Annotated in this window: 35 protein-coding genes, 2 rRNA genes and 1 pseudogene (1 of these 38 cut by a window edge); 23 read left to right on the top strand and 15 right to left on the bottom strand. The window is 62.1% G+C overall.

Features of this window, described 5'->3' with window-relative positions; genetic code table 11:
• Positions 1 to 86, top strand: a 23S ribosomal RNA gene (locus GCN75_RS05445); the annotation flags it as partial.
• Positions 87 to 224: 138 nt separating this feature from the next.
• Positions 225 to 337: ribosomal RNA gene (gene rrf / locus GCN75_RS05440) — 5S ribosomal RNA — on the top strand.
• A gap of 129 nt (positions 338 to 466) precedes the next feature.
• On the opposite strand, the gene uraH is transcribed toward rrf, so the two are convergent.
• Complete coding sequence (uraH, locus tag GCN75_RS05435) at positions 467 to 820, bottom strand: hydroxyisourate hydrolase (protein ID WP_152281697.1); 354 nt, start codon at positions 818 to 820, stop codon at positions 467 to 469.
• Positions 821 to 941: 121 nt separating this feature from the next.
• Between uraH and puuE the strand changes: the two genes are divergently transcribed.
• From puuE to GCN75_RS05385, 10 genes are all read left to right on the top strand, one after another.
• On the top strand, positions 942 to 1,895 hold the full coding sequence (gene puuE, locus GCN75_RS05430) for an allantoinase PuuE (RefSeq protein ID WP_152281696.1): 954 nt from the start codon (positions 942 to 944) through the stop codon (positions 1,893 to 1,895).
• Positions 1,896 to 1,994: 99 nt separating this feature from the next.
• Positions 1,995 to 3,461 (top strand): xanthine dehydrogenase small subunit, encoded by a 1,467-nt coding sequence (xdhA, locus tag GCN75_RS05425; RefSeq protein WP_152281695.1) that lies wholly within the window; start codon positions 1,995 to 1,997, stop codon positions 3,459 to 3,461.
• Between the two features lie 10 nt (positions 3,462 to 3,471).
• The gene (gene xdhB, locus GCN75_RS05420) at positions 3,472 to 5,817 is read left to right on the top strand and encodes a xanthine dehydrogenase molybdopterin binding subunit (RefSeq protein ID WP_152281694.1); all 2,346 of its coding nucleotides are present in this window, start codon (positions 3,472 to 3,474) and stop codon (positions 5,815 to 5,817) included.
• A gap of 9 nt (positions 5,818 to 5,826) precedes the next feature.
• On the top strand, positions 5,827 to 6,894 hold the full coding sequence (gene xdhC / locus GCN75_RS05415) for a xanthine dehydrogenase accessory protein XdhC (RefSeq protein WP_152281693.1): 1,068 nt from the start codon (positions 5,827 to 5,829) through the stop codon (positions 6,892 to 6,894).
• 9 nt (positions 6,895 to 6,903) lie between these two features.
• The gene (gene guaD / locus GCN75_RS05410) at positions 6,904 to 8,220 is read left to right on the top strand and encodes a guanine deaminase (protein ID WP_152281692.1); all 1,317 of its coding nucleotides are present in this window, start codon (positions 6,904 to 6,906) and stop codon (positions 8,218 to 8,220) included.
• 43 nt (positions 8,221 to 8,263) lie between these two features.
• On the top strand, positions 8,264 to 9,766 hold the full coding sequence (locus GCN75_RS05405; protein ID WP_152281691.1) for an adenosine deaminase family protein: 1,503 nt from the start codon (positions 8,264 to 8,266) through the stop codon (positions 9,764 to 9,766).
• Between the two features lie 793 nt (positions 9,767 to 10,559).
• On the top strand, positions 10,560 to 13,970 hold the full coding sequence (locus tag GCN75_RS05400; protein WP_152281690.1) for a TonB-dependent receptor: 3,411 nt from the start codon (positions 10,560 to 10,562) through the stop codon (positions 13,968 to 13,970).
• A 111-nt stretch (positions 13,971 to 14,081) separates the two neighbouring features.
• The gene (locus GCN75_RS05395) at positions 14,082 to 15,791 is read left to right on the top strand and encodes a bifunctional metallophosphatase/5'-nucleotidase (RefSeq protein WP_193317385.1); all 1,710 of its coding nucleotides are present in this window, start codon (positions 14,082 to 14,084) and stop codon (positions 15,789 to 15,791) included.
• Positions 15,792 to 15,808: 17 nt separating this feature from the next.
• Positions 15,809 to 17,038: a phospholipase D-like domain-containing protein gene (locus GCN75_RS05390; protein WP_152281689.1), complete on the top strand. Its 1,230-nt coding sequence runs from the start codon at positions 15,809 to 15,811 to the stop codon at positions 17,036 to 17,038.
• 8 nt (positions 17,039 to 17,046) lie between these two features.
• Positions 17,047 to 18,117 (top strand): S1/P1 nuclease, encoded by a 1,071-nt coding sequence (locus GCN75_RS05385; protein WP_152281688.1) that lies wholly within the window; start codon positions 17,047 to 17,049, stop codon positions 18,115 to 18,117.
• A gap of 46 nt (positions 18,118 to 18,163) precedes the next feature.
• Here the strand turns inward: GCN75_RS05385 and GCN75_RS05380 are convergent, their stop codons facing one another.
• Positions 18,164 to 18,928, bottom strand: coding sequence for a DeoR/GlpR family DNA-binding transcription regulator (locus tag GCN75_RS05380; RefSeq protein ID WP_152256609.1), 765 nt, complete (start codon positions 18,926 to 18,928; stop codon positions 18,164 to 18,166).
• A gap of 85 nt (positions 18,929 to 19,013) precedes the next feature.
• On the opposite strand from GCN75_RS05380, the pseudogene GCN75_RS29505 reads away from it, so the two are divergent.
• Positions 19,014 to 19,598 (top strand): annotated as a pseudogene (locus GCN75_RS29505) (NUDIX domain-containing protein); the annotation flags it as partial.
• A gap of 426 nt (positions 19,599 to 20,024) precedes the next feature.
• On the opposite strand, the gene GCN75_RS05370 reads toward GCN75_RS29505, so the two are convergent.
• The 7 genes from GCN75_RS05370 to GCN75_RS05340 all read right to left on the bottom strand — a co-directional run bounded on the left by GCN75_RS05370 (position 20,025) and on the right by GCN75_RS05340 (position 28,135).
• Entirely contained in the window at positions 20,025 to 20,996 is a 972-nt protein-coding gene (locus tag GCN75_RS05370; protein WP_034754516.1) for an ABC transporter permease, read from the bottom strand.
• Positions 20,997 to 21,000: 4 nt separating this feature from the next.
• On the bottom strand, positions 21,001 to 22,080 hold the full coding sequence (locus tag GCN75_RS05365; protein WP_152281686.1) for an ABC transporter permease: 1,080 nt from the start codon (positions 22,078 to 22,080) through the stop codon (positions 21,001 to 21,003).
• A complete protein-coding gene (locus GCN75_RS05360; RefSeq protein ID WP_152281685.1) occupies positions 22,077 to 23,606 on the bottom strand; it encodes an ABC transporter ATP-binding protein in 1,530 nt (509 codons plus the stop codon). Before GCN75_RS05360 ends, GCN75_RS05365 begins: the two co-directional genes overlap by 4 nt.
• Positions 23,607 to 23,687: 81 nt before the next feature.
• On the bottom strand, positions 23,688 to 24,683 hold the full coding sequence (locus GCN75_RS05355; RefSeq protein WP_086145103.1) for a BMP family lipoprotein: 996 nt from the start codon (positions 24,681 to 24,683) through the stop codon (positions 23,688 to 23,690).
• A 379-nt stretch (positions 24,684 to 25,062) separates the two neighbouring features.
• Positions 25,063 to 25,965: a LysR family transcriptional regulator gene (locus GCN75_RS05350; protein WP_152281684.1), complete on the bottom strand. Its 903-nt coding sequence runs from the start codon at positions 25,963 to 25,965 to the stop codon at positions 25,063 to 25,065.
• A gap of 79 nt (positions 25,966 to 26,044) precedes the next feature.
• A complete protein-coding gene (locus GCN75_RS05345; protein WP_405002783.1) occupies positions 26,045 to 26,974 on the bottom strand; it encodes a pseudouridine-5'-phosphate glycosidase in 930 nt (309 codons plus the stop codon).
• Positions 26,975 to 26,977: 3 nt separating this feature from the next.
• Complete coding sequence (locus GCN75_RS05340; RefSeq protein ID WP_152281683.1) at positions 26,978 to 28,135, bottom strand: carbohydrate kinase; 1,158 nt, start codon at positions 28,133 to 28,135, stop codon at positions 26,978 to 26,980.
• Between the two features lie 390 nt (positions 28,136 to 28,525).
• Between GCN75_RS05340 and xapA the strand changes: the two genes are divergently transcribed.
• The 7 genes from xapA to GCN75_RS05305 all read left to right on the top strand — a co-directional run bounded on the left by xapA (position 28,526) and on the right by GCN75_RS05305 (position 37,225).
• Positions 28,526 to 29,365 (top strand): xanthosine phosphorylase, encoded by an 840-nt coding sequence (gene xapA, locus GCN75_RS05335; RefSeq protein WP_152281682.1) that lies wholly within the window; start codon positions 28,526 to 28,528, stop codon positions 29,363 to 29,365.
• 120 nt (positions 29,366 to 29,485) lie between these two features.
• Entirely contained in the window at positions 29,486 to 30,679 is a 1,194-nt protein-coding gene (locus GCN75_RS05330) for a phosphopentomutase (protein ID WP_152281681.1), read from the top strand.
• Positions 30,676 to 31,635 (top strand): deoxyribose-phosphate aldolase, encoded by a 960-nt coding sequence (deoC, locus tag GCN75_RS05325; RefSeq protein ID WP_152281680.1) that lies wholly within the window; start codon positions 30,676 to 30,678, stop codon positions 31,633 to 31,635. Before GCN75_RS05330 ends, deoC begins: the two co-directional genes overlap by 4 nt.
• 12 nt (positions 31,636 to 31,647) lie before the next feature.
• Entirely contained in the window at positions 31,648 to 34,029 is a 2,382-nt protein-coding gene (locus GCN75_RS05320) for an aldehyde dehydrogenase family protein (protein ID WP_405002782.1), read from the top strand.
• Between the two features lie 137 nt (positions 34,030 to 34,166).
• Entirely contained in the window at positions 34,167 to 35,489 is a 1,323-nt protein-coding gene (gene deoA, locus GCN75_RS05315) for a thymidine phosphorylase (RefSeq protein WP_152281679.1), read from the top strand.
• 106 nt (positions 35,490 to 35,595) lie between these two features.
• A complete protein-coding gene (locus GCN75_RS05310; protein ID WP_152256598.1) occupies positions 35,596 to 36,006 on the top strand; it encodes a cytidine deaminase in 411 nt (136 codons plus the stop codon).
• A 7-nt stretch (positions 36,007 to 36,013) separates the two neighbouring features.
• Entirely contained in the window at positions 36,014 to 37,225 is a 1,212-nt protein-coding gene (locus GCN75_RS05305) for a nucleoside deaminase (protein WP_152281678.1), read from the top strand.
• Here GCN75_RS05305 and GCN75_RS05300 read toward each other — a convergent pair.
• The 6 genes from GCN75_RS05300 to GCN75_RS05275 all read right to left on the bottom strand — a co-directional run bounded on the left by GCN75_RS05300 (position 37,222) and on the right by GCN75_RS05275 (position 42,137).
• Positions 37,222 to 38,385: a dipeptidase gene (locus tag GCN75_RS05300; RefSeq protein ID WP_152281677.1), complete on the bottom strand. Its 1,164-nt coding sequence runs from the start codon at positions 38,383 to 38,385 to the stop codon at positions 37,222 to 37,224. The two genes, GCN75_RS05305 and GCN75_RS05300, sit on opposite strands and share 4 nt — an antisense overlap.
• 11 nt (positions 38,386 to 38,396) lie before the next feature.
• Entirely contained in the window at positions 38,397 to 38,819 is a 423-nt protein-coding gene (locus GCN75_RS05295) for a VOC family protein (RefSeq protein WP_152281676.1), read from the bottom strand.
• Between the two features lie 158 nt (positions 38,820 to 38,977).
• Complete coding sequence (locus GCN75_RS05290) at positions 38,978 to 39,247, bottom strand: hypothetical protein (protein ID WP_152281675.1); 270 nt, start codon at positions 39,245 to 39,247, stop codon at positions 38,978 to 38,980.
• 140 nt (positions 39,248 to 39,387) lie between these two features.
• Positions 39,388 to 39,903 carry a hypothetical protein gene (locus GCN75_RS05285; RefSeq protein ID WP_152281674.1) on the bottom strand — a complete coding sequence of 172 codons (516 nt, stop codon included), beginning with the start codon at positions 39,901 to 39,903 and terminating at the stop codon, positions 39,388 to 39,390.
• Positions 39,904 to 39,994: 91 nt separating this feature from the next.
• The gene (locus GCN75_RS05280) at positions 39,995 to 40,672 is read right to left on the bottom strand and encodes a TetR/AcrR family transcriptional regulator (protein ID WP_152281673.1); all 678 of its coding nucleotides are present in this window, start codon (positions 40,670 to 40,672) and stop codon (positions 39,995 to 39,997) included.
• 10 nt (positions 40,673 to 40,682) lie between these two features.
• On the bottom strand, positions 40,683 to 42,137 hold the full coding sequence (locus GCN75_RS05275; RefSeq protein WP_152281672.1) for an aminotransferase-like domain-containing protein: 1,455 nt from the start codon (positions 42,135 to 42,137) through the stop codon (positions 40,683 to 40,685).
• Between the two features lie 206 nt (positions 42,138 to 42,343).
• Between GCN75_RS05275 and GCN75_RS05270 the strand changes: the two genes are divergently transcribed.
• From GCN75_RS05270 to GCN75_RS05260, 3 genes are all read left to right on the top strand, one after another.
• Positions 42,344 to 43,660, top strand: a complete 1,317-nt coding sequence (locus tag GCN75_RS05270; RefSeq protein ID WP_152281671.1) for an aspartate aminotransferase family protein — start codon at positions 42,344 to 42,346, stop codon at positions 43,658 to 43,660.
• Positions 43,661 to 43,742: 82 nt separating this feature from the next.
• The gene (locus GCN75_RS05265; RefSeq protein WP_152281670.1) at positions 43,743 to 45,245 is read left to right on the top strand and encodes a CoA-acylating methylmalonate-semialdehyde dehydrogenase; all 1,503 of its coding nucleotides are present in this window, start codon (positions 43,743 to 43,745) and stop codon (positions 45,243 to 45,245) included.
• 47 nt (positions 45,246 to 45,292) lie between these two features.
• Positions 45,293 to 45,401: the start of an NAD(P)-dependent oxidoreductase gene (locus tag GCN75_RS05260; protein ID WP_152281669.1), read on the top strand. It continues 1,259 nt past the right edge of the window; the window shows 109 of its 1,368 coding nt (coding positions 1-109); its start codon is at positions 45,293 to 45,295; its stop codon lies off the right edge, out of view.

The raw sequence follows: 45,401 nt of genomic DNA, 5'->3' as shown, positions 1-45,401 counted from the left end.
CGAGACCAGGACGTTGATAGGCTGGGTGTGGAAGTGCAGTAATGCATTAAGCTAACCAGTACTAATTGCCCGTACGGCTTGTCCCTATAACCTTAGCAGGTACAGAGGATAAGACGGTACAACGTTGCGTGTGTGTTGATACATCTATTCATTACCCCAATCTTTGCTTCTTCCAGATTCAGGCTTTGTCGCTCCACTGAGGACAAATGCCAGTACAAGTTATGCCTGATGACCATAGCAAGTTGGTCCCACCCCTTCCCATCCCGAACAGGACCGTGAAACAACTTTGCGCCGATGATAGTGCTGCAACCAGTGTGAAAGTAGGTTATCGTCAGGCTTGTTATTCGCAGTAGAGAAAAACCCCGCCAGCAATGGCGGGGTTTTTTTTCGTCTGGCGGTTTTGTTTTGTCAGCAGACAGGCGTAAAAAAAGCAGCGCTGCGCGCTGCCTTTGTCATCTAACGTCGCTTAACTTCCGCGATAAGTCGAATACGACCACGGCGACACCACCAGCGGCACGTGATAATTTTCATCGGTATGCGCAATGCCGAAGGCCAGGGTGACCAGGTCGATGAAACGGGGCGCAGGCAAGTCGACGCCCTGGGCGGCGAAATAGTCGCCTGCGTTGAACACCAACTCGTACTGGCCCGCCTTCATGCTGTCGCCCTCCAGCAATGGCGTACTGCAGCGCCCGTCGCTATTGGTCATATCCATCTTCAATAACACTTTGCCTTCCGGCGCGACTGAAAACAGGGCTACCTTGACGCCGGCTCCCGGTTTACCGTGGGCGATATCGAGTACATGCGTGCTGAGTTTTCCCATTTGCTATCCTGTATATAGGGTGAGTGAATGTGCTTATTGTGCAAATCATATACTGGCGACTGCGCCGGGCTATATGATTGGGCATATAGCCAACATTGTCCTCCTATAGGCGCGTCTCCGCATGAACAATTACGAACATTATCCACGCGACTTGATCGGCTATGGCCGCACGCCACCCCATCCGCAATGGCCGGGCAAGGCCCGTATCGCCCTGCAATTCGTCCTCAACTACGAGGAAGGGGCGGAAAACAGCGTGCTGCATGGCGATCCCGCCTCGGAAACGTTTTTATCGGAAATGATCGGTGCGGCCGCTTTTCCTGCGCGCCACCTGAGCATGGAGTCGATCTATGAATACGGCTCGCGCGCCGGACTGTGGCGCTTGCTGCGCATGTTCGAGGAGCGGCACCTGCCGCTGACCGTGTTTGGTGTCTCGATGGCCCTGAAGCGCAATCCGGAGGCCGTGGCTGCCTTCCAGGAACTGGGGCATGAAATCGCCTGCCACGGCTTGCGCTGGATTTCCTATCAAAACATGGACGAAGCGACGGAACGCGAACACATGCGCGAAGCCGTGCAGATCATCCGCGAATTGACGGGTTCCGCGCCGCAAGGCTGGTACACGGGGCGCGATTCGCCCAACACGCGCAAACTGGTGGTCGAGCATGGCGGTTTCCGCTACGACGCCGATTATTACGGCGATGATTTGCCCTTCTGGGACAAGGTGGCGTACACGGATGCGGCCGGCATGCCGGCCGTGCAGCCGCAGCTGATCGTGCCCTACACCCTGGACACAAACGATATGCGCTTTGCCGCCATGCAAGGCTTTAATTCGGGCACGCAGTTTTTCGATTATCTGAAGGATGCCTTCGATGTACTGTATGCGGAAGGCGATCCGAACGGCTTGAATCAGCCGAAGATGCTGTCGGTAGGCTTGCATTGCCGGCTGGTGGGGCGCCCGGGACGGGCGGCGGCGCTGGCGCGCTTCCTCGACTATGTGCAGGGCCACGAACACGTATGGATCACGCGCCGCATCGATATCGCCGAGCACTGGCATGCGACGCATCCGTTCCAGGCCTGAGTTTTATTGATATAGGATGATAAGTAAAATCAGTCTTTGCATATAGTTGTCTCATATGCCGGTGTTAATCTCCTATACTGGGACTATACCGAGGCCAGCATGTCAGAACCGATCCGCTTTTATTACCGTGGTGCCGTACAGGAAGTACGCAACGCCGCCCCTACGCAGACTGTGTTGCAGCACCTGCGCGAGGATTTGCATTGCACGGGCACCAAGGAAGGCTGCGCCGAAGGCGATTGCGGCGCTTGCACGGTCGTCATCGGCAGCCTGGTCGATGGCCAGGTCGAGATGAAGGCCGTCAATGCCTGCATCCAGCTCACGCCCACCCTCGATGGCAAGGCCCTGTTTTCCGTCGAAGACTTGCTGCAGCCCGACGGCGCCCTGCATCCGGTGCAGCAGGCGATGGTCGAGTGCCACGGTTCCCAGTGCGGTTTTTGCACGCCCGGCTTTGTCATGTCCTTGTGGGGCATGTACCTGAAGAAAAACGGCGAGACGCCCACGCGCTGCGAAATCGACGATACGCTGTCGGGCAATCTGTGCCGCTGCACGGGCTACCGCCCCATCATCGATGCCGCCAGGCGCATGGGCGAATTGCCCCATGTGACCTTCGACCGCGCTGCCCTGGCGCAGCAACTACAGGCGCTGCAGCGCGGCAGCGCGAGCACCTATGAACACGGGGGGCAGCACTTCCACGCGCCGCGCAGCATCGACGAACTGGTGGCGCTGCGCGCGGCAAAGCCGCAAGCCTGCCTGCTGGCCGGCTCCACCGACGTGGGCCTGTGGGTCACCAAGCAACTGCGCGATCTGGGCGACATCATTTATCTCGGCAACGTAGCAGCGCTGAAATCCATCGCCGTGGACGACGGCAAGCTGCACATCGGCGCTGGCGCCAGCCTCAACGACGCTTACGGGGCGCTGTGCCAGCATTACCCCGAGGAATTGTCGGAACTGTGGCAGCGCTTTGCTTCCTTGCCGATCCGTAATGCCGGCACCCTGGGCGGCAATGTGGCCAATGGTTCGCCCATCGGCGACTCGATGCCGTGGCTGATTGCGCTGGGCAGCGAGATCGTGCTGCGCGGCGCGGGCGGCCAGCGGATCATGCCGCTGGAAGACTTTTATCTCGGCTATCAGAAGAAAGACTTGCTGCCCGGCGAGTTTGTCGAAGCCGTGCGCGTGCCCTTGCCGCGTGCCGGTGTGCATTTCCGTACGTATAAGCTGGCCAAGCGTTTTGACCAGGATATCTCGGCCGTGTGCGCCGCGTTTGCCTTTGAGCTCGACGGCGAACGCATCGTCGATGCGCGCATCGCGTTTGGTGGCATGGCGGCCACGCCCCAGCGCGCGGCGCAGACGGAAGCGTTCCTGCGCGGACAAGCCTGGAGTGAGGAAAATCTGCTCATCGCCATGCGCTTGCTGGCCGACGATTACGCGCCGCTGTCCGATATGCGGGCCTCGACTGCCTACCGGATGACGACGGCGCAAAACCTGTTGCGCCGCTACTGGCTGGAAACACGCCCCGGTGCGCCGCTGCTGCGCACTGCCGTCAACGCCTACGCTTGCCGCGCCTGAAAGGACCAGCATGAACCATCCTGCCACGCCCGAACTGCAAGCGGCCGCCTGGGCCGCCGTGGGCAAGTCCAGCCCTCATGAATCGGCGCAATTGCATGTGCTGGGGCAAGCCACGTACACGGACGATATCGCCGAACTGCAAGGCACCTTGCATGCGGCGCTGGGTCTGTCTCAAAAGCCGCACGCGCGCATCACGGCCATGGATTTATCGGCCGTGCGCGCTGCGCAGGGTGTCGTCGCCGTCTATACGGCGCAGGACATTCCCGGCACCAATGATTGCGGTCCCATCATTCATGACGATCCCATCCTGGCCTTAGATCTGGTGCAATACGTGGGCCAGCCCATCTTCATCGTGGTGGCCGATACGCATGACCATGCGCGCCGCGCCGCCCGCCTGGCGCAGGTGTCGTACGAGGAATTGCCCGCGATCATGACCCCGCAGGCGGCCAAGGCGGCGCAATCGTATGTGCTGCCACCCATGCACCTGGCGCGCGGCAACTGCCAGGCGGCGTTCGAGAAGGCGCCGCATGTGGTCAAGGGGCAGTTGTATGTGGGCGGCCAGGAGCAGTTTTACCTGGAAGGACAGATTTCCTACGCGATCCCGAAGGAAGCGCAGGGCATGCTGGTGCTGTGTTCGACTCAGCATCCGAGCGAGATGCAGCACGTGGTGGCGCATGCGCTGGGTGTGCATTCGCATAACGTCACCGTCGAATGCCGGCGCATGGGCGGCGGTTTCGGCGGCAAGGAGTCGCAGTCGGCCCTGTGGGCGGCGGCCTCGGCCATCGCGGCGGCCAAGCTGAAGCGTCCCGTCAAGCTGCGCGCCGACCGCGACGACGACATGCTGGTGACGGGCAAGCGCCACTGTTTTTACTACGAGTACGAAGTGGGCTACGACGACGAGGGCCGGATCCTTGCCGCCAAGGTCGACATGACCACGCGCGCCGGCTATTCGGCCGACCTGTCCGGCCCCGTCGCCACGCGCGCCGTCTGCCATTTCGACAACACCTATTATTTGTCTGACGTGGATATCCGCGCCGCCTGCGGCAAGACGAATACGCAGTCGAACACGGCCTTCCGGGGTTTTGGCGGGCCGCAGGGTGCCATTGCCATCGAGTATGTGATCGATGAAATCGCCCGCCATCTACAACGCGATGCGCTCGATATCCGCCTGCTCAATTTCTATGGCCGCAACGATGCGGAAGGGCGCAATGTCACGCCGTACGGGCAAAAAATCGTCGACAACGTGATCCATGAACTCGTTGCCGAACTGGAAGAGAGCAGCGATTACCGGGCGCGCCGCCGCGCCATCGATGCCTTTAATGAGGCCAGCCCGGTTCTGAAGAAAGGGCTGGCATTCACGCCGCTGAAATTCGGCATCGCCTTCAACGTCACGCATCTGAACCAGGCCGGCGCCCTCGTGCACGTGTACGTGGATGGCTCCGTGCTGGTCAACCATGGCGGAACGGAAATGGGGCAGGGCATCAATACCAAGGTCATGCAGGTGGTGGCGCACGAGCTTGGCCTGGATCTGGAGCGGGTGCGGGCCACGGCCACCGACACCAGCAAGGTGGCGAACACGTCCGCTACGGCGGCGTCCACGGGCGCCGACCTGAACGGCAAGGCGGCGCAGGATGCGGCGCGCCAGATCCGTGAACGCCTGGCCGATTACGCGGTCAAACTGTACGGCGGCGTAGCGATTGACGTGCGCTTCTTCGACAACCATATTCACGTGCATGGTCACGTCGTGCCGTTTGCCGAACTGGTGCAGAAAGCGTATCTGGCGCGGGTGCAGCTGTGGTCGGACGGCTTCTATGCCACGCCCGGCCTGTCGTGGGACGCGAAGACGATGACGGGCCATCCGTTTTCGTATTACGCGTATGGCGCGGCCGTGGCTGAAGTGGTGGTCGATACCCTGACGGGCGAATGGAAACTGCTGCGCGCGGACGCCTTGTACGATGCGGGACAATCGCTCAATCCCGCGATTGATCTGGGTCAGGTGGAAGGCGCCTTTATCCAGGGCATGGGCTGGCTGACGACGGAGCAACTGTGGTGGAATGCGGCGGGCAAGCTGATGACGCATGCGCCATCGACATATAAAATCCCTGGCATTTCCGATTGCCCCGAAGATTTTCGGGTTAAGCTGTTCCAGAACCGCAACGTGGAAGACAGTATCCACCGTTCGAAAGCCGTGGGCGAGCCGCCGCTGCTGTTGCCGTTTTCCGTGTTCTTCGCCATCCGCGACGCCATTTCCAGCGTGGGCCATCACGCCGTGCAGCCGCCGCTGAACGCGCCCGCGACCAGCGAGGAAATCCTCAAGGCGGTCATGGCCGTGCAGGCGGCCGGCGTGGCTGTCTAGGAGCAGACGATGAGCGACTGGTTGACAGCGATGGAGAACGACACGCAGGCATGCGTGCTGGTGACAGTCGCCCTGGTGGAAGGTTCCGGGCCGCGCGAGGCGGGCGCGAAGATGCGCGTCAGCCTCGATGGCCAAATTGACACCATCGGCGGCGGCCACCTGGAATTGCGCGCAGTGGAAATTGCCAAGACCATGCTGGTCACGGGCGATACTCAAGCGCGGTTGGAACGTTTTGCGCTGGGACCCAGCCTGGGCCAATGCTGCGGCGGCGTCGTCTATCTTGCCTTTGAGCCCGTCGACGCCAGGCTGGCGGCAGTGCTGCACGCCTTGCGCGAGCGGCGCCAGCAGGATAGTTGGCGGTTGACGGCGCTCGATGGCGAACCCGTCTCGGCGCTGTTCGATGCGGCGGGCAGCCTGATTGCCGGAACGGCGGCGCAGGCGCCCGACACGTTTTCACGCGAACGCGGTACGCATGTGGCGCAGGATGGCAAGGGCCGGCGCTGGCTGGTCGATCCCTGCCTGGCACCGCGCGCGCACCTGACCCTATTTGGCGCCGGCCACGTGGGTGCCGCCATCGTGCGCGCCCTGGCCCACTTGCCCTGCAACGTGACCTGGGTGGATGAACGCGAAGACATGTTTCCCGCGCAACTACCGGATAATGTGCGCATCGCCGCCACCGACACACCCGAAGAATTCGTCGCCATGGCGCCGCCGGGCGGCAGCTATCTGGTCATGACGCATAGCCATGCGCTCGATCAGCGCTTAACGCAAGCCATCATGGAGCGCATGGACGCGGGCTGGTTTGGCCTGATCGGTTCGCAAACGAAACGCAAGCAGTTCGAGCACCGCCTGCAGGCGCGTGGCGTGCCGGACGAGCGCATCGCCGCCATGGTTTGTCCGATCGGCATGCCCGGCATCCGCAACAAGGCACCGGCCGTGATTGCCGCCTCCGTTGCCTGTCAGTTATTGATGGTGTGGGAGGAAGCCGCCGCGGCGGCCCTCGCTGCACCGCTGCGGCTGGTACCTGCCAGCGCGCCACCGCGGCGCAAGAAACGCGCCGCCATTCATCCGTTATAGAAAGAAGTCATGCCGATTGTTCCTGCCACATTGCAAGCTTACCGTGCCAGCTTGCTGCACTTCCACGCCGATCCCGCTTTCACCGAGGAGGCGCACGCCTGGCATGCCGATGGCTTGCTGATCGTGGCCGATGGCAAGGTCGTGGCCGCCGGCGATTACGCGCAACTGCAGGCGACTTTGCCTCCCGGCACGCATATCGTCGATTACCGGGGCAAGCTGATCGTGCCAGGTTTCATCGATACCCACCTGCATTTTCCGCAGACGGAAATGATCGCCTCGCCCGCTCCGGGTTTGCTGCCGTGGCTGGAAACATATACGTTTCCTACCGAACGCGCGTTTGAAGACCCGGTCCACGCGCGCGACGTGGCCGAGTTTTTCCTCGATGAACTGCTGCGCTGCGGCACCACGACAGCCATGGTGTATGGCAGCGTGCATCCGCAATCGGTCGATGCCTTCTTTGGCGCCAGCGAGGCGCGCGGCTTGCGCATGGTGGCGGGCAAGGTCATGATGGACCGCAATTGCCCCGAGTTCCTGCGCGACACGGCCGAGTCCGGCGCGCGCGAAAGCGAAGAACTGATCCAGCGCTGGCACAAGCGGGGCCGCTCGCTGTATGCGATCACGCCCCGTTTCGTGCCGACGTCCACCAATGAACAGATGCACCTGGCGGGCGAGCTGGCGCGCGCCTATCCCGATACCTATCTGCAAACCCACGTGTCGGAGAACGAAGATGAGTGCCGCTGGGTGCGCGAATTGCATCCGCAGGCGCGCAGCTACCTCGACGTGTATGACCAGTACGGCATGCTGCGCCCGCGCGCCATGTTTGGCCACTGCATCTGGCTCGATGAGCGCGATCGCGCGCGCATGGCGGAAACGTCTTCGGCAGCCGCCATTTGTCCTACGTCAAACCTGTTCCTGGGCAGCGGTCTGTTCGATTTCGAGCGGGCCGATGCGGCAAGAGTGTTGCTGTCGCTGGCGACGGACGTGGGTGGCGGCACCTCGTTCTCGATGTTGCAAACCATGAACGAAGCCTATAAAGTAGCACGCTTGAAAGGCAGCTATCTGCCCGCCTTGCGCATGTTTTACCTGGCGACCCTGGGCGCTGCGCGGGCCATGCAACTGGAAGGCACCCTGGGCAATTTCACGGCTGGCACGGAAGCGGACTTCATCGTGCTGGATAAACAGTCGACGCCGCTGCTGGCGCGCCGCACGGCCGGCTGTCAAAGCCTGGAGGAATTGCTGTTTGCCTTTGCCTTGCTGGGCGACGACCGGGCCGTGGCTGCCACGTATTCGGGCGGCCAGTGCGTGCATGTGCGTGCGCAGGGCTGACCTACCCGTTTTTCCACACGAACCACCCTGAGCGAGAACGCGTATGCACAATAAACTCACTAGTCTGGCGCTTGGCGCCGCGCTGGCATTGACTGGAACGGCGCAGGCCGCCAAGATCGTTGCCTCTCCGTCTTCCAATGAAGCGGCCACGGCGCGCCATTTTGCCGCCCTGGTTGCGGGCGCGCAGCCGAAGACAGCCGAGTTGAGCCTGTTCTTTTCCATGATGCCCAAGGGCGGTGATCTGCATCACCATTACTCTGGTGCCATTTACGCCGAGCAATTCCTCGACTGGGTCGACAAGGAAAACTATTGCGTCAACAAGACGACCTACCGCATCGAAAGCAACAAGGAGGTGGTGGCGGCCGAGCGCGCCAAGCCGGCCGCGCAGCGTGGATGCCTGTCGTCCACGGAAGTGTTTGCCGATGCGGGCCTGTATGCGGAACTGCTGCAGCGCTGGTCGACCAAGGATTTCTACAACCACGGCGCCATCCAGACGCCGCCGGACCGTACCTTCTTCGATACCTTCGGCTACTTCGGTCCCGTCGCATCGAGCAACACGGCCGATGGCTTGAAAACCCTGAAGCAGCGCGCCATCGCGGAAAACCTGAGCTATATCGAAACGATTTTCGAGCTGTCGCCATTCGTGCAGAACGCGCAGTTCGACCAGCAGGTGCTGGCCCCGGGCTTGACGCCGGCAGCGTTGCAAGCCGTGCTGGCCAACTGGACAGGCAGCCTGGAGCAGGATGCCGGCTTCCAGAAAAGCATCACGGCCTACAACGACAACGTGAACGCCAGCAGCGCCGGCATCGATGACGCCAATTTCACCATGCGTTACCAGGCGTACGTGCTGCGTTTCCTGTCGCCATCGCAAGTGTTCTCGTCCATGGTGGCCGCGTTCAAGGCAGCCAGCCTGAATCCGCTGCTGGTGGGCGTGAACATCGTGGGGCAGGAAAGCGTGAATGTGTCCATGCGCGACTACAGCCTGCACATGGAAATGTTCAAGTTCCTCAAGGCAAAATATCCGAACGTCAAAATCGCCCTGCACGCGGGCGAACTGGCGCTGGGCATGGTGCCGCCGGAAGGCATGACGTTCCATATTGCCGAAGCCGTCGACGTGGCCGGCGCCAACCGGATTGGCCATGGCATGGATATCGCGTACGAAAACAATGCGCTGGCGACCATGCAAAAGATGCGCGAACGGGGCATTCCCGTGGAAGTGAACCTGACCAGCAATGATTACATCCTTGGCATCAAGGGCCAGGCCCATCCGATTACCCTGTACCGCAAGTATGGCGTGCCCTTCGTGATCTCCACCGATGATGCGGGCGTGTCGCGCAATACCCTGTCGAATGAATACGTGCTGTTTGCCAGCCAGTACAAGACCGATTATGCGGAAATCAAAAAGCTGTCGTACAACAGCCTGCGGTATTCCTTCCTGGCGGAAGCGGATAAGCAACGTTTGCTGAAAGCACTCGATGCCCGTTTCACCCGCTTTGAAGCGGACATTGCCGCCGCCGACCGGGGCCTTAAAGGCAGCAAACCGTAAGTTGCGCGACGTTCATAACTGATACTCTCAGGGCGGCCGGATCTTCCGGCCGTTTTCTATTCCCCGCAGCAAATCACCGCGATGTTGTTTTGCCAATTTTGTGGCAGCCATGCGACACAATTAACGGCAGATGCACGACTTTATCCAATTTCCTGGATGAATCAATTTCAAGTACATATTGCTCATTTATAATCTCGCGCCATAAGCCCGGACGCTGTCAGCACGATATCAATCCAGCGCGTTACCCCATGCTATTTATATTTTAAATATATAAATATGTAAAAAAAAACGTATTTGTCATCCATTTTTTGATGATGCATAGTGGGATGAGTGTGATATTAAAAAGTCACAATTCATATGAACGATATCGTATGAAGATGGGTATTAGCAGTAAATAAAGGTGAGATGCAGAGTGAAACAAACAGTCGCGCAACTAAATGACGACATTCCTCTGTATTTTACCGCCGTGTCACAGTCTTGAAATATTTAACAATTACACTCGCGGCTTGCCATGTTCGCCGGGTAAGCCTGTCGGGTGAATGACACAGGAGCTAGCGCCCTGGGTCGTACGGATCGGTTGCAGTTTTTACCGCCGTTATTGTCTGAATAGGAAGAGTTGTGATGTGTGGAGCGGCGTTTTGTGATGGTCTTGTCAGGACCGCAGCCAGTCCAGCCGGCGTAACAGTTGCAGCATCGTAAAGAGGAAATGTTGTGTTTGTGTTGCTGTGCGGCGCAGCCGGATGGTGGGGCAATCCAGGATTTTCAAAAATAATAGTCTTTTCTGGGGTTAAAGATGATCAATCACAAGCGACTTCGGCTAACGCAAATCGCGTTAAGCCTGTCTATTGCACTGGCGGCGGCACCATCGTTCGCGCAGAACACTACGTCTTCCATTGGCGGCCGTATCTCGGCCACCGACGGCAAGCCGGCAGCTGGCGCACAGGTCAATATCGTTCACGTTGAGTCCGGTTCGGCCAGCAACGTGACCACCGATGCAGAAGGCCGTTATGTTGCACGCGGCCTGCGTGCAGGCGGTCCTTACACCATCACCATTACCAAGAATGGTGTGGTTGAAAAACGCGAAGGCGTGTATATCGCCCTGGCCGAAACGGCCAACGTCGACGCCACGCTGGGCGCCGATATGCAAGTGGTGAAAGTCAGCACCAATGCCATTCGCAACCAGGTGTTCAACCGCAACAACATGGGCGCCGGCACCAATATCGGCCCGACCGAACTGGCTACCCAGGCATCGATTTCGCGCAGCCTGCAAGACTATGCACGCGCCGACCCACGCCTGTCGCAAACCGACAAAGAGCGCGGTGAAATCTCCGTTGCCGGTCAAAACTCGCGCTACAACTCGATGACGATTGACGGCGTGGCCGTGAACGACACGTTCGGCCTGGAAGCGTCCGGTACCGCGACCGGCAAGCAGCCGATTTCGATCGAAGCAATCCAGTCGGTGCAGGTTAACGTTGCCAACTATGACGTCACCCAAAAAGGCTACACCGGCGCGAACGTCAACGCGGTGACCAAATCGGGCACCAACAAGGTCAAGGGTAGTGTCTACTACGCTTTCCGTAACGACACCATGTCGGGCGACCGCTACAACAGCACCGACGACACGTACTATGCACCGCCAAAATCGAAAGACACCACCAAGGGTATTACCCTGGGCGGCCCACTGATCGAAGACAAGCTGTTCCTGTTTGCAAACTACGAAAAAACCACCAGCTCGCGCGGCGCGCCAGCCTTTGGTCCTGTCGGCAGCGCCCAGACTAACGTTGCCATTACGCAAGGCGCCATCGATAGCGCGGTTGCTATTGCCAAGGATAAGTACGGCATCAATGCCGGTACTTCGGCAGTTCCTGCGGGTTCCGAATTCACGGCGACGGAAAAGCTGCTCAAGCTGGACTGGAACCTGACCGACACCCAGCGCATGATGCTGCGTTACACCAAGACCGAACAGTCCGAGCCGATTTACACGGGTTTTTCCGGCACTGGCCTGTCGCTGAGCTCGTACTGGTATGACCAGAACAAGAGCCTGGAAACCCTGGTTGGTCAATGGACCGCCGAGTGGACCCCGACCTTCTCGACCGAAGTCAAAGTGTCGTCGCGCGATTACGACAGCGTACCGCGCAACAACGCTTATCTGCCGGCAATTGGCCTGCAGTTCAGCGGCGCGCTGCCAGCTGGCGCCCCTTCGAGCCTGGCTACCGGCAACCGCTTCCTGAACTTTGGTACCGAAATGAGCCGTCAGCGTAACATTCTTGGCACCAAAACCAAGGATTTCTACGCAGCCGGTACTTGGTCGCTGGGCGACCATGAAGTCAAGTTCGGCACCGACTACAGCAAGAACGACATCTATAATGCGTTCCTGCAAAACGTCAACGGTAACTACACCTTCGGCTGTATTAACAGCAGCGCCACGTTTGCCTATTCATTCGGCGCCATCAACTGCGGTACTGCCACGGCAGCGCAATTGCAGGCAGCCGTGCTGGAAAACTTCAGCCGTGGCCGTCCTAGCTCGTACACCTATCAGGTGCCACAAGCAGGCCGTACGCTGGACGATGCCGTGGCGACGTTCTCGCTGAAAAACATCGGCCTGTTCCTGCAAGATACCTGGGAAGTCAACAAGCAGCTGACGTTGACCGCCGGCCTGCGTATCGACGGTACCCGCATCGGCGAAAAGCCGATCTACAATGCGCGTGCAGCAGAGGCAACTATCGCCCGTACCACGCCTAACGGTCGTCAGACCGGCGGTTTCGGTATTGATAACTCGCATACGATCGACGGCGAAAACCTGTATCAGCCACGTTTTGGCTTCAACTACAAGCTGGAATCGGCGCGTCCGACGCAAATTCGCGGCGGCTTCGGCTTGTTCCAGGGTGCGGCAATGAGTGTCTGGCTGGGCAATCCTTACCAGAACACCGGCATGGCAACGCAGAACATTACCTGCGCCTCGTCGGCAGGTACCTGCCCGACCACGGATGGCTTCTTCAATGCCGATCCAACCAAGCAGCCAATGAGCGTGCCAGCGGTTATCCCGGCAATGAAGGTCGATGCCCTGAGCCCGAATCTGGCACAACCATCGGTATGGAAAGCCAACCTGGCCATCGAACATGAGTTGCCATGGATGGGCCTGATTGTCAGCGCGGAATACCTGCGTTTCCAGACCAAGAGCGCGATTTACTACGAAGAGCTGAACATGGGCGCGCCAACGGCAACCGGTAGCGATGGCCGTCCTATGTACTATGGTCCTAACGCCTACAACACGGCTTGCTGGAATGCAAATGGCGCCTTGATCGGCGGCGCCAGTTGCAGCGCCTTGACCAAGGCTGGCAGCAATGCCGCGTTTGGCCAGGTGCTGATGGCTAAAAATACCGACAAGGGCGAATCGAACGTGCTGACCCTGTCGGTGCGCAGCCCGACTCGTGATGGCCTGTCGTGGGGCTCGTCGTACACCTATACCGATGGCACTGAAGTATCGCCGCTGACGTCGTCGACCTCAAGCTCGAACTGGGGCTCGCGCGCCGTGTTCAATCCGAATGAAAACGTGGCGTCCAACTCGAACTATCTGGTCAAGGATCGCTTCACCGCCAACGTCAACTGGCAAAAACGTTTCTTCGGCGAATACAAGACCACCTTCGGTCTGTTCTATGAAGGCCGTAGCGGCAAACCATATAGCTGGACCATCAACAATGACTTGAACGGTGACGGCCTGGCCGGCAACGACCTGATGTACATCCCTAGCGCGCCAGGTTCGGGCGAAGTGGTGTTCTCCGGTGCGACGCCAGCAGCGCGCGCCGCCAACGAGGCAGCGTTCTGGAAAGTGGTCAACGCCAATGGCGACCTGCGCAAAGCCAAAGGTGGCGTGATCGGCCGTAACGAGAGCTTTTCTCCATGGACCAACAGCTTCGATGTACGCATGAGCCAGGAAGTACCGGGCTTCTTCAAGGGTAACAAAGGCATCATTACTTTCGATATCCTGAACGTCGGTAACCTGCTGAACCGCAAATGGGGCCGTATCAATGAAGTGGGCTTCCAGAGCGCCGGTGGCCAGGTGCGCAGCTTTGTTGACTATGTCGGTATGGAAAACGGCAAGTATGTGTACAACACCCGTCCTGTGGTGGAAAGCCTGGAAACGCGTCAAGTCAAGGGCGAATCGCAATGGGCACTGCAAGCGACGATCAAGTACGAGTTCTAATCTCGTCCTTGCCCCGTAGCTTGGCAAACTAAAAAACGGCTGGTGGCGACACCAGCCGTTTTTTTTATAGACCAGATGGTTTACCCTTTCTCTTTTTGACATATTGATTCCATGGCTCACTTCTTACGCACTCCGGTCGCCAGCGCGGCCCTGATTCTGACCCTGTCCGGCTGCAGCAATTTCGCTTCCGCGCCACAGGCTGCGCGCAGCGGCCCGATTGAAGTGAACCTGGTTGCCCTGAACGATTTTCACGGCAATCTCGACCGCAGCAAATTTACCTACACGAGCGCTGCCGATGCCGAGCGCAAGACGGTGCAGGCGGGTGGCATCGATACCCTGTCCGGTGCATTGAAGGCGTGGCGCCGCGAAGATGCGCAGCTGATTTTTGTCGGCAATGGCGACCTGGTCGGCGCCAGCCCTGCCATGTCGGCGCTGTGGGCCGATGAGCCCAGCATCGTGGCCATGAACATGCTGGGCATGAAGGCCAGTTCCGTCGGCAACCATGAATTTGACCAGGGCAAGGCGGAATTGCTGCGCCAGCAGCACGGCGGCTGCGAGTCTTCGCGCGCCGACAAGGCGTGCAAGTTCACGCCCGATTTCAAGGGCGCCAGCTATACCTATATGGCGGCCAATGTGATCGATACGCAGACGGGCAAGTCCCTGCTGCCCGCCTACCGCATCGAAGAGGCGCATGGTGTCAAGGTGGGCTTGATCGGTGCCGTGCTGAAAGATACGCCGTCCGTCGTGACGGCCGCCGGCATTGCCGGCTTGCAGTTCGGCGACGAAGCGGACGCCATCAACGCCACCTTGCCGCAGTTGCGCGCGCAGGGCGTGGGCGTGTTCGTCGTGTTGCTGCACCAGGGCGGCGAGACCAAAGAAGCCGTCGACCAGCCCGATTGCAGCCACCTGAAGGGCGAAGTGGTGGACGTGGTGAAACGTCTCGACCCGGCGATTCAGCTGGTCATCAGCGGCCATTCGCATCAGGGCTATCTGTGCCGCGTCGATGGCCGGCTGGTGACGCAAGCACAGATGGGTGGACACATGCTGACGCGCATCAAGCTCAAGGTCGATCCCGTCAAGAATGCCGTGATCGATGCCAGCGCGCAAAACGTCGTGATGCTGCCGGGTATGTATGAGCCGGATCCTGCCGTGGCAGCCTACCTGGAATCAGTGAAGCAGCGCAGTGCACAAGAATTGTCGCGTCCCGTGGCTGCCATCGCCGTGCCGAACGTGGGCCGCAGCACCAAGGGCAGCGGCGCTTCCGCGCTGGGCGACCTGGTGGCCGACAGCACCCTGTTTGGCGCGCGCGCAGCCGGCGCGCAGATTGGCCTGATGAACAATGGCGGCATCCGCAAGGACCTGGAAGCGGGCGCCGACCTGATGACGAATGTGGGGCAGAACCAGGCCGTGGTGCCATTTGGTAATACGCTGATCGTCGTCAGCCTGTCCGGCGCGCAAATCCGTACCTTGCTCGAGCAGCAATGGCCGGGCAGCGTAGCGGAGGACAACAATCTGCTGCAAGTGTCCGAAGGTTTTAGTTACCGCTGGGACAGCACGCAGCCGCAAGGCCAGCGCGTGCTGCCGGGCAGCATCATGCTCGATGGCAAGGTCATTGAAGATAATCAACAATACCGTGTCGCTGCCAACAGTTTCCTCGCTGGTGGCGGCGACCGCTTCACCGTGCTGGCGGCCGGCACGCGCCGGCTCGATACGGGCGTGCGCGACATCGATGCCTTCAGCAATTACCTGATTGCCCGCGCGCGCGCCGGCAAGCCGGCCGGCAGCGCCACGGCAGCGGGCCGCATCGTGCGCGTCAAATAACATTACAAGGAATAACCATGCGTCGCTTATTTGTTTCCGTATTACTTAGCAGCCTGTTCGCGGGCACGGCCCACGCCGATTTCACCATTCCCGGCTTTGAGCTCGTGCACACGTCGCCCGTTGAGACCAGCTTGACGAATCCCGACCTGCGCGAACCTGTTGCCGTGTGGACTGAGCTGTTCGATTCGGCCAAGAAAGAAATCGTCATCGCCCAGTTCTATGCCGTCAGCAAGCCGGGCACGGCTTTTGAAAAAGTGCTGGCCAGCCTGACGGCCGCAGGCCAGCGCGGTGTCAAGATCCGCTTCCTGCTGGACCAGAAGGGCGTGGGCCTGTCGGAAGCGGCCACCATCGCCCAGATCAAGGCCATACCGAACCTGGATTTGCGCCTCATCGATTTCAATAAAGTCACGGGCAATGGCATCGTGCACGCGAAATACCTGGCCGTCGATGGCCAGGTGGCGTATATCGGCAGCCAGAATTTCGACTGGCGCTCGTTCGAGCACATCCATGAAACGGGCTTGAAGATCACGGAGCCGGCCATGGTCAGCCAGGTGCAAGCCATCTTTGAGCAGGATTGGCAAGCCCAGGCATTGACGTCGCAGGGCGGGCGCGCCACGGTGCTCAACAGCAAGGTCGTGCCCGCGAACTACGCGCAAAACGCCTTCCTGCTGGCCAGCCCGAATGCGTACAACCCGGCTGGCGTGGGCGACTCGGAAACGGGCTTGCCCGCCTTGCTGGCGGAAGCGAAAAGCGAAGTGCGCATCCAGCTGCTCGATTATGCGCCGCTGTCCTACGGCCCGAACCGTACGCGTCCATACTATGCCGTGATCGACAACGCCGTGCGCGCAGCCGCCCAGCGCGGCGTCAAGATCAAGCTGATGGTGTCCGCCTGGAATACGGAAGCGCCGGCCATCGCCTACCTGAAGAGTTTGGCCCTGGTGCCGAACGTGGAAATCCGCATCGTGACGCTGCCCACTGCCTCGACGGGTTTCATTCCGTTCGCGCGCGTGATCCACAGCAAGACCATGAGCATCGATGGCAAGCTGGCTTGGGTGGGCACGAGCAACTGGGCGGGCGGCTATTTCGACTTGTCGCGCAACCTGGAAGTGGTGCTGCGCAACGATGCCATGGCGCAGCGTATCGCCGCGTTGCATGAGCAGACGTGGAGCTCGGCGTACGCGCAGCCCATCGACATCAACAAACAGTATCCGAAGCCGGCGAAAGCGACGCCGCAAGGCAAGGAATAACGGTGAACATGAAGAAATTATTGAGTGTGCTGGCGCTGGGCGCCGCTTTCGCTTCCGGCAATGTGCTGGCCTGGGGCAACGACGGCCACCGTGCTGTGGGCGCCATCGCCGATCAATTGCTCAAGGGCAGCGCGGCACAGGCGCAGATCGCGGCCTTGCTGTTACCTGGCGAAAACCTGGAAAAGATCGCCAACTGGCCCGATTGCGTGAAAGGGACGTATTGCGGCCCCCAATCGCCGGAAATGCTCGCGTACGTGGCAGCCAACCCCAAGCATGGCGAATACCATTACACGAACGTGCCGTTCCAGAACGCGCACTACCACGACCATGGCGTGGGCACGGCCGACGACGATATCGTGCAAACATTGAAACAGGCGATCCTGGTATTGCAGGGCAAGGCAGATGCGGCCAGCAATCCGCATGGCTTCAGCCAGCGCGAAGCGCTGATCCTGATCACCCACCTGGTGGGCGATATCCACCAGCCTTTGCATGTGGGCAATGCGTTTGTGGGCAAGGATGGTCAGTTTTTCGTGCCCGCCACGCAGGCGCAGATCGACGACATCGCCATTTTCAATGCGCGGGGCGGCAACGACTTGCTGCTCGACGATGCAAAGATGACGGCGCTGTCCGATGCCGTGATCCCCGCGCCCCTGCCGGTGGAAGAGGGGGCGGCCAAGCCGGCCGGCAGCTATCCGAAGTCGCCTACCAAGCCCCTGCATTCGTACTGGGATACGACCGTGGTCGATTACGCCATGCGCCGCCTGAGCACGCGCACCCCGCAGCAGTTCGCCCGCACCGTGATCGCCAGCGCGCCCGTGGTGAGCGGCAACAGCGGCGACCCCGTCACGTGGCCTTATCAGTGGGCCGATGCGTCGTTGGCGGCGTCGAAGACGGCTTTCACCGATGTGGTGGCGGGCCCGGCCACGCAGCAGACCAGCCGCAAGGGCGAGGTCTACAATGTGTGGGCCTTGACGGTGCCGGACAACTATCCCGTACCCAGCTCGGCGCTGGCCAAGCAGCAGCTGACCGAGGCGGGCTACCACCTGGCGGCCGTACTGCAGGCGATCTGGCCGCAATAAGCCGGTCGCAACGAGATGAGTGAAAACGGCCTGCGGGCCGTTTTTTTTACGCCAGGGTGACGGCAATCCCCATGTCGCGGTAGGGCGCGACCAGGGCGTCTTCCACGTCGCGGTGCACGATGATGTCGTTGACCTGGCTCAAGGGGGCAATTTGGAATGGCGAGGCCGTGTTGAACTTTTCCGGCGAAGCCAGCACGACGGTGCGGCTGGACGCCTCGCTCATGGCGCGTTTCACGCACGCTTCCTCGTAATCGCCCGTGGTGATGCCCGCTTGCGGATGCAGGCTGGCCACGCCCATGAAATACAGGTCGGCGCGGATGCGGCCGACGGCTTCCACGGTGGCCGCACCGACGCCCACGATCGAGTGCTTGTACAGGCGCCCGCCCAGCATCAGCACTTCGATCGATGGGTGGTTGACCAGCTCGACGGCAATCGACGGGCTGTGCGTGACGATGGTGGCGTGCAGTTCGCGCGGCAGCTGGCGCGCCAGTTGCACGGCCGTCGTGCCGCCATCGAGAAACACCACCTGCCCCGTTTGTATCATGGCGCCCGCCGCCCGGCCGATGGCGGGCTTGGCTTGCGGCGAAATCTGCTCGCGGGCCGCAAACGGCACCAGTGCGGGCGAACGGGACAGCAAGGGCAGGGCGCCGCCGTGCACGCGCTCCAGCAAGCCTTCCTTGGCCAGCTCGCGCAGGTCGCGCCGTATCGTGTCTTCCGACAAGCCCAGGGTGTCGCTGACGGCCTTGGCGACGAGCTGGCCTTCGCGCTGCAGCAAATCCAGCAGGTATTGTTTGCGTTGCTGTGTGAGCATGATTTATCTCGTTAATTCTTGATGTTGCACGAGTTTGCATGATAAAGTCGGCAAAGGCAAGCATATGCAGACACAAGGAGACACTATGCGTGAAGAAAGTACGAAGCAGGAACGGGTCCGCATCCAGCAGGTGCAGACCCTGTCGCACGACTGGTATCTATTGCAGAAAACCACGTTCGACTATCTGCGCCACGACGGCCAGTGGCAGACGCAGACGCGGGAAACCTATGACCGCGGCGATGGCGCCACCATCCTGCTTTACAACAAAATCAAGCGCACGGTGATCCTGATCCGCCAGTTCCGCTTTCCCACGTATCGGGCAGGCCATGATGGCTTCCTGATCGAGACGGCGGCCGGCTTGCTGGAAGAAGCCAGTCCGGAACAGCGCATCCGCGCCGAGGTGGAAGAGGAAACCGGTTACCGGGTGGGCCAGGTGCACAAGGTGTTCGACGCCTTCATGAGTCCCGGTTCCGTGACGGAGCGCGTGCATTTCTTCGTGGCCGAATACGATCCGGCCAGCCGCATCGGCGACGGCGGCGGCCTGGTGCATGAAGGCGAGGATATCGAAGTGCTGGAGCTGCCCCTGGCGCAGGCGCTGCAGATGGTGGCCGATGGTCGCATCTGCGACGGCAAGACTATCATGCTGCTGCAGCATGCGCAGCTGCATCTGATGCCGCGCAAACAGGGGCTGCAGATTTTGGTGGCTGGCCCATATCGTTCCGGCACGGGCGACGATCCCGCCTTGATGGCGGCGAATGTGGCGGCTATGCAAGCCGTCTGCCTGCCCTTGTACGCAGCCGGCCACATGCCCGTGCTCGGTGAATGGGTGGCCCTGCCCATGCTGGCGCTGGCCGGCTCCACCCGGGTGGGCGATGCCGTGTATGAAGACTTGTTCCACGCGCACGCGACGCGTCTATTGAGCCATTGCGATGCCGTGCTGCGTATCGGCGGCGCGTCCCAGGGCGCCGACCAGATGGTGGCCGTGGCGCGCAGCCTGGGGCTGGCCGTGTTTTTCTCGCTGGACGAGATTGCACAGGCGTAAAAAAAGCGAAGCCCGCGGGCTTCGCTTTTTTTTTGCGTCAAGTCAACGCCAGACTTAACGGGACTTCACAAATGGAATGCCGATGGCTTTCGGCGCGATGGATTTCGCCATCAGGCCCGCCAGCACGATCACCGTGACGACATACGGCACCATCTGGATCAGCGAACCGGGGATGCGGCCCACGACGGGCAAGTCCACGCCTTCGATCTGGATCTGGATGGCGGCAAAGAAGCCGAACATCAGACAGCCGAGGAAGGTGTAGACAGGGCGCCAGTTGCCGAACACCATGGCCGTCAGGGCCAGGTAGCCGGCGCCGGCCGACATGTCGCGCAGGAAGAAGCCGCTTTGCACGATGGCAAGATACGCACCCGAGAACGAGCACAGGATGCCGGCCACCAGCATGGCCAGATAGCGCGTCGCTTCCACGCTCACGCCGGCCGAGTCGGCCGCATGCGGGTTTTCGCCGCAGGCGCGCAGGCGCAGGCCGAAGCGCGTGTGGTACAGCAGCCAGTGCACGAGCGGGATCAGGAGGAAGGCGACATACACGAGGATGGAATGGCCGCCGATCAAATGGGCATACACCCAGCCGATGAAGGGGATATGTTCCACATATTGCGTGCCCGGCAAGACCACGTCGAACAGCCGCGCCGAACCGAGGTCGGGCGTACGGCCGCCTTGCTGGAAGAAAAATTGCGCCAGCACAAACGTCAGTCCGCTCATGGCGATGTTGATCGCCATGCCGGCCACCAACTGGTTGCCTTTTTGCGTGATGCTGACATACGCTTGCAGCAGGGCCAGGGCGACGCACACGAGCATGCCGGCAGCCATGCCGTAATACGGGTTTTGCGTCGTGTAGGCAACGGCGGCGGACGCGAAGGCGCTGGCCAGGATCTTGCCTTCCAGGCCGATGTCGATCATGCCGCTGCGTTCGGCAAACAGGCCGGCCATGGCGGCAAAGATCAGGACGGGCGCATTGCGCACGGTCGATACCAGGATGCTGGCGAATTGAAAGTCGTCGAGTGTCATGGTGTTAGCCTTTGGTGCGCTTGAGCAGGGCGGAAATGGCCGGTGCGTAGAAGTTTTCCATGGCGCCGCAGAACAGGATGATCAAGCCCTGGATGAAGATGAAGGTTTCCGTCGGGATATTCGGTTTTTCCAGCGACAGGTCGAAGCCGCCCTGGATCAGCGCGCCGAACAGCACGGCCGACAGGAAGATGCCGATCGGATGCTGGCGGCCCATCAGGGCAATGGCGATGCCGATGAAGCCGGCGCCGCCCACGAAGTTCAGCGACAGGTAGTGCGTCGAACCCATGATGGAATTGACGGAACCGAGGCCCGCCAGCGCGCCCGAGATCAGCATGACGATGATGATCATCTTGCTGATCGACACGCCCGCATAGTGGGCCGCATGCTTGTTGAGGCCCGTGGCGCGCAGCTTGAAGCCCCACGACGAGCGCCAGACCATCACGCCATAGATCACCAGCGCGGCGATTGCCAGGATAAAGCTGATGTTCAGCGGCGTGTCGCCCAGCGACGGGAACCAGGTGGAGAGGCGCGGCATTTCGCCGCTTTCCGCAAACACGCGGCTGGCCGTATTCTGTTCGCCCGGCGGAATCAGGTACTTCACGATGATGAAGTTCATCAGGCTGGCGGCGATGAAGTTGAACATGATGGTGGTGACCACGATGTGGCTGCCCCGCTTGGCTTGCAGGTAGCCGGGCAGGAAACCCCACAAGGCGCCGAACAGGGCCGCGCCGATCATGGCCGCGGGAATCAGGAGCCAGGCGGGCAGGGTCTGGTCGAAGGCCAGCATAGCGACAGTCAAGCCCAGGCCGCCGATGTACATCTGGCCTTCGGAACCGATATTGAACAGGCCGGCCTGCATCGCCACGGAAACGGACAGGCCCGTGAAAATGAAGGTGCTGGCGTAGAACAGGGTGTAGCTCAAGCCTTCCGGATTGAGGATGGCGCTGTGGACGAGGATCGACAGCGATTCGGCCGGGTCTTCGCCCAGCATATAGATCACCAGGGCTGCGACCAGCAAGGCCGACAGCAGGTTTAACATGGGCATGACAAAGGCTGTCGCCCAGCGTGGCAAGTCGTTATTCATGATTTGTGCATTCCCCCCATCAACAGACCGATGCGGGTGGTATCGAATTCTTCAATTTTCAGTTCGCCGGTGATGCGTCCGCCGCACATGACGAGAATGCGGTCGGCCAGCGCCCGCACTTCTTCCAGTTCGACGGAGACCAGCAGGATCGCCACACCCGCGTCGCGCAGGGCCAGCAATTGCGTATGGATGCTTTCGATGGTGCCGATGTCGACGCCGCGCGTGGGCTGGCCCACCAGCATCAGTTTCGGCTTGGCCAGCACTTCGCGCGCGATCACCACCTTTTGCTGGTTACCGCCCGACAGCAGGCCGATGCGCAGGTCCGGATTGGCCGGGCGCACGTCGAAGGTTTTCAGCAGTTCCGCGCAGCGGGCGCCGATGGCCTTGAAGTTGAACAGGCCCCAGCGGTTTTTCAGGCGGTCCTGGTAGCCGAGGATGGTGTTCTGCATGACGGAGAAATTCTTCACCACGCCATCGCGCAAGCGGTCTTCCGGAATGTGGGCGATGCCCAGGTCGCGGAAAGCCAGCGGCAAGCCGTCCGCATCGTGGCGCTTGGCAAACGGCAAGTCCTTGCCCTGGAAGCGCAAGGTGCCCGAGGTGGGCAGGCGCATGCCGGACAGAATTTCCAGCAGTTCGCTCTGGCCGTTGCCCGACACCCCCGCGATGGCGACGATTTCGCCGGCCCGCAAGTTGAAGCCTATGTCGGCCAGCAATTTGACCTGTTGCTCGTCGGCCAGTTGCAGCCCGTCCACTTCCAGCACCGTGGCGCCCGGATTGTACGGTGCGCGGGGCAGATGGCTCTGGATGGGGCGGCCCACCATCATGTTGGCCAGCTCTTCCTTCGAGGTGCCGGCGGTCGCCACGGCGCCCACCACCGTGCCGCCGCGCATGACGGTGACGTTGTCGGTGATTTCCAGGATCTCTTGCAGCTTGTGCGTGATCAGGATGATGGTCTTGCCCTGCTCCTTGAACAGGCGCAGGATTTCAAACAGGGACGCCGTTTCCTGGGCCGTCAGCACGGCCGTCGGCTCGTCGAGGATCAGGATATTGGCGCTGCGGTAAATCTGCTTGAGGATTTCCACGCGCTGCTGTGCGCCCACGGACAGGTCTTCGATCTTTGCCAGCGGGTCGACGTCGAGGCGGTAGCGCGCGCAAATCTCGCGCAATTTGGCTTCCGCTTCCGTCCGGTGGCTGGCCAGGCGAAAACCGCCTTCCGTGCCCAGCATGATATTGTCGAGGACGGTAAAGTTTTCGACCAGCATGAAGTGCTGGTGCACCATGCCGATGCCGAGGTTGATCGCTTCCTGGCTGTTGCGGATAGGCTGTACTTTTCCGTCGAGCAGGATTTCCCCGCCGTCGGCACGGTAGTAGCCGTACAGGATGCTCATCAAGGTCGATTTGCCGGCGCCGTTTTCCCCCACCAGGCCATGGATACTGCCCTTGGCGATGGAGAAACTGACGTCGGCGTTCGCCTTCACATGTCCAAACTGCTTGGAAATGCTGCGAAATTCTACTGCTGGCTGCATAGGTTCATAACTGGATAGTTTCATGGAAACGCGCCGCGCGGAGACAGGCCCCGGCGGCGCGCTAAAAGATACGGAGAAAAATTAAACCGGGCAGCTGCTGCCGACGCGGTAATCGATCACTTTGATCTTGCCATCGATAATGTCCTTACGCGCACCCAACACGCGTTTTTCGATTTCTGGCGTAATCAGCTTGCGGTTGTTCGCGTCGAGCGCCCAGTCCACGCCGCCTTCTTTCAAGCCTTTATAGCTGACGCCGCCTTTCCAGGTGCCGTTCTTGACTTCCATGAAGCTGTCATAAACCGTGTTGTCGACGCGCTTGACCATCGAGGTCAGGATGCTGCCTGGATACAGATGGTTCTGGTTCGAATCGACGCCGATGGCCAGCTTGCCTTTTTCCTTGGCCATTTGCAATGTGCCCATGCCGCTGCCGCCAGCGACGGCGAAGACGACATCGACGCCGCGCTCGAATTGCGAGCGGGCCAGTTCGCCACCCTTGGCCGGGTCATTCCAGGCGCCGGACGTGGTGCCGACCATGTTTTGCGTGATTTCCGCTTTCGCATTCACTGCCTTGACGCCTTGCGCGTAGCCGCAGGCGAAGTTGCGGATCAGGGGAATATCGATGCCGCCGATGAAGCCGACCTTCTTGCTCTTGCTGGCCATGGCCGCAGCCACGCCCACCAGGTAGGAGCCTTCTTCTTCCTTGAAGACGACGGAATTGACGTTGCTGCCGGCAGCCTGGCCGTCGATCAGCACGAATTTCACGTTCGGGAATTCCTTGGCGACCTTTTGCACGGCTTGCGTTTGCGCAAAGCCGATGGCGGCGATCATGTCGAGTTTCTTGCGGGCCAGGCCGCGCATGACTTGTTCCGCCTGCGTATCGCTCGATGCCTGTACTTCGATGAAGGAAATGCCTGTGTCTTTTTTGAAGCGCGATGCGCCTTCGAAAGCGGATTGGTTGAACGACTTGTCGAACTTGCCGCCCGCGTCATACACGACACCCAGTTTTGGGGTAGCCGCGGACGCTTGAGCAGTCAGAAATACGGCTGCGATCGTCAAACTAAATTGTGTAAGTTTCATGAATTGGCTCCTGGAAGATCGATATTGTATATTTTTTATAGGTGAAACATATAATTTGGGGCCGATTTAGCCTGTTTTTGATGCACGAGGTGATAATTCCTTATCAACATTGCACTGTATTGCACAAGATCATTGCTGGCCTTGTATGATTTTATGTCGTCAGTGTGATGCTCATGCAACAGTCGCGCCGTGTCTCTTTTATGCTTACAACATCGAATGGCGGTGCCGGAACGGGCTGGGATGCGCCGTCAGTGGACGGGCAGGGCAGGCACAGGACCGGCGCCACGATGGGCGTCCGAATCACTATGCATCATGCCAGATATGTATGACAAATACGTTTTTGTTTAACTATTTATATGAAAGCCATATAAATTGGGCGTCAAGCGGCGGGAGGATTCAGGATATTCAAAAAGGCCCGCACGACGGGGGCGTCGTCGAGCGTGGTGTAGCTGATGTACAGATTGGCCGAGGGGGGATTGGTCTTGATCGGCAGGAATACGACGCCGGGCCAGCCGATGCGGCTCGTCGTTTCCGGCACCAGGGTCACGCCCAGGCCCGCACCCACCATGGCCAGCAGGGTTTGCGGCTCGCTCGCTTCCTGGAAGATCACGGGTTCGAAACCCGCATTGATGCAGCATTGCACCAGGTAGCGGGGAAACGCGGATTTATCGAGGTTCAGCGTGAGCATCGGTTCGTGGGCGATGTCGATCAGTTCGATGGCCGTGTTTTTCGCCAGCGGATGGTGTTCATTGACGGCCACGCACACATTTTCGCGGAAGCACAGTTCCTGGCGTAAATTATCGTGACGCAAGTCGTCGTCGTTGAGCTTGGGTTCGCGCCAGAAACCCACGTCGATCTGCTTGGCGCGCAAGGCTTCGTACTGCACCGTGGGACCGAATTCATGGATGGTCCAGGTGACGCGGGGGAATTTGGTCTGGAATTCTTCCAGCAGGCTGGGAATCGGGCCCCACATGGCCGAGCCCACGATACCCACGCGCAAGCGGCCCACTTCGCCGCGGTCGATCTGGCGGATGGTGTCGATGGTCATGCGCATCTTGGCCAGCAGGTCGGCCGCCTCGTTCATCAGGGCCTTGCCCGCCACCGTCAGCTCGAACGTGCGCGTGGTGCGCGCAAACAGGCGCACGCCCAGTTCGCTTTCCAGTTTCATGATCTGCTGGCTCAACGGCGGCTGCGAGATATGCAGGCGCTCGGCGGCGCGGCTGAAGCTTTTCTCCTCGGCAACGGCAAGAAAATACTTTAACTGTTTCAGATCGATGGACATGCTTTCCTTGCATTACCTGATGCTAAGCGGGAACGGCGCGCCGCCGTGAACGGCCGCGCGCTTCTTTACAGCAGTCCTATTATCGTGCCACCACTGCCTGCATGGCAATGGCCAGCGCGGTGCCGACTTGCGCATTGTGCTTGACCAGCGCGATATTCGTCGCCAGGCTGCGGCCATTCGTCAGTTGCTTGATGCGCGACAACAGGAATGGCGTCACTTGCTTGCCTTTCACGCCGCCCGCGTCCGCTTCCTGCAGCGCTTGCGTCGTGATCGCATCGATTTCTTCCTTGGGCATCGCTTGCGCGGCTGGCACGGGGTTGCTGACGACCACGCCGCCTTTCAAGCCCAGCTGCCACTTGGTGCCGATGAAGGCAGCCTGTTCCGCTGGCGTGTCGAGGCGGAAATCGGCCTTGTAGCCGCTTTCGCGCGTGAAGAAGGCGGGAAAACCTTCCTGGCCCACGCTGATGACGGGCACGCCATGGGTTTCCAGGTATTCCAGCGTCAGGCCGATGTCGAGAATCGACTTGACGCCCGCGCAGACGACGGCCACGGAGGTGTGCGCCAGTTCCTGCAAGTCGGCGGAAATATCGAAGCTCGTTTCCGCGCCCCGGTGCACGCCGCCGATGCCGCCCGTGACGAACACGGCGATGCCGGCCAGTTCCGCGCAGATCATGGTGGCGGCCACGGTGGTGGCGCCCAGTTTGCCTTGCGACAGGACGAACGGCAGGTCGCGGCGGCTGACTTTCATGGCGTCGGGCGAGGTGCCCAGCAATTCGAGCTGCTCGGGCGACAGGCCCACGCAGATCTTGCCGTCGATGATGGCGATGGTGGCCGGCACGGCGCCGCCGTCCCGGATGATCTGTTCCACTTCGCGCGCCATTTCCACGTTTTGCGGATACGGCATGCCGTGCGAAATGATGGTCGATTCCAGCGCCACGATGGCCTTGCCGGCGGCGCGCGCGGCTAGCACTTCTTGCGAGAACGAGAGGAAGGTATTCAATTGCGTCATGTGTCAGTCCTGTTGAAAGAGGGTAGGGGGAGGTGGCGCCAGGTCGGCGTCGTCGATGTCGTCGAGCGCGCCGGCCGACACCAGGGGCGAGACGGTGGCATCGGATTCCAGGGTCATGGCGGCCAGCTTCAGGCCGCGCCGGCACGCCAGTTTCAAGTCGCCGCTGTCGTGGTACAGCGACCAGCAGACGGCGGCGGAAAACGCGTCGCCGGCGCCCGTCACGTCGACGGCGTCCACTTCGCGCGCGGCCAAGTGCTCGACAGGCGCGTCCACGCCGTCGCCGTCCGTGAAATACACGCCTTCGCCGCCGCAGGTGACGATCACCTGGCGCGCGCCCTGGCGCTGCACTTCGCGGCAGGCGGCGCGCACGTCGAACGCCGTCGGCAAGGCCCGCGCCACGCGCGTTTCCAGTTCGCCACGGTTGAGGATCAGCAGGTGCAAGCCCGCCAGGTCTTGCGGCAGGTGCGCCATCTTCGGCTGCGAGACGGCGACGATGACCAGCGGCGTCGCGTGGGCAGCATCCTGGCGCGCATCGGCCAGCAGTGCCTGCACGCTATCGTGGCCCAGGTTCAGGTCGCAGACGGTGAGGGCGGCGGCTGCGCGCTGGGGCTGGCGGCTGTGCAGGAAGGCGGGAGTCAGCTGTTCGTAGAGTTGCATGTTGGCCATCGCCAGCAGCATTTCGCCATGCTCGTCGAGCACGGCCGTGTAGGTGCCGCTGCTGGTGTTGCTTAAATGCAAGCTGCCGCGCATGTCGATGCCCGCGTCTTCCGCGTGCGTCTGCAGCGCGTGGCCGGCCGCATCGTCGCCCAGGGCCGTCAGCAGGGCCACGGGGATGGCCAAGCGGGCCAGGTTTTCCGCGATGTTGCGGCCTACGCCGCCAAACACCTCTTCCGAGCGCACGGGATTCGAGGTGCCCATCTGCAAGGTTGCCAGGGTGCGCATCTTGCGGTCCAGATTGGCGGCGCCTATGCACAGCACGGGGCGGCTGTCGGGCAGCACGTAGGCGCGTCCCAGCAGGCGCCGCTCGCGTATGAGGCCGGCGATATGGCCGGCGACGGCCGAGCGCGACAAGCCCAGTTCGTTCGCCAGGTCCTGCTGCGAGATGAAGGGGTTGTTGCGGATCAGCGTGTACAACTGGTCTTTTTTATTGGTATCGGTCACAAGGTGTTCGCAGGAGGTTTAAACATTTGTTCGAAACTGTAAACATTTGTCTTGATCGTGTCAAGCGCATGCCGGGCGTGCGCGAAAAGTGCTCGTATGGAGCTTGTATGCATGGATTTACGGGGCATTGCAAGGGCGTGGCCGCCGCTGGCGGGCGAGCGCTTGCCTGGACTATAATATCGGCCATTTATATTTGAATTGTATAAATGGGCAAGAAAAATGGTATTTGCCATACATATTCCGTTTGATGCATAGTGGCGGCAATTAATGGCAATACGCATCTGGATAGTCCAGCAACACCCATGCATACCCGATACCTGGGCCGCAGTCCCCACCCGGACACGATCGCGCAGGCAGCAACCATCATCATTAGTCACTCAGAGGATAACCATGTCGAACAACGCCCCTTTCCACGCCGCCGAAATCATCCGTGCCCGCGCCCCAGAAAATTTCAAGCCGCGCGTGGCGATGATCCTCGGCTCCGGCCTGGGCGTATTGGCCGAGCAGATGACGGACGCCGTCAGCATCAGCTTTGACGAGTTGCCAGGCTTCCCGATCAGCACCGTGCACGGCCATGCCGGCGAACTGGTGGTCGGCACCCTGTCGGGCGTCGCCGTCGTCTGCATGAAGGGCCGCGGCCACTTCTATGAAGGCTATGGCATGGGCGTGATGACGAGCGCCATCCGCACCCTGAAACTGCTGGGCTGCGAAATGCTGTTCGTCACCAACGCTGCCGGTTCCCTGCGCCCCGAAGTGGACGCCGGCAGCCTGGTGGCCATCAGCGACCATATCAACCTGTTGCCAGGCACGCCGATGGTCGGCCCGAACGACGACCGCTTCGGCCCGCGCTTCTTCAGCATGGCCAATGCCTACGATGCGGACCTGCGCAACCTGGTCAAGGACACGGCTGCTGCGAACGGCATCACCCTGCACGAAGGCGTGTTCGTCGCCTACCCTGGCCCGAACTTCGAGACGGCCGCCGAAATCCGCATGATGGCCCGCCTGGGCGCCGACACGGTCGGCATGTCGGTGGTGCCGGAAGTGGTGTCGGCCCGCCATTGCGACCTGAAAGTGGTGGGCGTGTCCGTCATCACGAACCTGGCCGAAGGCATGTCGCCATTCGCCCTGTCGCACGAACAAACCCTGAAGTACGCGGCCATCGGCGCGAAAGACCTGGTCAAGCTGATCCTGGCTTTCCTCTCCACGGTAGCTGAAAAGCCGCAAGCCTGAGCAGTCTTCTTTACGCAGTAGCGGCGCGCCACACACGGGCGCTGCCGCGCGGCAGGCCGGGAAATTCCGGCCTACACTGTTCGCATCATCCCGCATTACCTTCATAGAGCGAGCCTTATCATGTCACGCGCATTTATCCTCCTGCTTGATTCCTTCGGCCTTGGCGCGACGCCAGACGCCGCCAAGTATGGCGACGCAGGTGCCAATACCTTTGGCCACATTGCCAGCACTGTCGCCAAAAGCGGCAAGACCTTGAAACTCCCTAACATGGAACGCCTGGGACTGGGCGCCGCCGCGCACCTGGCCAGCGGCGAATGGGCCACGGGCTTCGACCAGCGCGACGGTTTTACCGGCGCCTACGGTGCGGCGCGCGAGCGTTCCACCGGCAAGGACACGCAGAGCGGCCACTGGGAAATCGCCGGCGTGCCCGTCGAATTCGACTGGGGCTACTTCCCCCGCACGACGCCGTCGTTCCCTGCCGACCTGACCGACAAGCTCAAGGCCATGTCGGGCGTGCCCGGCTTCTTGGGCGACTGCCATGCCTCGGGCACGGACATCATCAACAAGCATGGCGACGAGCACGTCGCCACGGGCAAGCTGATTATCTATACGTCGGGCGACTCGGTGATGCAGATCGCCGCGCACGAAGAATCGTTCGGCCTCGAACGCCTGTACCAGGTGTGTGAAATGGCCTTCAAGCTGGTCGAGCCGTACAACATCGGCCGCGTCATCGCCCGCCCGTTCACGGGCAGCAACGGCAACTACACGCGCACTTCCAACCGCCACGACTACGCCGTCGCGCCGCCCGCGCCGACCCTGCTCGACCACGTGAAGAATGCGGGCGGCGAAGTGGTCGGCCTGGGCAAGATCAGCGACATCTTCGCTACCCAGGGCATCTCGCGCGTCGTGAAGGGCGTCGACAACATGGCGCTGTTCGAAGCGCTGCTGAAGACGGCCGATGAAGTGCAGGACAAGTCGCTCACTTTTGTGAACTTCGTCGATTTCGACCAGGCTTTCGGCCACCGCCGCAACGTCGAGGGCTATGCCGATGCGCTGCGCGAAATGGATGCGCGCCTGCCGGAATTCATGGCCAAGCTGAAGGAAGGCGACCTGGTCGTGATCACCGCCGACCATGGCTGCGACCCCACCTGGCACGGCTCCGACCACACCCGCGAACACATTCCGATGATCTTCTTCGGCCCCGGCGTCGCCCCGCGCGCACTGGGTATTTCCGAGACCTTCTCCGATATTGGCCAAACCCTCGCCAAGCACCTTGGCGTACCACCACTTGCTAATGGAACCAGCTTGTTATGACACTCATGCACCCCGAATTCAAGCGTAACGAGGCCGTTGGCCTCGACCTGGGCTGGATCAACCAGATCCGCGTCAACCGCGCCGCGACGGACCGCCGCGCGGCCAGCCTGGCGAACCGCCGTACGGTGAAAAAGGAATACCAGGCCGCCTGGCTGGTGAAAGCCATCCAGATGATCGACCTGACCACCCTGGGCGGCGACGATACCCCGGGCCGCGTGGAACGCCTGTGCATGAAGGCCATGCGCCCCTTGCGCGCCGACCTGATGGCCGCACTGGGCCTGACGGAACTGAGCACCGGCGCCGTGTGCGTGTACCACGAGATGATCGCCCCGGCCGTGCAGGTCATCCAGGGCCGCTTGCCCATCGCTGCCGTGTCGACGGGTTTCCCGGCCGGCCTGACGAGCATGGAAACGAAGCTGCGCGAGATCGAACTGTCGGTCGCCGCGGGCGCGTCGGAAATCGATATCGTCATCACGCGCCAGCACGTCCTGAACGGCAACTGGCAAGTGCTGTACGACGAAATGCTGGCCTACCGCAAGGCCTGCGGCGAAGCGCACGTGAAGGCGATTCTCGCCACGGGCGACTTGCTGACGATGGAAAACGTGGCCAAGGCGTCGTGGGTCTGCATGATGGCGGGCGCCGATTTCATCAAGACGTCCACCGGCAAGGAAGGCGTGAACGCCACCATTCCCGTGGCCCTGACGATGGTGCGCACGATTCGCGAATACCACGAGCAGACGGGTTTCCAGGTGGGCTTCAAGCCGGCCGGCGGCGTCAGCTCGGCCAAGAGCGCACTGCAATACCTGACCCTGATGAAGGAAGAACTGGGCAATGAATGGCTGCAGCCGCACCTGTTCCGCATCGGCGCTTCCAGCCTGCTGACCGACATCGAGCGCCAGCTCGAGCACTACGTCACCGGCAGCTACTCGGCCAATCATCGTCACGCACAACCTTAAAGAACATTCGTCATGCCTACAATTAACGAGATTCTCACTACTATGGACTACGGCCCAGCTCCCGAAAGTCAAAAAGAAGCACAGGCGTGGCTCGACGGCCACCAGCGCAAGTTCGGCCTGTTTATCGACAATGCCTGGAGCGAGCCGGCCGAGCTGTTCGCCTCGACCAATCCTGCCGACGGCGCGCAACTGGCCGAACTGACGCAGGCGACCGATGCTGACGTGGAACGCGCCGTGGAAGCGGCGCGCCGCGCGCTGCCCGTGTGGCAAGGCATGGGCGGCCATGGCCGCGCCAAGGTCATGTACGCGCTGGCCCGTTTGCTGCAAAAGCATTCGCGCCTGTTCGCCGTGCTGGAAACCCTGGACAACGGCAAGACCATCCGCGAAACGCGCGATATCGACCTGCCGCTGGCCGCGCGCCACTTCTACCATCACGCGGGCTGGGCGCAGCTGCAATCGGAAGAATTTGCCGACTACCGCGCCGTGGGCGTGGTGGGCCAGATCGTGCCGTGGAATTTCCCCCTGCTGATGCTGTCGTGGAAAATCGCCCCGGCCCTGGCCGCCGGTAACACGGTGGTCTTCAAGCCGGCCGAATTCACCTCGCTCACCGCCATGCTGTTCGCCGAACTGTGCGTGCAGGCGGGCGTGCCGGCCGGCGTGGTCAACATCGTCACCGGCGACGGCCGCGTGGGCTCGGCCATTGTCAACCATCCTGGCGTCGACAAGATCGCGTTTACGGGTTCCACGGAAGTGGGCCGTCTGATCCGCGAGGCGACGGCCGGCAGCGGCAAGAAGCTGTCTCTCGAATTGGGCGGCAAGTCGCCATTCATCGTCTTTGAAGATGCGGACCTGGACGGCGCCGTGGAAGGCCTGGTCGATTCGATCTGGTTCAACCAGGGCCAGGTGTGCTGCGCCGGTTCGCGCCTGCTGGTGCAGGAATCGATCCAGGAGCGCTTCCTGAACAAGGTACGCGCGCGCATGGAAAACCTGCGTCTCGGCTCGCCGCTGGACAAATCGATGGACGTGGGCGCGCTGGTCGACCCGGTACAGCGCCAGCGCATCGCCGCGCTGGTCGATTCGGCCCGTGCCGAAGGCTGCGACGTATGGCAGCCCGCGTGCGAATTGCCGGCGGACGGTTCGTGGTTCCCGCCGACCCTGATCACGGGCGCGTCGACATCGGCCGCCGTGGCGCAGGCTGAGATCTTCGGCCCCGTGCTGGTGGCGATGAGCTTCCGCACGCCGCCTGAAGCGGTGCAGCTGGCGAACAACACGGTGTACGGCCTGGCCGCCAGCGTGTGGACCGAGTCGATCAGCCTGGCGCTGGATATCGCGCCCGCCATCAAGGCCGGCGTGGTGTGGATCAACAGCGCCAACCAGTTCGACGCGGCCTGCGGCTTCGGCGGCTACCGCGAATCGGGCTTCGGCCGCGAAGGCGGCCGCGAAGGCATGCTGGAATACATGACGGCCCTGGCCGAAGATGCGCGTCCGGCCCTGCCGGTGGTGGAAGCGAAAGCCAAGGGCAATGCGAAACCGGCAGCCGCCGACCCCTTCGCCATCGACCGCACGGCCAAGATGTACATCGGCGGCAAGCAGGCGCGCCCTGACAGCGCCTACAGCGCTCCCGTGTTCGGCGCGAACGGCGCCCTGCTGGCCGAAGTGGGCGTGGGCAGCCGCAAGGACATTCGCAACGCCGTCGAAGCGGCGCACAAGGCGTCCGGCTGGACCGGCGCCACGGCGCACAACCGCGCGCAAGTGCTGTACTACATCGCCGAGAACCTGGCTGCGCGCGCCGACGAATTTGCCGCCCGCATCGCCGCCATGACGGGCAGCAAGAACCCGGAGAAGGAAGTGCAGGCATCGATCGAACGCCTGTTCTACTACGCGGCCTGGGCCGACAAGTACGATGGCCTGGCGCACCAGCCGCCAACGAAGGGCATCACCGTGGCGCTCAATGAAGCCGTCGGCGTGATCGGCATCGTCTGCCCGAACGAAGCGCCTTTGCTGGGCTTCATTTCGCTGGTGGCACCGGCCATCGCACTGGGCAACCGCGTGGTGGTGGTGCCGTCGGAAGCGCATCCATTGAGCGCGCTGGACCTGTACCAGGTGTTCGATACGTCCGACTTGCCCGGTGGCGTCGTCAACATCATCAGCGGCAACGCCGATGAACTGGCGCGCACGCTGGCCACGCACGCCGACATCGACGCCGTGTGGCGCCATGACGGCTCGGCCGAAGGCTGCGCGGAAGTCGAGCGCCTGTCGGCCGGCACCCTGAAGCGCACCTGGGTCGGCGGCGCCAAGGGCCGCGACTGGTATAGTGCGGCCCAAAGCGGCGGCCGCGCCGTGCTGGCGCATGCGTCGCAAGTGAAAAACGTGTGGATTCCTTACGGCGTCTAAGGTTGTAGAGCAGGACGGTGGGGCCGGATCTTCCGCGCAGCGATGCGCCGGGGCGCCGGCCCCAAGTTGCTTTCACCAGCAGGGCGCAGGTATCGGGCGCCGCTGGATTGGAACAGTACCTCATATCGGGAGCTATCATGTTTTTAACCCAAGAAATCATCCGCAAGAAGCGCGACAAGGGCGTGCTGAGCGCCGAGGAAATCCAGTTTTTCGTGCGCGGCATTACTGACGGCAGCGTCAGCGAAGGCCAGATCGCGGCGCTGGGCATGGCCGTCTTTTTCAACGACATGAACATGGACGAACGCGTGGCGTTCACCCTGGCCATGCGCGATTCCGGCCACGTGCTGGACTGGCGCGCGCTGAACCTGCCGGGGCCTGTCGTCGACAAGCATTCGACGGGCGGCGTGGGCGACGTGGTGTCGCTGCTGCTGGGCCCCATGGTCGCCGCGTGCGGCGGCTACGTGCCGATGATCTCGGGGCGCGGCCTGGGCCACACAGGCGGCACGCTGGACAAGTTCGACGCCATCCCCGGCTACTGCACCGTGCCGGACAATGAACTGTTCCGCAAGGTGGTGCAGGAGATCGGCGTGGCCATCATCGGCCAGACGGCGCAGCTGGCGCCGGCCGACAAGCGCTTCTACAGCATCCGCGACGTGACCGCCACGGTGGAATCGGTGGCCATGATCACCGGCTCCATCCTGTCGAAGAAACTGTCGGCAGGCCTGGATGCGCTGGTCATGGACGTGAAAGTGGGCACGGGCGCCTTCATGCCCACCTACGACAAATCGGTGGAACTGGCCGAGAGCATCGTCGCCGTCGGCAACGGCGCGGGCATGCAGACGTCGGCCATTCTGACGGACATGAACGAATCGCTGGCGCCGTACGCCGGCAATGCGCTGGAAGTGCGGGGCGCCATGGATTACCTGACGGGCCGTTCGCGTCCCGCGCGTCTGCACGAAGTCACGCTGGCGCTGTGCGCCGAGATGCTGGTGCTGGGCGGCCTGGCTGCCACCGAAGAAGAGGCGCGCGTCAAGCTGATGGCGGCCCTCGATTCGGGCGAAGCGGCCGAGCGTTTCTCTCGCATGGTGTCCGCCCTGGGCGGCCCGGCGGATCTGATCGAGAACCCGGACAAGCACCTGGAAAAGGCGCCGTTCATCGTGCCGGCGCCGGCGCTGTCCGCCGGTTTTGCCAATGTGCGCGATTGCCGCGGCATCGGCCTGGCCGTGGTCGCCCTGGGCGGTGGCCGCCGCCGCCCGAGCGACAGCATCGATTTCGCCGTCGGCCTGACGGACCTCGTGGGCCTGGGCGAGCAAGTGTCCGTCGGCCAGCCGCTGGCCATGGTGCACGCGCGCACGGAAGCGGCGGCGCAGCAAGCCGTCAAGGAAATCCAGGATGCGTATGCCATCAGCGCGGTGGCGTTGACGGCCAATCCAATGATTTACCGTACCATTCGTCCGTAATGTACAACTGGGGTCCGCCCCCCGTTTGCGATAGCGCTGAACTATGTGTCGGCGGTGTTGAGGGGCTGACCCCGGCCTTAATGATTTCAAAGGTATTGCAGAAAAAATGAACAACCAAGAACTGATCGCCGAAGCCAACGCCGGCCGTGAACTGGCCTATGCGCCATACTCGCGCTTCAAAGTGGGCGCGGCGCTGCTGTGCAAGGATGGCCGCGTCTTCCGTGGCTGTAACGTGGAGAACGCCGCGTATGGCTTGTGCAATTGCGCCGAGCGCACGGCGTTTTTCAGCGCCATCGCGCATGGCTGCAAGCCGGGCGACTTCGCCAGGCTGGCCGTCACGGGCGACACGGCCGAACCGATCTCGCCGTGCGGCGCCTGCCGCCAGGTGATATTCGAGATGGGCGGCGCCGACCTGCCCGTGATCCTGACGAACCTGAAAAACGATGTCATGGAAGTGACGGCGGGCTGGCTGCTGCCGCACGGTTTCGGCAGTTCCGACCTGGACATGAAACCATAGGGCTGGTTTGAACAAGACGATCGACATCCAGGCCGCCGTGGCGATTGCCGCGGCCGAAGCCATGGCCGCCAAGACGCAGGGCACCTTCGGCGTGGGCGGCGTGCTGCTCGATGGCGCCGGCAACGTGCTGCAATCGATGCACAACAACGTCGTGCGCCAGGGACTGGTATTCGACCCCACGGCGCATGGCGAGCGCCAGCTTGTGGACTGGTATTTTGCCGAACGGGCCAAGGGCACGCCCTTGCCGGCGCCGGGCGAGCTGACCATCGTCACCTCGCTCGACCCGTGCTGCATGTGCACGGGCGCGATCCTGGCGGCCGGTTTCAACGTGGTGGTGGCCGCACCCGACGTCAAGGCGGGCATCAATTACGACGGCGCCGCCAGTTTCACGGCCTTGCCGTCGCCGCTGCGGGCGCAGGCGGGCCGCAGCTTTTGCTATCCGGCCGTGCGCGGCGCCACCGAGTATGCGCGCGCGCCGTCCGGCGCCGCGCCCAAGTCTTTTTTCATCGGCAAGAGCATCCACGAGGCGACGCAGGCACTGTGCTCGCTGGTGTTCGAAGCAACGTCGGCCCAGGTGATGCAGCTGCTGAACGCGGGCGACGACGTGCAGCTGCGCGATCCGGCCACCTTGCCGTCCGAGCATGCCGTGGTGCGCGCCTTGCGCCGCCGCTATCCCGACGCGCTGACCTACCGCTGCGACCCGCATGCGCCCGATGCTGGCCTGGCGCCATTCCTGCAGGCGGCCATGGAGCAGGACGCGCGCGACGGCGGCCAGGGCGACGCGGCCGCCTTGCTCGATTCCTTTGGCAACCTGCTGCTGTGCATGCCGGGCCAGCTGGCGCGTTCCCTCATCCGCACGCCGTTCATGGAATGCACGCGCCAGTACGCGCAATTGCGCTATGAATTGATGGCCGGCGCCGAGCCGGCGCTGCAGGAAGAAATCAAGCGTTATCTGGGGCACCCCAAGCATGGCACGTTCGTGCTGGCCATGGGCCCGGACGACAGCGCCGCCAGTTTCATGACCCTGGGCGCGTATGGCTCCACGATGGAGGGGGCGCTGCCGGAAAATAATCCCGCACAATTCCAGTACGTGCGCCCGGCCATGGCGGAAGACGCGCTGCTGGCGCTGTGCGACGCCATGCCGCCCCTGTACCGCAAGCTGATCCGGATCCGGCCGCGCCAGGTGGCGGACCGGGCGTTGATCGACGCGTTGGCCTAGGCGTCGTCGTCGGGCAGGTTTTTCAGTAAAAAGTCGCGCACGTTTTCGCCGGCGACGCGGCGGATCTGCGCTTCCGACAGGCCCGCGTCGAGCAGCGCCTGCGTCAACCGCGGCAAGCCGGCCGCATCGATGGCGGTAGTGACGGCGCCGTCGAAGTCCGAACCATAGGCCACGTGTTCGGCGCCGATCAGGTTGACCGTGTACTTGATGGCGCGCGCGATCGATGCCACGTCCTTGCCGCAGACGGCCGTATTCCAGAAGCCGATGCCTACCAGGCCACCCTGGGCGGCGATGCGTTTCAATTGTGCGTCGCTCAGGTTGCGCCCGTTGGCGCAAGTGCCGCGCACGCCCGTGTGCGACACCATCACGGGGCGTTTCGCTAGGCTCAAGACGTCGTCGATGGTGGCCGGCGAGGCGTGCGCCAGGTCGATGATCATCTTGCGCTGTTCCATGGCGCGCAGCCATTGCTTGCCCAGCGGCGTCAGGCCGCCTTTTTTCATGCCGTGCTGGGAGCCGGACAGTTCCGTGTCGAAGAAATGCGTGGGCGCGGCCATGCGGAAGCCCGCCCGGTACAAGGTGTCGAGGTTGTCCAGCTTGCCTTCGAGCGCATGCGCGCCTTCCAGGGTCAGCCAGCCGGCCAGCAGGCCGGGGTCCTGTTCGCGCGCGGCGAGGAAGCTGCGCAGCTGGGCGCGGCTGCCGATCACGCGGACCTTGCCATGGCTGCCGGCCGCCTGCTGCTGCAACTCGGCGGCCTGGTAGGTGGCGCGCGCCAGCAGGCTGTTCCAGGTGGCGGGCGGCAAGCCCTGCGCCACCACCAGCGCCGTGATGTTATCCGTATCGCTGTCGTTGCGCTCGATATTCATCTTGCGCGGCGTCTTGGTGACGACGGAAAAGGCTTGCAGCGCCACGTTGCCCCGCTGCAGGCGGGGGAAGTCCACATGGCCGCGCTGGCTGTCGCGCGCCAGCTTGCGCTGCCACAGCAGGCTGTCCGCGTGCAGGTCGGCAATCCACAGGCTCTGGTGCAGGGCCAGGGTGGCTGCCGACGGCGCCTTGCCGGACGGCGCATGCACGCGGTTGAGGTGTTCGTCGACGAGGACGGGAGCGGACAGGAAACCGCCAGCCAGCGCAAGGCTGGCGGCGGCGAGGGTACCGATAATCATTGTTCTCCGTTTTACCATGGGTCGTAGGTGCCCAGGCTCCATATGTGGCCTTCCGGATCGCGGCAGGTAAAGCCCCGTCCGCCGTAATCTTCATCCTTGATGTCGAGCACGATCTCGGCGCCCGCTTCGCGCGCGCTGCGGTAGACGGCATCGGCATCGCTGACGACCAGGTAGCAGCTTTGCGTGTTGGCGCCGCCGAGTTCGCCAGGCAGCTTCATCAGACGGCCATAGTCGCTGTCGAGGGCCGGCGCCACCATGACCATGCCATTGCCGAAGCTCAGTTGCGCATGGGCCACGCCACCGTTACCGTCAGGCACGATCAATTGTTTTTCAAAACCGAGGGCGCTGCACAGCCATTCGATGGCGGCGGGGGCGTCGCGGTAGCGCAGGCAGGGAATGGTCGTGCCTGTTGTGGCTTTTGCTGTCGTGGTCATCAGAAAACTCCTATGGCAGATGGGGAGTAGCTTCGATCGTCTGTCGTGCGCGGTGTTCCGTATCAATACCATCCATCGGGATGGTATTGATGCCCGTCAATGCGGCGCGCATCCATAGTGCCATAGAACCATCGTTGCACTCTTGCCACGGCGCAAATTTATTGCGGTGACCGGGACGAGTTCGCCGCTTCCGTGTCCGCGCTCGTATCGTCGCTGTTGCTGGCCCAGCGCAGCAGCATGACGAGGGCAAACAGCATGATGGCCAGCGGCAGGATGGTGATCAGGAACGCCAGGCCCAGGCAGCATCCCAGCAGCATGGGCCAGGACATGGCGCGCATGGCTGCCATGCCCTGGCGCGCGTAAGCGCACAGCTCGCTCCAGAAAGCGCTGAAGGAATTGCTGCCCGGTGCCGGATTGATGTCTTTCATGCTGTTCTCCTGTCGTGGATGCCGCTGCCGTATGCAGGCTGGCGATGTGTCCACTATAGGCAAAACCTGGCTGCCGGACATGGCGGATGCGACGAATGGCAGAAATGGCGGATCGAACGGCGACAGGCCGGGACAAGCGGTTATTCGAATACCTTGAGTTTCAGCTGGAAACTGAGGGCGCCATACAGGCGGTCCTTGTAGGACGGCACGATGGCGATATTCACGCCCACGCGCTGGTATTCATAGCTGATGGTGGGAACCAGGGCCGGGAACCAGCCGCCGTCGCGCATCTTCGGATAGCCGCTGAAGCCGCCAACGACGGCACCGACGCGCAGCGGGCCCACCTTGATGGGCTGGTAGTACACGCCCAGGTAGTTCGAATAGGCGCGGTCGCTATTGTAGAAGCGGCCGGCCGTGGCCGACGCGACCGTGGAAAAACGGTATTCGGCGCCCAGGCCCGGATTGCTGTCGTTCAGGTTCTTGTCGCGCTGAAAGTGATACGAATAAAAGCCCGCGTTGAGCCAGGTTTCACTGAGCGGCTGGTTGTCTATCATGCCGATTGTCTGCGCCTGTGCCGTGGATGCCACTGCCAGCAGCGCCGCGCAGGCCGCCTTGCCCAGCAATGACGCGGTGCGCGCCGATGACCATTGTTTCATGCCTGTTCCTTATCCTGTGGGTATCGCGCCGCCCGTGCAAACGCTCCAGCGCGCCATGCTATCACTGCTCGTTTGTTCGTTGGAAATTTCATCACGTACCGGGCGCTGCCGCCGGCAGGGCGATGGCTGCCTGCACCATGTGCGCGATCAGGATTTCGGCGTCCTCGTAATCCTTGCGCGTGAGCTGCTTGCGTTCCAGCACCAGGGCCATCTGCGCTGAAAAATCCGCATACGATTGCGTCATGGCCCAGATGGCGAACATCAGATGGGTGGCGTTGACGGGCGCCATCTTGCCGGCGGCGATCCAGGCTTCGAAGACGGCGATATCCTTGCGCAGCAGGGGCACGACCCGGTCGCGTATCTGGTTGCCGTACAGGGGCGCGCCATTGATCACTTCCAGCGCATACACGCGCGAAGCCCATGGCTGTTCGCGCGAAAAACGCAGCTTGGCGCCGATATACGCGCGCAGCACATCGCGCGGTGCATCGTGTTCATTGGCCAGCGATTCCATGCGCGCCAGCCAGTCGTCAAGCACATCGTCGAGCACGCGCTGGTACAGCAGCTGCTTGGACGGGAAGTAATACATCAGGTTTTGCTTCGACAGGCCGGCCCGTTCGGCGATGGTGGCGATCGACGCGCCCTCGTAGCCGCTTTCCGCGAACACGCGCACGGCTTGCTCCAGGATGTCCGCTTCCAGGCGGTCGCGGTTTTGCAGGCGCCGGCCGCCGGCATTTTTCACGGGAAGGGCAGGGGATTTGTCGCTGGCCATGGCGGGTTCTTTAGCGTGGACGGATCGATTGCAGGAAGGTGTGCAGCACGGGAGTATCGGTGTAGGCCACGTTGAAGCGGAACCACACCGTCTCGGGCGCGCGCAGCATGAAAAATTCGTTCGGCGACAGCAGGATGCCCGCCTTCAACGCCATGTCGGCGACGATCTTGCCATTCCATTCCGGCGTCTGGATGTCGGGCCAGCCGGCGCTGACGAACATGCCGCCGCGGGGCCGCGCCACGGGCGCCATGCCCGCTTGCGCCAGGCAGTCGATGCTGCGCTCGCGGGCTGCATCGAGCTGCGCCACCAGCCGCTCGACCATGCGCTTGTAGGGCCGCGCGGAGATGGCGTGGTAGACGGCGCGCTCGTTGATTTCCGACGTCGTCAGTCCCGCCAGCATTTTCACGCGCACCAGTTCGGCCACCAGCGAAGGCGAGGCGCAGATGGAGCCGACGCGCAGCACGGGCGACAGGGTCTTGGAAAAGCTGCCCACGCGGATCACGCGGCGCAAGCCATCCATCGCCGCCAGCGACGCTTCGCCGCGCGCCGCCAGTTCGCGGTAGATATCGTCTTCCACCAGCCAGAAATCGAATTGCTCGGCCAGTGCCAGCAGGCGGTGCGTCTGCGCCTGGCTGAGCGAAGTGCCCAGGGGATTTTGCAGCACCGTGTTGACGAACATCAGCTTGGGCTGGCTGCGGGCCGCTTCCGCAGCCAGCGCATCGAGATCGAGGCCCGTTTCGCCCCGATTCACGCCCACGGGGATGCAGCCGTGGTGGCGGATCAGCGACTGCAGGTTGCTGTAGCCGGGGTCTTCCACCAGCACCGTGTCGCCCGGCTTGGTCAGGCTGCGCAGGATCAGGTCAAAAGCGTGCGTGGCGCCATGCGTGAGCAAGACCTGGTCCTGCTCCACCTGGAACAGCTCTTCCGACAAGCTCGTCGCCAGGTGCTGGCGCAGCGAGGGAAAGCCCAGCGGGTGGCCATAGCCGCGCAGGCGGCTGGCGGGAATGCGCATGGCCTGGCGCACGGCATCGAGCACGGTCGCTTCGCCATACATCTCGGGCGGCAGCCAGCCCGCCCCCACGGGCAGCGCATCCGACACGCCCGAATACAGGTCCGGCGTGAGGGCGTCGATGGCGCTGGGGCTGGCGTGCACAGCCAATTGCGGCGAGGCCGCGATATCGTGGCGCGCGACGAAATAGCCGGAGCCGCGCCGCGACGACAGCAAGCCCAGGTTGACCAGGCGGTCATACGATTCGACGACGGTAAACGTCGACACCCCATTGCAGCGGGCGAACTGGCGCACGGAAGGCATGCGCGTGCCGATGCGCAGGGCGCGGCTGCCCACCATGACGCTGATGGCGATGACGATCTGCTCGACCAGGCCGCCTTTTTTCTGGCGGTCGATGTCCAGCACGGGCCAGCCGCTGGCGCTAGCTGCACCCTCGTCCTGCTTCACGTTGTGCATCACCGGTGGCTCCTTATGCTGCCTTGCACAAAAAAACTGTAGTGGTTTTTCGACCTGTACGGTTGGGATACTTTGCCGTTTGTGTATCTGTGCCGTTGGGGATGGCCTGTCTATTATTACATCAGCTTTTTGCCAACTGGTAAATTATTTTACGCTTCGTCAAAAACGATCCTGGCGCCGCGCCAGCCCATCCCAAGGAGAAGGTCATGAACGAAACTAGGCCGGAATCGATGTCGGCATTCTGGATGCCGTTTACCAATAACCGCGATTTCAAGACCCATCCGCGCCTGCTGGTCTCGGCCGAAGGCATGTACTACAAGGACGTCGACGGCAACAGCATCCTCGATGGCACGGCCGGCCTGTGGTGCGTGCCCTGCGGCCATGCGCAGCCGAAAATCGTCGGCGCCATCCGCGAGATGGTGGGCCAGCTCGATTTTGCGCCCACCTTCCAGATGGGCCATCCGGCCGCCTTCGACCTGGCCGAAAAACTGATGGACTACACGGGCCACAAGTTCGGCCATGTCTTCTATACCAATTCCGGTTCCGAAGCCGTCGACACGGCCCTGAAGATCGCGCTCGCGTATCACCGGGCGCGGGGCGAGGGCAGCCGCACGCGTTTGATCGGCCGCGAACGCGGTTATCACGGCGTGGGCTTCGGCGGCATTTCCGTGGGCGGCATCGGCGGCAACCGCAAGACCTTCGGCCCCCTGCTGCCGGGCGTGGACCACCTGCCGCACACGCACAACCTGGACAAGAACGCCTACACGGTGGGCGAGCCCGAATACGGCACCCACCTGGCCGACGAACTGGAACGCATCGTCGCCCTGCACGATGCATCGACGATTGCCGCCGTCATCGTCGAACCGGTGGCCGGTTCCACGGGCGTTCTGATCCCGCCGAAAGGCTATCTGAAACGCTTGCGCGAGCTGTGCACCAAGCACGGCATCCTGCTGATCTTCGATGAAGTCATCACGGGTTTTGGCCGCATGACGACGCCGTTCGCCGCCGACTATTTCGACGTCGAGCCGGACCTGATGACGACGGCCAAGGGCTTGACCAACGGCATGGTGCCCATGGGCGCCGTCTTCAGCAAACAGTACATCCACGACGCCTTCATGGATGCGCCGGCCGGGATCGAACTGTTCCACGGCTACACGTATTCCGGCCACCCGCTGGCCTGCGCCGCCTCGCTGGCGACCCTGCAAGTGTTCGAGGAACAGGACATCCTCGGTCACGCCAAAGCGATGCAGGCGTATTGGAGCGATGCCGTGCACTCGCTGAAAGGCTTGCCGCACGTGATCGACTTGCGCAGCATCGGCCTCATCGCCGGCATCGAACTCGATCCCATCGCGGGCAAGCCGGGCACGCGCGCCTTCAACGCCTTCAAGCAGGCATTTGCGGACGGCGTGCTGATACGCACGACGGGCGACATCATCGCCCTGTCGCCGCCGCTGGTGCTGGAAAAACAGCATATCGACGAGCTGTTCGGCAAGCTGGCCAAGGTACTCAAAAATCTCGATTGAACTGCGACCCCAAGCAAAACCTGGGGTCGGATCCTGAGGGGTCGACCCCGGCACTTGTTTTTGGGTTTGAAAAAGAAACACCATGAACGATCTCGACACCATCACCCACTACATCAACGGCGCCAAAGTCGACACCCGAAGCGGCCGCTATGGCGACGTCTACAACCCCGCCCTGGGCGTACCCGTGGCCCGGGTGGCGCTGGGCACAGTGGAAGACGTGGACGCAGCCGTGCAGGCGGCGGCCGCCGCCTTTCCCGCCTGGTCGGCGACGCCGCCCTTGACGCGCGCGCGTGTCCTGTTCCGCTACCTGCAGCTGTGCCAGCAGCACACGGACGACTTTGCCGCCATGCTCACGCGCGAGCATGGCAAGACTTTCGCCGATGCGCAGGGCGAGGTGGCGCGCGGCATCGAGATGGTGGAATTTGCCGTCGGCATTCCGCAATTATTAAAAGGCGAATTCACGGACCAGATTTCGCGCGGCATCGACGCCTGGTCCATGCGCCAGGCACTGGGCGTGGTGGCCGGCATCACGCCATTCAATTTTCCCGTGATGGTGCCGATGTGGATGTTCCCCGTCGCCATCGCCTGCGGCAATACCTTCGTCCTGAAACCGTCCGAGCGCGATCCATCGGCCTCCTTGCTGCACGCGAAACTGCTGCAGGAAGCGGGCTTGCCTGACGGTGTTTTCAACGTGGTGCAGGGAGACAAGGTGACGGTCGACGCCTTGCTCGACCACCCTGTCGTGCAGGCGATCAGCTTTGTGGGCTCCACGCCGATTGCCGAATACATCTATGCGCGCGGCAGCGCCAGCGGCAAGCGCGTGCAAGCGCTGGGCGGCGCGAAGAACCACATGGTGGTGATGCCCGATGCGGACATGGACATGACGGTCGATGCGCTGATCGGCGCCGCCTACGGTTCGGCGGGCGAGCGCTGCATGGCCATCTCCGTGGTCGTGGCCGTGGGCGACGCGGGCGACCGATTGATCGATGCACTGGCAGCGCGCACGGCCGCACTGAAAGTGCGCGACGGCATGGAAGATGGTGCGGAAATGGGGCCCGTCGTGTCGCTGGCCGCCAAGCAGCGCATCGAAAAACTGATCGCCTCGGGCGTGGAGCAGGGTGCAACTTTGGTGGTCGATGGCCGCAACCATGTGGTGCCGGGCCGCGAAAACGGCTTCTTCGTCGGCGGTACTTTATTTGACCATGTGACGCGCGACATGAGCATCTACAAGGAAGAGATTTTCGGTCCCGTGCTGTGTGTGCTGCGCTGTCCTGACGTGGTGCATGCGGTGGAGCTGATCAACGCCAACGAGTATGGCAACGGCGTGGCCATCTACACGCGCGATGGCGGCGTGGCGCGCGAATTCGTGCGCCAGATCCAGGTCGGCATGGTGGGCGTCAACATCCCCTTGCCCGTGCCCATGGCCTTCAACAGTTTCGGCGGCTGGAAGCGCAGCATGTTCGGCGACCACCACGCCTATGGTCCCGAAGGCGTGCGTTTCTACACGCGCCACAAGGCCGTGATGCAGCGCTGGCCCAATACGGCAAGCGCTGGTGTGGAATTTGCTTTTCCCCAGATGAAGTGACGGTTTCACACGACAAATCCACCGCAGGATAAAAGAAGGAAACAGCGATGATCGAGTCCCTGAACTATTTGCCGCATCCCACCCTGCCCAACGAGGAACTGGCGGGCCATTTCACGGACCTGGCACCGCCTTTGAACGCGCGCCAGGCCGCCATCG

This window comes from Janthinobacterium violaceinigrum (assembly GCF_009208555.1).
Lineage (GTDB): Bacteria > Pseudomonadota > Gammaproteobacteria > Burkholderiales > Burkholderiaceae_D > Janthinobacterium > Janthinobacterium violaceinigrum.
The sequence above is the reverse complement of the archived record's forward strand: the minus strand, read 5'-3'. Positions and strand labels throughout refer to the sequence as shown.

What these genes read in the sequence shown, in the direction of transcription:
- guaD (WP_152281692.1), top strand. Translation starts at nt 6,904, where the DNA reads ATGCCGATTGTTCCTGCCACATTGCAAGCTTACCGTGCCAGCTTGCTG.
- GCN75_RS05295 (WP_152281676.1), bottom strand. Translation starts at nt 38,819, where the DNA reads ATGACCACGACAGCAAAAGCCACAACAGGCACGACCATTCCCTGCCTG.
- puuE (WP_152281696.1), top strand. Translation starts at nt 942, where the DNA reads ATGAACAATTACGAACATTATCCACGCGACTTGATCGGCTATGGCCGC.
- xdhC (WP_152281693.1), top strand. Translation starts at nt 5,827, where the DNA reads ATGAGCGACTGGTTGACAGCGATGGAGAACGACACGCAGGCATGCGTG.
- GCN75_RS05330 (WP_152281681.1), top strand. Translation starts at nt 29,486, where the DNA reads ATGTCACGCGCATTTATCCTCCTGCTTGATTCCTTCGGCCTTGGCGCG.
- GCN75_RS05355 (WP_086145103.1), bottom strand. Translation starts at nt 24,683, where the DNA reads ATGAAACTTACACAATTTAGTTTGACGATCGCAGCCGTATTTCTGACT.
- GCN75_RS05390 (WP_152281689.1), top strand. Translation starts at nt 15,809, where the DNA reads ATGCGTCGCTTATTTGTTTCCGTATTACTTAGCAGCCTGTTCGCGGGC.
- GCN75_RS05360 (WP_152281685.1), bottom strand. Translation starts at nt 23,606, where the DNA reads ATGCAGCCAGCAGTAGAATTTCGCAGCATTTCCAAGCAGTTTGGACAT.
- GCN75_RS05320 (WP_405002782.1), top strand. Translation starts at nt 31,648, where the DNA reads ATGCCTACAATTAACGAGATTCTCACTACTATGGACTACGGCCCAGCT.
- xapA (WP_152281682.1), top strand. Translation starts at nt 28,526, where the DNA reads ATGTCGAACAACGCCCCTTTCCACGCCGCCGAAATCATCCGTGCCCGC.
- GCN75_RS05300 (WP_152281677.1), bottom strand. Translation starts at nt 38,385, where the DNA reads ATGATTATCGGTACCCTCGCCGCCGCCAGCCTTGCGCTGGCTGGCGGT.
- uraH (WP_152281697.1), bottom strand. Translation starts at nt 820, where the DNA reads ATGGGAAAACTCAGCACGCATGTACTCGATATCGCCCACGGTAAACCG.
- GCN75_RS05365 (WP_152281686.1), bottom strand. Translation starts at nt 22,080, where the DNA reads ATGAATAACGACTTGCCACGCTGGGCGACAGCCTTTGTCATGCCCATG.
- xdhB (WP_152281694.1), top strand. Translation starts at nt 3,472, where the DNA reads ATGAACCATCCTGCCACGCCCGAACTGCAAGCGGCCGCCTGGGCCGCC.
- GCN75_RS05395 (WP_193317385.1), top strand. Translation starts at nt 14,082, where the DNA reads ATGGCTCACTTCTTACGCACTCCGGTCGCCAGCGCGGCCCTGATTCTG.
- xdhA (WP_152281695.1), top strand. Translation starts at nt 1,995, where the DNA reads ATGTCAGAACCGATCCGCTTTTATTACCGTGGTGCCGTACAGGAAGTA.
- GCN75_RS05350 (WP_152281684.1), bottom strand. Translation starts at nt 25,965, where the DNA reads ATGTCCATCGATCTGAAACAGTTAAAGTATTTTCTTGCCGTTGCCGAG.
- GCN75_RS05285 (WP_152281674.1), bottom strand. Translation starts at nt 39,903, where the DNA reads ATGAAACAATGGTCATCGGCGCGCACCGCGTCATTGCTGGGCAAGGCG.
- GCN75_RS05385 (WP_152281688.1), top strand. Translation starts at nt 17,047, where the DNA reads ATGAAGAAATTATTGAGTGTGCTGGCGCTGGGCGCCGCTTTCGCTTCC.
- GCN75_RS05265 (WP_152281670.1), top strand. Translation starts at nt 43,743, where the DNA reads ATGAACGATCTCGACACCATCACCCACTACATCAACGGCGCCAAAGTC.
- GCN75_RS05405 (WP_152281691.1), top strand. Translation starts at nt 8,264, where the DNA reads ATGCACAATAAACTCACTAGTCTGGCGCTTGGCGCCGCGCTGGCATTG.
- GCN75_RS05370 (WP_034754516.1), bottom strand. Translation starts at nt 20,996, where the DNA reads ATGACACTCGACGACTTTCAATTCGCCAGCATCCTGGTATCGACCGTG.
- GCN75_RS05345 (WP_405002783.1), bottom strand. Translation starts at nt 26,974, where the DNA reads ATGACGCAATTGAATACCTTCCTCTCGTTCTCGCAAGAAGTGCTAGCC.
- GCN75_RS05275 (WP_152281672.1), bottom strand. Translation starts at nt 42,137, where the DNA reads ATGCACAACGTGAAGCAGGACGAGGGTGCAGCTAGCGCCAGCGGCTGG.
- GCN75_RS05310 (WP_152256598.1), top strand. Translation starts at nt 35,596, where the DNA reads ATGAACAACCAAGAACTGATCGCCGAAGCCAACGCCGGCCGTGAACTG.
- GCN75_RS05280 (WP_152281673.1), bottom strand. Translation starts at nt 40,672, where the DNA reads ATGGCCAGCGACAAATCCCCTGCCCTTCCCGTGAAAAATGCCGGCGGC.
- deoC (WP_152281680.1), top strand. Translation starts at nt 30,676, where the DNA reads ATGACACTCATGCACCCCGAATTCAAGCGTAACGAGGCCGTTGGCCTC.
- deoA (WP_152281679.1), top strand. Translation starts at nt 34,167, where the DNA reads ATGTTTTTAACCCAAGAAATCATCCGCAAGAAGCGCGACAAGGGCGTG.
- GCN75_RS05290 (WP_152281675.1), bottom strand. Translation starts at nt 39,247, where the DNA reads ATGAAAGACATCAATCCGGCACCGGGCAGCAATTCCTTCAGCGCTTTC.
- GCN75_RS05380 (WP_152256609.1), bottom strand. Translation starts at nt 18,928, where the DNA reads ATGCTCACACAGCAACGCAAACAATACCTGCTGGATTTGCTGCAGCGC.
- GCN75_RS05270 (WP_152281671.1), top strand. Translation starts at nt 42,344, where the DNA reads ATGAACGAAACTAGGCCGGAATCGATGTCGGCATTCTGGATGCCGTTT.
- GCN75_RS05400 (WP_152281690.1), top strand. Translation starts at nt 10,560, where the DNA reads ATGATCAATCACAAGCGACTTCGGCTAACGCAAATCGCGTTAAGCCTG.